Origin of the sequence: Streptomyces sp. NPDC001568 (assembly GCF_042893755.1) — a bacterium.
GTDB lineage: Bacteria > Actinomycetota > Actinomycetes > Streptomycetales > Streptomycetaceae > Streptomyces.
On the sequence record NZ_JBIAVF010000016.1, the window covers coordinates 114,668 to 172,338 of the forward strand.

The 57,671-nt window shown below is 71.7% G+C and carries 45 protein-coding genes (1 of these 45 cut by a window edge); 20 read left to right on the forward strand and 25 right to left on the reverse strand.

All coding sequences use genetic code 11. The features are described from left to right. Positions 1-55: 55 nt before the first annotated feature. The 4 genes from ACFY0I_RS27810 to ACFY0I_RS27825 form a co-directional block, all read right to left on the reverse strand. A complete protein-coding gene (locus ACFY0I_RS27810; protein ID WP_388900960.1) occupies positions 56-1,522 on the reverse strand; it encodes a CHAP domain-containing protein in 1,467 nt (488 codons plus the stop codon). 58 nt (positions 1,523-1,580) lie between these two features. Next, positions 1,581-3,029 carry a peptidoglycan DD-metalloendopeptidase family protein gene (locus tag ACFY0I_RS27815; protein ID WP_388900962.1) on the reverse strand — a complete coding sequence of 483 codons (1,449 nt, stop codon included), beginning with the start codon at positions 3,027-3,029 and terminating at the stop codon, positions 1,581-1,583. A gap of 50 nt (positions 3,030-3,079) precedes the next feature. Next, a complete protein-coding gene (locus ACFY0I_RS27820; RefSeq protein WP_388900964.1) occupies positions 3,080-4,375 on the reverse strand; it encodes a transglycosylase family protein in 1,296 nt (431 codons plus the stop codon). Between the two features lie 400 nt (positions 4,376-4,775). Next, positions 4,776-6,275: a hypothetical protein gene (locus tag ACFY0I_RS27825; protein WP_388900966.1), complete on the reverse strand. Its 1,500-nt coding sequence runs from the start codon at positions 6,273-6,275 to the stop codon at positions 4,776-4,778. 107 nt (positions 6,276-6,382) lie between these two features. Here ACFY0I_RS27825 and ACFY0I_RS27830 point away from each other — a divergent pair, with 107 nt between their 5' ends. From ACFY0I_RS27830 to ACFY0I_RS27840, 3 genes are read left to right on the forward strand one after another with little or no spacing between them, the layout of a single operon-like run. Next, complete coding sequence (locus ACFY0I_RS27830; RefSeq protein WP_388900968.1) at positions 6,383-6,922, forward strand: WcaF family extracellular polysaccharide biosynthesis acetyltransferase; 540 nt, start codon at positions 6,383-6,385, stop codon at positions 6,920-6,922. Then, on the forward strand, positions 6,919-8,040 hold the full coding sequence (locus ACFY0I_RS27835) for a glycosyltransferase (protein WP_388900970.1): 1,122 nt from the start codon (positions 6,919-6,921) through the stop codon (positions 8,038-8,040). Before ACFY0I_RS27830 ends, ACFY0I_RS27835 begins: the two co-directional genes overlap by 4 nt. 60 nt (positions 8,041-8,100) lie before the next feature. Next, positions 8,101-9,708: a HEAT repeat domain-containing protein gene (locus tag ACFY0I_RS27840; protein WP_388900971.1), complete on the forward strand. Its 1,608-nt coding sequence runs from the start codon at positions 8,101-8,103 to the stop codon at positions 9,706-9,708. On the opposite strand, the gene ACFY0I_RS27845 is transcribed toward ACFY0I_RS27840, so the two are convergent. The 4 genes from ACFY0I_RS27845 to gmd all read right to left on the reverse strand — a co-directional run bounded on the left by ACFY0I_RS27845 (position 9,705) and on the right by gmd (position 14,872). Further along, entirely contained in the window at positions 9,705-9,923 is a 219-nt protein-coding gene (locus ACFY0I_RS27845) for a DUF6458 family protein (RefSeq protein WP_362876890.1), read from the reverse strand. The genes ACFY0I_RS27840 and ACFY0I_RS27845 overlap by 4 nt on opposite strands. Before the next feature lie 131 nt (positions 9,924-10,054). Continuing rightward, positions 10,055-10,750, reverse strand: a complete 696-nt coding sequence (locus ACFY0I_RS27850) for a hypothetical protein (protein ID WP_388900973.1) — start codon at positions 10,748-10,750, stop codon at positions 10,055-10,057. An 85-nt stretch (positions 10,751-10,835) separates the two neighbouring features. Further along, positions 10,836-13,613: a LamG-like jellyroll fold domain-containing protein gene (locus tag ACFY0I_RS27855; protein ID WP_388900975.1), complete on the reverse strand. Its 2,778-nt coding sequence runs from the start codon at positions 13,611-13,613 to the stop codon at positions 10,836-10,838. Between the two features lie 245 nt (positions 13,614-13,858). After that, on the reverse strand, positions 13,859-14,872 hold the full coding sequence (gene gmd, locus ACFY0I_RS27860) for a GDP-mannose 4,6-dehydratase (protein WP_383986908.1): 1,014 nt from the start codon (positions 14,870-14,872) through the stop codon (positions 13,859-13,861). Between the two features lie 224 nt (positions 14,873-15,096). Here gmd and ACFY0I_RS27865 point away from each other — a divergent pair, with 224 nt between their 5' ends. After that, positions 15,097-16,041 carry a GDP-L-fucose synthase family protein gene (locus tag ACFY0I_RS27865; protein WP_388900977.1) on the forward strand — a complete coding sequence of 315 codons (945 nt, stop codon included), beginning with the start codon at positions 15,097-15,099 and terminating at the stop codon, positions 16,039-16,041. Between the two features lie 14 nt (positions 16,042-16,055). Here the strand turns inward: ACFY0I_RS27865 and ACFY0I_RS27870 are convergent, their stop codons facing one another. After that, positions 16,056-17,543: a sugar transferase gene (locus ACFY0I_RS27870; RefSeq protein WP_388900979.1), complete on the reverse strand. Its 1,488-nt coding sequence runs from the start codon at positions 17,541-17,543 to the stop codon at positions 16,056-16,058. A gap of 382 nt (positions 17,544-17,925) precedes the next feature. Here ACFY0I_RS27870 and ACFY0I_RS27875 point away from each other — a divergent pair, with 382 nt between their 5' ends. After that, on the forward strand, positions 17,926-20,193 hold the full coding sequence (locus ACFY0I_RS27875) for a M4 family metallopeptidase (RefSeq protein WP_388900981.1): 2,268 nt from the start codon (positions 17,926-17,928) through the stop codon (positions 20,191-20,193). 102 nt (positions 20,194-20,295) lie between these two features. Here the strand turns inward: ACFY0I_RS27875 and ACFY0I_RS27880 are convergent, their stop codons facing one another. Beyond that, positions 20,296-20,676, reverse strand: a complete 381-nt coding sequence (locus ACFY0I_RS27880) for a hypothetical protein (RefSeq protein WP_388900983.1) — start codon at positions 20,674-20,676, stop codon at positions 20,296-20,298. A 172-nt stretch (positions 20,677-20,848) separates the two neighbouring features. Between ACFY0I_RS27880 and ACFY0I_RS27885 the strand changes: the two genes are divergently transcribed. Beyond that, positions 20,849-22,303 carry a nitronate monooxygenase gene (locus ACFY0I_RS27885; RefSeq protein ID WP_388900985.1) on the forward strand — a complete coding sequence of 485 codons (1,455 nt, stop codon included), beginning with the start codon at positions 20,849-20,851 and terminating at the stop codon, positions 22,301-22,303. A gap of 92 nt (positions 22,304-22,395) precedes the next feature. On the opposite strand, the gene ACFY0I_RS27890 is transcribed toward ACFY0I_RS27885, so the two are convergent. The 4 genes from ACFY0I_RS27890 to ACFY0I_RS27905 all read right to left on the reverse strand — a co-directional run bounded on the left by ACFY0I_RS27890 (position 22,396) and on the right by ACFY0I_RS27905 (position 27,415). After that, a complete protein-coding gene (locus ACFY0I_RS27890) occupies positions 22,396-22,863 on the reverse strand; it encodes a hypothetical protein (protein ID WP_388900986.1) in 468 nt (155 codons plus the stop codon). 236 nt (positions 22,864-23,099) lie between these two features. After that, positions 23,100-25,736 carry an alpha-glucan family phosphorylase gene (gene glgP / locus ACFY0I_RS27895; protein WP_388900988.1) on the reverse strand — a complete coding sequence of 879 codons (2,637 nt, stop codon included), beginning with the start codon at positions 25,734-25,736 and terminating at the stop codon, positions 23,100-23,102. Between the two features lie 134 nt (positions 25,737-25,870). Beyond that, complete coding sequence (locus ACFY0I_RS27900; protein ID WP_388900990.1) at positions 25,871-26,737, reverse strand: hypothetical protein; 867 nt, start codon at positions 26,735-26,737, stop codon at positions 25,871-25,873. A gap of 126 nt (positions 26,738-26,863) precedes the next feature. After that, positions 26,864-27,415, reverse strand: coding sequence for a GNAT family N-acetyltransferase (locus tag ACFY0I_RS27905; RefSeq protein ID WP_388900992.1), 552 nt, complete (start codon positions 27,413-27,415; stop codon positions 26,864-26,866). Between the two features lie 443 nt (positions 27,416-27,858). On the opposite strand from ACFY0I_RS27905, the gene ACFY0I_RS27910 reads away from it, so the two are divergent. The 5 genes from ACFY0I_RS27910 (at position 27,859) to ACFY0I_RS27930 (ending at position 36,484) form a co-directional block, all read left to right on the forward strand. Further along, positions 27,859-29,853, forward strand: a complete 1,995-nt coding sequence (locus ACFY0I_RS27910) for an alpha-1,4-glucan--maltose-1-phosphate maltosyltransferase (RefSeq protein ID WP_388900994.1) — start codon at positions 27,859-27,861, stop codon at positions 29,851-29,853. Next, the gene (gene treS, locus ACFY0I_RS27915) at positions 29,850-31,556 is read left to right on the forward strand and encodes a maltose alpha-D-glucosyltransferase (RefSeq protein WP_388900995.1); all 1,707 of its coding nucleotides are present in this window, start codon (positions 29,850-29,852) and stop codon (positions 31,554-31,556) included. Before ACFY0I_RS27910 ends, treS begins: the two co-directional genes overlap by 4 nt. 155 nt (positions 31,557-31,711) lie before the next feature. Beyond that, positions 31,712-33,160: a phosphotransferase gene (locus ACFY0I_RS27920; protein ID WP_388900997.1), complete on the forward strand. Its 1,449-nt coding sequence runs from the start codon at positions 31,712-31,714 to the stop codon at positions 33,158-33,160. Further along, entirely contained in the window at positions 33,157-35,439 is a 2,283-nt protein-coding gene (gene glgB / locus ACFY0I_RS27925; protein ID WP_388900999.1) for a 1,4-alpha-glucan branching enzyme, read from the forward strand. The genes ACFY0I_RS27920 and glgB overlap by 4 nt, the downstream gene beginning before the upstream one ends. A 355-nt stretch (positions 35,440-35,794) precedes the next feature. Continuing rightward, entirely contained in the window at positions 35,795-36,484 is a 690-nt protein-coding gene (locus tag ACFY0I_RS27930) for a helix-turn-helix domain-containing protein (RefSeq protein ID WP_388901001.1), read from the forward strand. A 118-nt stretch (positions 36,485-36,602) separates the two neighbouring features. Here ACFY0I_RS27930 and ACFY0I_RS27935 read toward each other — a convergent pair whose 3' ends face one another. After that, a complete protein-coding gene (locus tag ACFY0I_RS27935) occupies positions 36,603-37,628 on the reverse strand; it encodes an ATP-dependent 6-phosphofructokinase (RefSeq protein ID WP_388901003.1) in 1,026 nt (341 codons plus the stop codon). Between the two features lie 310 nt (positions 37,629-37,938). On the opposite strand from ACFY0I_RS27935, the gene pta reads away from it, so the two are divergent. From pta to pyk, 3 genes are all read left to right on the forward strand, one after another. Beyond that, positions 37,939-40,053 carry a phosphate acetyltransferase gene (gene pta / locus ACFY0I_RS27940; RefSeq protein WP_388901005.1) on the forward strand — a complete coding sequence of 705 codons (2,115 nt, stop codon included), beginning with the start codon at positions 37,939-37,941 and terminating at the stop codon, positions 40,051-40,053. Positions 40,054-40,109: 56 nt separating this feature from the next. Then, positions 40,110-41,324: an acetate kinase gene (locus ACFY0I_RS27945; protein WP_388901007.1), complete on the forward strand. Its 1,215-nt coding sequence runs from the start codon at positions 40,110-40,112 to the stop codon at positions 41,322-41,324. A gap of 62 nt (positions 41,325-41,386) precedes the next feature. Continuing rightward, complete coding sequence (gene pyk / locus ACFY0I_RS27950) at positions 41,387-42,817, forward strand: pyruvate kinase (protein ID WP_388901009.1); 1,431 nt, start codon at positions 41,387-41,389, stop codon at positions 42,815-42,817. Positions 42,818-42,985: 168 nt separating this feature from the next. On the opposite strand, the gene ACFY0I_RS27955 is transcribed toward pyk, so the two are convergent. From ACFY0I_RS27955 to ACFY0I_RS27970, 4 genes are all read right to left on the reverse strand, one after another. Continuing rightward, complete coding sequence (locus ACFY0I_RS27955; RefSeq protein ID WP_388901011.1) at positions 42,986-44,335, reverse strand: hypothetical protein; 1,350 nt, start codon at positions 44,333-44,335, stop codon at positions 42,986-42,988. Then, a complete protein-coding gene (locus tag ACFY0I_RS27960) occupies positions 44,325-44,897 on the reverse strand; it encodes a DUF6114 domain-containing protein (protein WP_388901012.1) in 573 nt (190 codons plus the stop codon). Before ACFY0I_RS27960 ends, ACFY0I_RS27955 begins: the two co-directional genes overlap by 11 nt. A 107-nt stretch (positions 44,898-45,004) precedes the next feature. Next, a complete protein-coding gene (locus ACFY0I_RS27965; protein WP_388901014.1) occupies positions 45,005-45,643 on the reverse strand; it encodes a DUF6230 family protein in 639 nt (212 codons plus the stop codon). Between the two features lie 602 nt (positions 45,644-46,245). Then, positions 46,246-47,238 (reverse strand): tetratricopeptide repeat protein, encoded by a 993-nt coding sequence (locus ACFY0I_RS27970; RefSeq protein ID WP_388901016.1) that lies wholly within the window; start codon positions 47,236-47,238, stop codon positions 46,246-46,248. 304 nt (positions 47,239-47,542) lie between these two features. Here ACFY0I_RS27970 and ACFY0I_RS27975 point away from each other — a divergent pair, with 304 nt between their 5' ends. Continuing rightward, a complete protein-coding gene (locus ACFY0I_RS27975; RefSeq protein ID WP_388901018.1) occupies positions 47,543-48,181 on the forward strand; it encodes a TetR/AcrR family transcriptional regulator in 639 nt (212 codons plus the stop codon). A 76-nt stretch (positions 48,182-48,257) separates the two neighbouring features. On the opposite strand, the gene ACFY0I_RS27980 is transcribed toward ACFY0I_RS27975, so the two are convergent. From ACFY0I_RS27980 to ACFY0I_RS27995, 4 genes are all read right to left on the reverse strand, one after another. Beyond that, positions 48,258-49,958: a methylmalonyl-CoA mutase gene (locus tag ACFY0I_RS27980; RefSeq protein WP_388901019.1), complete on the reverse strand. Its 1,701-nt coding sequence runs from the start codon at positions 49,956-49,958 to the stop codon at positions 48,258-48,260. Between the two features lie 110 nt (positions 49,959-50,068). Beyond that, positions 50,069-50,398, reverse strand: coding sequence for a DUF3817 domain-containing protein (locus ACFY0I_RS27985; protein ID WP_362876919.1), 330 nt, complete (start codon positions 50,396-50,398; stop codon positions 50,069-50,071). Between the two features lie 123 nt (positions 50,399-50,521). Beyond that, positions 50,522-51,031, reverse strand: coding sequence for a MarR family transcriptional regulator (locus ACFY0I_RS27990; protein ID WP_362876920.1), 510 nt, complete (start codon positions 51,029-51,031; stop codon positions 50,522-50,524). A 21-nt stretch (positions 51,032-51,052) separates the two neighbouring features. Next, entirely contained in the window at positions 51,053-52,321 is a 1,269-nt protein-coding gene (locus ACFY0I_RS27995; RefSeq protein ID WP_388901021.1) for an MFS transporter, read from the reverse strand. A gap of 184 nt (positions 52,322-52,505) precedes the next feature. Here ACFY0I_RS27995 and ACFY0I_RS28000 point away from each other — a divergent pair, with 184 nt between their 5' ends. Together ACFY0I_RS28000 and ACFY0I_RS28005 are read left to right on the forward strand one after the other, a co-directional pair. Next, complete coding sequence (locus tag ACFY0I_RS28000) at positions 52,506-53,501, forward strand: DUF5937 family protein (RefSeq protein WP_388901023.1); 996 nt, start codon at positions 52,506-52,508, stop codon at positions 53,499-53,501. A gap of 205 nt (positions 53,502-53,706) precedes the next feature. Then, a complete protein-coding gene (locus ACFY0I_RS28005) occupies positions 53,707-54,717 on the forward strand; it encodes a glycoside hydrolase family 6 protein (RefSeq protein WP_388901025.1) in 1,011 nt (336 codons plus the stop codon). 112 nt (positions 54,718-54,829) lie between these two features. Here the strand turns inward: ACFY0I_RS28005 and ACFY0I_RS28010 are convergent, their stop codons facing one another. Then, a complete protein-coding gene (locus ACFY0I_RS28010; RefSeq protein ID WP_388901027.1) occupies positions 54,830-55,126 on the reverse strand; it encodes an MTH1187 family thiamine-binding protein in 297 nt (98 codons plus the stop codon). After that, positions 55,123-55,470 carry a DUF3817 domain-containing protein gene (locus ACFY0I_RS28015; protein WP_388901029.1) on the reverse strand — a complete coding sequence of 116 codons (348 nt, stop codon included), beginning with the start codon at positions 55,468-55,470 and terminating at the stop codon, positions 55,123-55,125. Before ACFY0I_RS28015 ends, ACFY0I_RS28010 begins: the two co-directional genes overlap by 4 nt. 150 nt (positions 55,471-55,620) lie before the next feature. On the opposite strand from ACFY0I_RS28015, the gene ACFY0I_RS28020 reads away from it, so the two are divergent. The 3 genes in view from ACFY0I_RS28020 to ACFY0I_RS28030 are tightly spaced (at most 11 nt apart) and all read left to right on the forward strand, a layout consistent with a single transcriptional unit that may run on beyond the window. Further along, complete coding sequence (locus tag ACFY0I_RS28020) at positions 55,621-56,259, forward strand: AIM24 family protein (protein ID WP_388901031.1); 639 nt, start codon at positions 55,621-55,623, stop codon at positions 56,257-56,259. Further along, on the forward strand, positions 56,259-56,909 hold the full coding sequence (locus tag ACFY0I_RS28025; protein WP_388901033.1) for an AIM24 family protein: 651 nt from the start codon (positions 56,259-56,261) through the stop codon (positions 56,907-56,909). The genes ACFY0I_RS28020 and ACFY0I_RS28025 overlap by 1 nt, the downstream gene beginning before the upstream one ends. 11 nt (positions 56,910-56,920) lie before the next feature. Beyond that, positions 56,921-57,671, forward strand: partial view of an AIM24 family protein gene (locus tag ACFY0I_RS28030; RefSeq protein ID WP_388901120.1) — the 5' portion only. It continues 50 nt past the right edge of the window; the window shows 751 of its 801 coding nt (coding positions 1-751); the start codon lies at positions 56,921-56,923; its stop codon lies beyond the right edge, outside the window.

Sequence of the window (57,671 nt, forward strand, 5' to 3'; positions counted from 1 at the left end):
GCCGCGGGCCCGGGACGATGACCGTCCCGGGCCCGCGGCCGTCTGCGGCTCCCGATCAGTTGTAGGTGCCGGTGATCGAGACGCCGGTACGGGTGCCCGTGACACCGGTCAGGTCGACGGAGCCGACGGCGGTCCAGTTGCCGCTGACCTGGCGCACCGTGTGCAGGACCCGGCCGTCGGTGGCCACGAACGCGACCTGGAGCTCGTCGTTGACGGCAGCCGCGGACACGTCCGTCACCGTCACACCGGACACCACCGGGGACAGGGAGTTGAACACCCACTCCCCGCTGAAGAAGCGGGCGCCGTGGTACTGCTTCGCACCGTTCTCCGCCGTCAGAACGATCTGGAGGTCATTGCCCGTGCCGGCGATCGCGACGTCCGCGATACCGGCCGGAGCACCCTGCGCGGACACATCGCCCCAACCCAGCCACTCACCGTTCGCCAACCGCGCCGTGTGGTGCAGAACCCCGTCGGCCACCGCCACGAGCTGCACATCGGACCCCGTGCGAGCCATCGCCACCTTCGTCACCGGCTTGTCACCCGCCGGGTTACCCACCGGAGCCAGCGGCGTCCAGTTGCCGTCCGACCGGCGCACCGTGTGGTACACCTTCCCGTCCGCCACCACGGCCACCTGAAGCTCCGCACCCACCGAAGCCGCCGCCACCTGCGTCACGTTCGCCAGCTGACCGGCCACCGCGTGGACATCGCCGAACCCGGCCCACTGGCCGTTCGGGAACCGGACCGTGTGGTAGAGCTTGCCCTCGTTGCTGACGGCGAGGACGTGCGTGTCGCCGTTGATGCCGGCCTCGGCCGTGGTCCGGACGCCCGAGGGGATCTCGCCCGCCTCGTTGTCGACGTTCCCGAAGTTCGACCAGGTCCCGTTCGGGTTGCGGAGGCCGTGGTAGAGCGAACCGCCCGACTCCACCGCGACCTGTGCCCGCCACTGGCCGGACGGCGCGGGCGGCGTCACCACCGGCGGCGGGGTTCCGGGAACACCCACCGGTGAGACGAAGGCGAGGGCCTTGCCCGCGCCCGGGTTGTTGTAGGTCCGCCAGTTGAACCAGTTCTTGTACGAGACCTTGCCGCTCTCGTTGCCGCCGACGGTCTGGATCTGCGAGCCGTCGGAGGAGACTCCGACGACCAGGCTGACGTGGTTCGCCTCGCCGGAGACCGAACCGTCGTCGTCCCACAGGACCGCGTCGCCTATCCGCGGTCCGCTGGTGTGCAGGGTGCCGTTCTTCTGGCCGTAGCTGTGGAAGGACGCGGCGGCCGCGTTGAGGCCGCTGGTGTTCGCGCCGGCCTGCTTCCAGACCCAGCGGGAGAACTCCGCGCACCAGGCGGACGGGTACACGCATCCGTAGTACGGGGTGCAGTTGTTGCCGACCTGGTTGCGTGCGATGTCCGCGACGGTCGGGGCGTTGGCCGCCGCCGACTGGGCCGAGGCCATCCCCAGCATCGGGGCGAGCACGACGGCGGCGAGGAGGAGGGAGCGGCTACGGGCGGACTGCTTGGCCTTGAACATGAGGGAGAGGTCCTTTACTGAAGAAGTCTGGTGGGGGAGGGAATCGGCCCGTGCCGGGTCAGTTGTAGGTGCCGGTGATCGAGACGCCGGTACGGGTGCCCGTGACACCGGTCAGGTCGACGGAGCCGACGGCGGTCCAGTTGCCGCTGACCTGGCGCACCGTGTGCAGGACCCGGCCGTCGGTGGCCACGAACGCCACCTGGAGCTCGTCGTTGACGGCAGCCGCGGACACGTCCGTCACCGTCACACCGGACACCACCGAGGAAAGGGAGTTGAACACCCACTCGCCGCTGAAGAAGCGGGCGCCGTGGTACTGCTTCGCACCGTTATCCGCCGTCAGAACGATCTGGAGGTCATTGCCCGTGCCGGCGATGGCGACGTCCGCGATACCGGCCGGAGCACCCTGCGCGGACACATCGCCCCAACCGAGCCACTCACCGTTCGCCAACCGCGCCGTGTGGTGCAGAACCCCGTCGGCCACCGCCACGAGCTGCACGTCGGACCCCGTGCGAGCCATCGCCACCTTCGTCACCGGCTTGTCACCCGCCGGGTTACCCACCGGGGCGAGAGGCGTCCAGTTGCCGTCCGACCGGCGCACCGTGTGGTACACCTTCCCGTCCGCCACCACGGCCACCTGAAGCTCCGCACCCACCGAAGCCGCCGCCACCTGCGTCACGTTCGCCAGCTGACCGGCCGCGGCGTTCACGTCACCGAAGCCTCCCCACGAACCGTCGGCGAAGCGGACGGTGTGGTAGAGCTTGCCCTCGTTGCTGACGGCGAGCAGGTGGGTGTCGCCGTCGATGCCGGCCTCGGCGGTGGTCCGCACTCCCGAGGGAATCTCGCCCCCCTCGTTCTGGACGTTTCCGAAGTTCGACCAGGTGCCGTTCGGGTTGCGGACGCCGTGGAACAGCGCCCCGCCCGACTCCACCGCGAACTGGGCCCGCCACTGGCGGGACGGCGCCGGCGGCGTCTCCACTTCGCCGCAGTTCTTGCTGGTGAGCGTCGAACCCATGCTGAACGGGACGCCGTTGAAGACGGATTGCTTGACCGTGCCCTGGTACTGCTGCTCGTAGTGCAGGTGGGCCCCGGTGGAGTTTCCGGTGTTGCCGACGATGCCGATCTTCTGGCCTCGGGTGACGCGCTGTCCGACGGTGACGTCGTGGTCGTTCAGGTGGGCGTACAGCGTCTTGGAGCCGCCGCCGTGGTCGATGACCACGTACTTGCCGTAGCTGGTGGTGAGGGACTTCACGACGCTGACGGTGCCGTCGGCGCTGGCGAGGACCGGCTGGTTCTCCGTCGAGGAGCCCCGTGTCCAGTCGATGGAGAGGGTCGACGGGCTGTGGCCGCCGTACGTCTTGCCCAGCCAGGACTGCTGGCAGCTGAAGGGCATCTGGTAGGCGGGGCCCGCCGCGTGGGAGGGCGTGGCGGCGAAGGCGACCAGGCCGGAGGCGGCCAGGGCCAGGCCGGTGGCGGAGGTCAGGACGCGGCGGGAGAAGGTGAGAGACATGAGGATTCCTCGAAAGTTTCGGGTGGGGGCGCGGCGCGGGCCGGCGCGGGTCAGTTGAAGGTGCCGGTGAGGGCGACGCCGTCGCGGGCGGCGGGAACACCGGTCAGGTCGACGGAGCCGACGGCGGTCCAATTGCCGCTGACCTGGCGCACCGTGTGCAGGACCCGGCCGTCGGTGGCCACGAACGCCACCTGGAGCTCGTCGTTGACGGCAGCCGCGGACACGTCCGTCACCGTCACACCGGACACCACCGAGGAAAGGGAGTTGAACACCCACTCCCCACTGAAGAAGCGGGCGCCGTGGTACTGCTTCGCACCGTTCTCCGCCGTCAGAACGATCTGGAGGTCGTTGCCCGTGCCGGCGATGGCGACGTCCGCGATACCGGCCGGAGCACCCTGCGCGGACACATCGCCCCAACCCAGCCACGTACCGTTCGCCAACCGCGCCGTGTGGTGCAGAACCCCGTCGGCCACCGCCACGAGCTGCACGTCGGACCCCGTGCGAGCCATCGCCACCTTCGTCACCGGCTTGTCACCCGCCGGGTTACCCACCGGAGCCAGCGGCGTCCAGTTGCCGTCCGACCGGCGCACCGTGTGGTACACCTTCCCGTCCGCCACCACGGCCACCTGAAGCTCCGCACCCACCGAAGCCGCCGCCACCTGCGTCACGTTCGCCAAAGCACCGGCCGCGGCGTGGACATCGCCGAAGGTGCCCCACGAACCGTTCCCGTTGCGGACGGTGTGGTGGAGCTTCCCCTCGTTGCTCACCGCCAGGACGTGCGTGTCGCCGTTGATGCCGGCTTCCGCGACGGCGCGGACGCCGCCGGGTACCGCGGCCGCCTCGCCCTCGACGTTGCCGAAGCGGGTCCAGGTGCCGTCGGCGAAGCGCGTCGCGTGGTGCAGGCCGGTGCCGGAATCGACGAGCACCTGCGCCTTCCAGGACTGCGCGGGCGCCGGCGGGGTGGGGGCGTCGGGGTACGGGTTCGCGTGGTCGGTGCCCAGTCCCCTGCTTCGGCCGCAGCTCGGCCAGGCGCCCGGACCCTGAACGGCCAGGACCTTCTCGGCTATCAGGATCTGCTGCTTCTTGGTGGCCTGGTGTGCGTACGCGGCGTACGCCGTGCCGCCGAAGGCCCGCCAGGTCGACGCGGAGAACTGGAGGCCGCCGTAGTACCCGTTGCCGTTGTTGATGCTCCAGTTGCCCGAGCTCTCGCACTGGGCGACCTTGTCCCAGGTCGCCACACTGGCCGCCGAGGCCGAGGTGGTGCCCAGCGAGAGCGCGACGGACGCGCCGATGGCGACGGTGGCGGTGAGCGAGGCGAGCGCGGTCGTGCGACGGCGAGCAGGCATGGCGGATCCCCCAGGATGACGACGTGGATGTACTGCGGACGCGCAGTGGTGCGGTTCCCGGGGGTGCGAGATTCGGCCGCACCACCCGGTGTTTCCCGGCCCCTGCGGGCCGTTGACACGATCATGTCCGCTGGTCAGGGGTCGTTCCAAGGGGTTCCGGCCGGCCTGAACGGGCCCTGGCCGGAAGCGTCCGCCGGGGCTTGAACCGGCGGCCGGGAGGCGTCACCGACGTCGGCGCCCGGACATGCCGAAGCTCCGCTCGCGGGCAACGGGCGAGCGGAGCTCGGGTGCGCGGGACGAGCGGAGCGGGGTGCGCGGAGCGGGGTGAGCAGGGCCGTGCGGAGCAGGGCCGTGCGGAGCAGGCCGTGCGGAGGGATGCCGGGCGGCGACCCCGCGCGCGTCAGCGCAGGGTGGTGCCCTTGTCCGTGCGGTACGTCGCCACGAGCGCGAGGCACATCGCGGCGATGGCGACCCGGCCGGAGGCCTGGAGCAGCGGACCCCGCAGCAGGATGAAGGAGTAGCCGGCGACGAGCGGGACCACGACGGAGATGAGGCTGCCCGGGGGCGAGCGGCGGGTGGCGCGCTTGGCGTAGCGGCGGTCCACGCGGGCGGCTGCGTAGCCCATGCCGAGCAGTCCGGCGCCCATGCCGAGCGGCCCGAAGTCGATCCACAGCTCCGCCCAGATCGGGGAGGAGAGGTTCGTGTTGACGGTGCCCATCCAGGTACCGACCATCACGCCCGTGTCGCGCGGCTTGCCCGGCCAGACCGAGCGCGGCACCGCGAAGAAGATCGATCCGGCGAGCTGGCGTCCGTAGAAGTGGCCGGGCCCGGAGTTGGAGTAGGTGATGGTGTTGGCGAACATGCCGATCTGGTCGTAGTCCTTGAGCGCCATCGGCTCCAGGAACGACGTCGTCTCGACCGGCTTGTAGTTCTTCTCGTCGTAGCGGAAGCGGTCCGCGAACGGGAACACGAGGAGGGCGACCACCACGGCCATCGACAGGGCCACCCGGTACATCGCGGCGCTCACCGGGAAGACGGTGAACAGCAGCGCGAACATGACGGTGAGGAACCAGTAGCGCGGGTTGGAGATCGGGTTGTTGACGATCAGGTTCAGCCCGGCGAGCGCGGCCCAGGTCACGATGACCGACACCTTGCGGCGGGCGAACTTCGAGGTGATCAACCAGCGCGTGTACAGGAGCAGCGCGAGCAGCGCGGGCACGGTGCCGAAGCCGCGGAGCAGGGCCTGCCCGGCCTGGCCGTCGCCGTTGGAGACGCCCGCTTCCTCGATGCCGGCGATGATCTCCTGCCGGCTGGAGAAGAACACGGCCGGCCCGCCCAACTTCATGATGAAGGCGGCGCTGCACAGGAAGGCGAGGACGGTCAGCAACTGGAGCCGGCGCCGGTGGGCCATGACCGGCCGGGGTTCCTTCTGGGAGCCGCCCGCACGGCCGGTGGGCCGGTGGCGGGCCAGCAGCACGCCGACGTCGAAGGCGGTGCAGCCGAGCAGGACGAGGCCGACGGCGACGGTGAGGTCCGAGCGCGGGCCGACGACCGGGGTCGGTACCTGGCCGAGTACGGCCTGGGCGAGGGGGGCCACGCCCATGGCCATGTAGACGAAGAGCCAGAAGGAGCCCTGGAGGAGCTTGCGGCGGCTGGTGAGGACCATCGCCGAGAGCCGGGCACCGGCGTACATGGTGAGCAACAGTTGGAGCCAGAAGGCCGCGTCGCGGGCGCCGGCGCCGGACTGGACGGCGACGAAGAACGGCAGGAAGACGGTGAAGCCGAGGGCGAGCGGGACGGACAGCGCGCGGGAGAGCAGCGTGCGCGGGGTGGTGACCCTGCCCCACTTCGTCTCGTCCTCGACGGGGGGCCGTACGGGCGTGACGGTGGGCTTGCGCATGTCCGTAGCCACTGTTGCCCCCACCCCTGTGCGTGATCCGCGCGCAGTCTAGTCTGAGCGGGCTGCGCCCGGGGAGGCGCGTCGGGGTGGACGATGAGGGGCGACTGTTGCGTGATCTTCCTGCCTTCACGCTGGCCGGGTACGACAAGGGGCGCGGGCTGCTGACGCAGGCGCTCTGGTTCGCCGTGATGAACACGGTGTTCATGGCCTGGTTCTGTCCGGCGCGGCTGCGCGTGGCACTGCTGCGGGCCTTCGGGGCGAAGATCGGCGAGGGTGTCCTGATCCGGCACAAGGTGCGCGTGCTGTGGCCGTGGAAGCTGACCGTCGGGGACCACACCTGGATCGGTGAGGGCGCCTGGTTGCTGAACCTGGAGCCGGTGACCATCGGGGCGAACGTGTGCCTGTCGCAGGATTCGATGCTGTGCACCGGCTCGCACGACCACCGGGCCGCCGACTTCCGTTACCGCAACGCCCCGATCACCGTCGAGGACGGTGCGTGGGTGGCCGTACGGGCGACCGTGCTGGCCGGGGTGACCGTGGGCCGCTGCGCGGTCGCCGGCGCGGGCGCCGTCGTACACAAGGACCTGCCGGAGCTGACCCTGCAGACCCAGGACGGCCGGCGCCGTCCGGTCGAGGAGCCGAAGTGAAAGTTCTGCACGCCGTCACCCTGCACTCCCCCTCGCACGCCTTCGGCGGGCCGGTACGGGTCGCGCTGAACCTCGCCAAGGGGTTGCGGGCGCGGGGCCACGACGCCCGGTTGCTGGCGCTCGGCGAGGGTTTCCCCGACCCGTGGCCCACCGACGTGGAGGGTGTCGCGGCCAAACTGTTCCCGGCCCGGCGGATCCTCCCCCTCGGCTTCAGCGGGATGACCTCGCCGGCCCTGCTGGCCTCGGCGGGCCGGCTGGTCCGGGAGGCCGACGTGGTGCACGTGCACCTGGCGCGGGACCTGGTCACCCTGCCGGTGGCGCTGGCCGCGCTGCGCGCCGGCAAGCCGCTGGTGCTCCAGACCCACGGCATGGTCGACCCGAGCGAGAAGGCGCTGGCCAAGGTGCTGGACGCGGTGGCGGTACGCCGCCTGCTGCGCGGCGCCGACGCGGTGCTGTACCTGACCCCGCACGAGCGGGAGGGCCTGGACGCGGTGGTCGGCTCGCCGCTGGAGCGGGCCGTACGGCTGGTCAACGGCACCCCGGCGCAGGACGGGCGGCCCGCCCCGCAGGGCCCGCCGCGCATCCTGTACTCGGCGCGGCTCCAGGCCCGCAAGCGACCGGTGGACTTCGTGGACGCCGCTCCGGCGGTACTGGCCGTCCACCCGGACGCGCGGTTCGTGGTGGCGGGCCCCGACGAGGGCGAGCTCGCGGCCGTGCGCGCCCGCATCGACGGGCTCGGCCTGGGCGAACGGTTCACGGTGCCGGGGGCGCTGTCGAGCGCCGAGGTGCTGACGGAACTGCGCCGGGCCCACGTGTACGTCCTGCCGTCGGTGGACGAGCCGTTCCCGATGTCGGTGCTGGAGGCCCTCGCGGTGGGCGTACCCCCGGTGGTGACCCACTCCAACGGCCTGGCCCGTGACATCGCGGCGGCCGGAGCGGGCCGCGCCGTCGACCCCGGCCCGGAGGGCGTGGCCCGCGCGGTCCTGGACCTCCTGGATCCGGACGCCAACCGAAAGGCCTCCCTCGCGGCCCGCGAACTCGCCGCCGCCTCCTTCTCGATGGACGCGGTGCTGGACACCCTCCTCCCGGTGTACGAGGGGGCGCGGAGCCGCCGGTAGCATCCGACGCACATCACCGCAGGCCCCGAGCGGGGCCCCGTCCGAAGAGAAGTCGCCTGGATGACCCAGGAACCGACCGCCTCCACCGCACACCGTTCCACCGCCGGACCCGCTCCCGCCGCCGTTCCCTGGGAGCGGTTGGAGCACCACTACGGCACCGCCGAGGACGTCCCCGCCCTGCTGCTCGCCGCGCTGTACGCCCGTTGGCGGGCCGAGCCCGAGGAGCGGGTACGGATCCGGCTGGTCGAGGCCGCCGGGCAGTTGCTGCGGCACGTCCCCGGGGAGTGGCCGGCCGAGGTCGTCGACTGGCTCGGCGGGCTGCCCGGGCACCCCGACGCCGCCCAGTCGTTGGCCGGCGTACTGGCGCTGCGCCGCTGCGGGCTCGGCGGCCACGACACCCGGCAGGTCGACGGGGCCATCGCCCACCTCTCCAGCGGGGACCGTCGTGCGCGGGCCGCCCTGTGGCGGGAGGACGAGCCGTGGAAGCTGATCCGGCGGACCTCCGAAGTGTTCGGTGAGGACCGCGACGGCCGCACCCGCCTGATCGCGGGGCTGCTGGAGCGGGACGCCGACGCCGTGCAGGCCGCGGCGGAAGTGGTGGCCCGCCGGCGCTCCCCGCTCGCGGTGCTGCTGGCGCCGGTCGCCCGGCGGCTGTCCGACCCGTGCGCGCAGACCCGTCGGATGGCGGCCGCGGTGCTGGCCTCGGCGGGCGCGCGGTCCGCGCCGTGGGCCGACGAACTGGCCGCCGCCTGCGCGGACGAGGACCCCCCGGTGGGCCCCAACGCCCTGCACGCCCTCGTACGGATCGGGGATCCGCGCGCGGTGGAGCTGGTGGCCGAGCGGCTGGAGCGGCCCTCGCACCGGTTGGCGGCCGCCGTCCGGCACGACCACTGGTGGTACCGGCCTTCGTTGTCCGACGTACTGGGCCCTCTGCACGCCCGGGCCGACCGGCTGCTGCCCCTCCTGCGGGCCAGGCTGCGCACCTCACCGAACCCGTACGAACCCGCCGCCCTGCTGGGGGTGTTGGCCGGGTGGGGGCACGCCGCCCGGGACGCCGAGCCGGAGATCGTGGCCCTGCTCGGTACGAGCGCCCGGGCGCAGGCCCTCGACGCGCTGCTGGCCCTGGACACCGCCGGGGCGCGGGAGGTGGCGTTGCCCGTGGCGCGGGCCGCGGCCGAACGCGGGGAGCACGGGGCGGCGTACCGGCTCTGGCGGCTGACCGGGGACCCCGCGACGGCCCCGGACGACCCGGCGACCACCGCCGCGCTCGGCCCGGCCGCCGCCGGGCGGGAACCCGCCCTGCGGTCCCGGTGGGAGCGCGGGCGCTTCGGCTGGGAGCGGGTGGAGGTGGCGTACGCCCTGTGGCGGATCACCGGTGATCCGGCGGACGCCGAACAGACCGCGCGGGCCGCGCGGATCGCCCTGGGCGAGGATCCCCGGATCGGCGGGCACGCCCTGCGCTGCCTGCGCCTGCTGCCGGCGCTCGGTGCGGCGGCCGCCCCCGCGGTACCCGCCCTGCACCCGCTGCTGAGCACCGACCTGCGGCCGGTGCTCAGCGCGGGCTGGGCGGCGATCCCGGACGACGACGCGCTGTGCGCGACCGTACGGGAGGTGCTGGCCGCGGCCGGGGCGGCGGACCGGTGGGCGTCGGGCGCCGGGGCCGCCTAGAGCGGGTCCCGGTGGTGGTTGTCGACGACCGGGAAGGCCGCCATGGCGCGCCGGCGCTTGAGGACGCTCGCGTAGACGGCGAGGCCGACGCAGCCGGCCGCCATCATGATGAGGCCGACGAGGTCGAGGTTGACGCTCTCCAGTTCCCAGTCGCTCGCGAAGGTGAGGATGGCCCCCACCACGATCAGGGCGATGCAACCGCCGATGCCCCGCATAGGATTCGCCTCCGCTGTGTCGTGTGACCGCGCGGATACCCCGAACGCGGGCACGAAAACGCCGTCGCTGCCCGGGTGTTGCGGGTGCGACGGCGCTTTCGTGGGGGTGCGGGAGGCCCGGACCGTGCGCCCTAGGCGGGGATCCAGGCGTAGCAGCCCGTCGAGTTGAACGTGGCGGTGCCGCCGGGAATCGCGGCCGTGATCCTGTCGCCCGCCTTGGGCGGGGTCTCGGGACCGGAGGCCAGGATGGAGCCGTCCTTGCCCTTCGCCTCCCAGGTGCAGCCGGCGTTCTGGGTCAGCGCCCGGTAGGTGCCCGCCGCGGGCGCGTTGCGGGATCCGTCGCCGAAGCCCTTCTCCGCGGCGGCCAGGATCGGCTTCTGCTCCGGGCACAGGTGCGTGATCGCGTCCTTCGCCCCGGTGATCTCGCCGGAGATGATGGCGCCGGTCGCCGCGTCCTTGTCCCGCTTCGCCGTGCGCTCCACGCGCTGGCAGGACTCCTCGCCGGTCTGCAGGACGGCCGCCGGATCGACCTTCTCGGGGACCCGACCGCTGAGGTACTTCTTCTCGTTGTCCTTGAAGCTGCCCGTCTTCGGGGTGAGCTTCGGGTCCGGCACGACCGGGCCCGTCGGCTTGGCGTCGGGCGCGACGGACGCGGCCGGCGCGGAGGGCGCCGGTGAGGCGTCCGCCGGGTCGGGGACCGAGGAGGCGGCCGGCGGCTTCGGCTTGACCGCCGCCTCGGCGTCGGCCTTGCCGTCGCCCGAGGAGCAGGCGGTCAGCGTCAGGGCTGCGGCCAGCAGAACAGCAGCCGCTGCGGAGCGTCGGTACATCAGGTGGCTCCCGTACTTACTGGGTACTCGGGGTGGAGAGGCGTACGGGGCCCGGCGGTGACCGGGCCCCGTACGCGCTCGGCGGTTACTTCGGGCCGAAGGTGAGGATCAGCTGCGGGGCGGCGTCCGCGGCCGTCGACTCCGAGGACCAGATCCACATCGGGTCGGTGCCCGTGCTCGTCAGGCCCAGGCCGGCGCTGGTGCCGAGCAGCGCGGAGACCGCGGCGGTGTCCAGCTCGACGTTCTGGATGGCCGAGCCGTCCGGCACGCCCGCGATGCTGCCGAGCGGGGTGGTGCCGAGAGTGGGCTTCGTGTTGAACGTCGTGCCCGCACCGCTCCAGGTGCCGGTGACCGGAACCACGGACACGGTGTCGGCGGTGCCGGCACCTGCCTGCGAGCTGGTCTTGAACTGGAGCGAGGCGGCCTTCAGGACCTGCCCGGACGGTGCGGCCGGGACGGTGAAGCGCAGGTACGTCTCGTACGCCGAGGTGCCGCGCACCGCGAGCGAGGTGGACGTGCCGTAGGCGGCGTTCGGGGCGCCCTGGTTGATGTAGGTGTCCTCGGCCGCGACGACCTTGGAGACCGTGTCGGTGGGCGCCTTGGCCAGGTCGTAGTGGCCCTTGACCTGCGCCTGGGTGAGCACCGTCGGGTAGACGGCCGTCTCGTCGATCTGTCCGGCGAAGAAGTTGCTCGTCGGGCGGGTCGGCCAGCTGGCGAGGTTGTCGCCGCCCACGTGCCAGTAACCGGCGTACGGGGTGGAGTTCGTGGCGCTGTTCGTGCCCTTGTTCTGGCCGTCCACGTAGAGGGTCATGCCGCCGGGGCCCTGCGTACCGACGACGTGGTGCCACTTGTTGTCGTTGTACGAGTCGAAGAGACCGGTGGAGATCGTGCGGGTCGAGCCGTTGTAGACGCCGAAGATCAGACGACCGGTGTTGGTCATGTAGATCTGCTTGTCGTACGAGCCGCTGCTGTTGGCCGTGTTGTTGCCGAAGCCGATCAGCTTGCCGCCGCGCGTGGTGTTCGTCTTGAACCACGTCTCGATGGTGTAGGTGGCGCCGACCGACTGGCGGTGGTCGCTGTACACCTGCTGGCTGGTGCCGTTGAAGCCCATGGCCGTGCTGGAGCCGGAGACGGCGCCGGGGGTCTGGCGCAGCGTCGGGGCGTTGACCTGGACGCCGCTGGTGTTGCCGCCGTTGGAGGAGTCGGCGACGTACGGGCTGACGGTGTCGTCGTAGCGCCAGTACAGCTGGGCGCCGTCGCTGCGGACCTTGTCCGGGTACGCCTGGACCGAGGTCGGGATCGTCACGGAGACGTTCGCCGACAGGGCGCTGGTGTTGCCGGCGGCGTCGGTGGCGGTGACGCGGTAGGTGTAGGCCTGACCGGCCTTGACCGTCGTGTCGTTCCAGGAGGCCTGCGGGCGCTCGAACTCCAGGGAGTCGGCGTTGACCGTGGCGATCGGGGTGCCCGAGCCGTTCCGGTAGATCCGGTAGATCAGTTTGCTGTCGTCCTGGTCGTAGCTGGTGCGCCAGCGGACCTGGGCCTCACCGGGCTTGACGCTGGAGGCGCTGGCGACCGGAGTGGTCGGCGCGCCGACGTCGCCGGTGGAGGCGAAGCGGGTCAGGCCCTGCTGCGGCTCGCCGTTGATGAGCGTGAACTCACCGCCGACCCACATGTACTTGACGTCGTTCTTCTGCGCGACGGACATGACGCGCGGGCCGATGCCCTCGCCGATGCCGTCGTTGGCGTTGGGGTGCCAGCCGAGCTTGCGCGGGCCGCGTACGAAGCCGTCCACGGGCGCGGGGGCGGCGCCTTCGTGGTCGGTCCGCTGGGCCAGCAGGAAGTTCCGCTTGCCGTCGGGGAATTCCAGCTCGGTGGAGCAGTCGTGCGCGTGCGAGGAGCTGTAGAGGACTCCGTCGTACGGCAGGACGTACTGGGTCGCGCCGAGGCAGCGGTCGCGCCACTTCTCGCTGAAGTCGGGGTTCAGGCCGATGCGGCCGTCGAAGACGCCGCCGCCGGAGCCCTCGTTGCCCGTGTAGTAGCCCGTCTCGTCGGCGGAGATGTCCTTGACGACCGAGTTCGAGGGGATGTTGTTGTACGTCTTGGTGACCGCGCCCGTGGTGGCGTTGACGACGGCCAGCGCGTGCGAGTTCGCGTTGTTGACCGAGAAGAAGTCACCGCCGAGCAGGACGTTCTTGCCGTCGTTGCTGACCTCGATGGCGCGGCCCGGCTCGTCGGCGTTGGCGACGAAGGGCTTCAGCGCACCGGAGGAGGCGTCGACCGCGGCGAACCGCTCGCGGGTCTGGCCCTCGACGGTGTTGAAGTCGCCGCCCGCGTACAGGGTGTCGTCCGTGACGGCGAGCGCGCGCACGGTGGCGGGGAAGCTCGGGTGGAACGATGCCTTGGGGGCACAGGTCTCGATGTCGATCGCCGCGAGGCTGGAGACCGGGGTGCCGTTGACGGCGCCGAAGTAGCCGCCCGCGTACAGGGTCTTCTTGTCCTTCGAGACCACCAGGGCCCGCACGGTGGCGGTGCCTTCGCCGACCGTGAAGGCCAGCTTGCAGGAGGTCGGGTTGCCCGTGGCGGCGTCCAGCGCCACGAAGTTCACGGCTTCCTGCTCGGTTCCGCTGCCGGCCCCCACCGGCGGGCTGACCGCGGAGAAGGTGCCGCCGGCGAAAACGGTTCCGTTCGCCTGGTCCATCGCAAAGACGATGCCGTTCGGCTGCCAGGTGGGCAGTTCGTCGGCCGTGAATGCCACCGGCGGCGTGATGGCCGACGCCTCGGGCATCAGCACCAGGCCTATGCCGGCGCCGGTACCGGCCAGTGACAGGACGAGGGCAGCAGTCAGCCCTCTGGATCTACGCATGAGCCCCCCAGGGCAATCGCCCGGTTTGATGGCTGAAAATTATCCGAACAGCCATATGTACTGGCGCAGACTAGGGCTCACGCGAGTACCCGGTCACCTCACTTGACCCATTGCATACCAACTTGGAATCAACAAGGTTCACGAGGAGGGTGCACTTCGGACATACGGCAGGTTTGCCCCGGTCAGGCCGCGAAATACCACAGCGGTGACCGGGACACGGCAAAGCGTAGGGGCAATATAAGCCCTCAGCGGTCGATGCGGACCGTTGCGCCCGCCAGTTGGTCCTCGACCTGACGGATGTCGGCGTCCACCATGATCCGGGCCAATTCGGGCACCAGGACCGACGGCTTCCAGCCGAGGATCTCCTGCGCCTTGGAGGCGTCGCCGATGAGGGCGTCGACCTCGCTGGGGCGCTCGTACTTGGAGTCGTAGCGCACGTGCTCGTTCCAGTCGAGGCCGGCGTGCGTGAAGGAGGACTCGACGAACTCGCGGACGGTGGCCGCGACGCCGGTGGCCACCACGTAGTCGGTCGGCTCGTCCTCCTGGAGCATCCGCCACATCGCGTCGACGTACTCGGGCGCGTAGCCCCAGTCGCGGACGGCGTCGAGGTTGCCGAGGTAGAGGTGGTCCTGGAGACCGGCCTTGATGCGGGCGACCGCGCGGGTGATCTTGCGGGTCACGAAGGTCTCGCCGCGGCGCGGGGACTCGTGGTTGAAGAGGATCCCGTTGACCGCGAACATGTCGTACGCCTCGCGGTAGTTCACCGTGGTCCAGTACGCGAAGACCTTCGCGGCGCCGTACGGGCTGCGCGGGTGGAACGGGGTCCCCTCGTTCTGCGGCGGCGGGGTGGCGCCGAACATCTCCGAGGACGAGGCCTGGTAGATCCGGGTGTCCACGCCACTGGCCCGGATGGCCTCCAGCAGGCGCAGCGCGCCGAGGCCGGTCACGTCGCCGGTGTACAGGGGGGCGTCGAAGGAGACGCGGACGTGGGACTGCGCGCCGAGGTTGTAGACCTCGTCGGGACGTATGTCGCGCAGCAGGTTCACCAGGGCGACGCCGTCGGAGAGGTCGGCGTGGTGCAGGACGAAGGACCGGTTGGCGGTCTGCGGGTCCTGGTAGACGTGGTCGATCCGCTCCGTGTTGAAGCTGGAGGACCGCCGCACGAGCCCGTGCACCGTGTAGCCCTTGGAGAGCAGCAGCTCTGCGAGGTACGAGCCGTCCTGCCCGGTGACGCCGGTGATCAGTGCGGTCTTGCCCATGGGGTCCCCCTGGTGGTGGTTGCTGTTCGTGGTGAGGCTGTGCCTCGGGTGTGCGCGGGTCGAGCCCCGGCAGGGGGCGCACCGAGCGTTCGGGCCGCGGCCCGGGGCCGGATGGGTACCGTACACGTCCGTTGCGGCGGGCTTTGCGGCGGATTCCGCCCCCGGCCGGTCCGGGTTCCGGGCTGCGGGCGGACCCGCTGCGGCGGACTGGCATCATCGGCGGTATGACAAGTTCGCTGCCGCTCCTGCCTCCGCACGCCCGCGTCTTCGTCGCCGGCCACCGCGGCCTCGTCGGTTCCGCGGTCGTCCGCCGGCTGACCGCCGACGGCCACGAGGTGCTCACCCGGGGCCGGGCCGACCTCGACCTGCGCGACGCCGCGGCGACCGAGGCCTACCTGAGGGACGTACGCCCGGACGCGGTCGTGCTGGCCGCCGCCAAGGTCGGCGGCATCATGGCCAACAGCACCTACCCGGTGCAGTTCCTGGAGGACAACCTCAAGATCCAGCTCAGCGTCATCGCCGGGTCGCACGCGGCCGGCGTCGGGCGCCTGCTGTTCCTCGGGTCGTCCTGCATCTACCCGAAGCTGGCCCCGCAGCCGATCAGCGAGGACGCGCTGCTGACCGGTCCGCTGGAGCCCACCAACGAGGCGTACGCCCTCGCCAAGATCGCCGGCATCGTGCAGGTCCAGTCGTACCGCAAGCAGTACGGGGCCTCGTACATCTCGGCCATGCCGACGAACCTCTACGGTCCGGGCGACAACTTCGACCTGGAGACCTCGCACGTCCTGCCCGCGCTGATCCGCCGCTTCCACGAAGCCGCGGCCGAGGGGCGCGCGGAGGTCACGCTGTGGGGATCCGGGACCCCGCGCCGCGAGTTCCTCCACGTCGACGACCTCGCGGCCGCCTGCGCGGTGCTGTTGGAGCGCTACGACGGCGACGAGCCCGTCAACATCGGCTGCGGGGAGGACCTGACCATCAAGGCCCTCGCCGAGACGGTCGCCGAGGTGACCGGCTTCGAGGGCGAGCTCGCCTGGGACACCTCGAAGCCCGACGGGACGCCGCGCAAGCTGCTGGACGTCGGCCGCCTCACCTCGCTGGGCTGGAAGCCCGGCATCCCGCTGCGGGACGGCATCGCCGCCACCTACCGCTGGTGGCTCGACCAAAGCTGACTCCACCACGGCCCTCAGTACGCTCCGCGACCGTCGACGACGGCGCGGAGGGTACGGCCCATCACGTCGACATCGCTGGTGAAGGACCAGTTGTCGACGTACTGGAGATCAAGCTGAATCGTTTCATCCCAGGACAGGTCGGACCGTCCGCTGATCTGCCAGAGGCCGGTCATGCCGGGCCTCACCGAGAGCCTGCGCAGCTCGACCTCGTCGTACTCCGCCACCTCCTCGGGCAGCGGCGGGCGCGGGCCCACCAGCGACATGCTGCCGGTCAGCACGTTCAGCAGCTGCGGCAGTTCGTCCATGGAGGTCCGGCGCAGCAGCCGGCCCACCCGGGTCACCCGGGGGTCGCGACGCATCTTGAACATCAGGCCGTCGTTCTCGTTGGCCCCGGAGAGCTCCGCCTTCAGCTTGTCGGCGTTCACCACCATCGTGCGGAACTTCCACATGACGAAGGGCTCGCCGTCGCGGCCGATCCGGTCCTGGCTGTAGAAGGCGGGGCCGCGCGACCCCAGCCGGATCGCCAGCACGACGCCGAGGAACATCGGCGACAGCAGGATCAGGCCGACGCCCGCCCCGATGCGGTCCAGCGCCGACTTGAGCAGGGGTTGCACGCCGCGGCGTACGGGCGGCGCGATCCGCAGCACGGCGAGACCGCCGGCGGAGAGGGTCTCCAGGCGCTTGACGGATATCTCGACCAGTCCCGGGAACACCGCGAGTTCGAGACCCTCGTCGTGCAGGGCCCACGCCACGCGGCGCAGCCGCTCCCCCGCGATCCGCACGCCGGGCGCGACGAGCACGAGGTCGGCCTGGTGGCTGCGGACGGCGCCGAGGACGGCGACGGAGTCGCCGTTCGACGCCTCGGGCATCCCGTCCTCGAGCCGTGCGGCGACGGGCGTTCCGCTGGTCAGGGCGCCTGCGCCGACGGGAACCACGCCGACGACGACGTACGGGTGGTCGGTGCGCGCGGCGAGGTGGGCGATGACGTGCTCGGCCGCCTCGGGCTCGCCGACGACCAGGACCCGGCTGACGGCGTGCGCCTCGCGGCGGGCCGCCGAGAGGTGGCGGTAGGTGAGCTTGTGGCAGGCGACGGTGATGAGCAGCGCCGGCAGCAGCGCCCCGAGGGCCGCCAGCCGAGGGGTGCTCTCGCCCGTCACCACGCGGGCGACGGCCAGGACCCCGATGAGAATCAGCCAGTCGTGGAGGACCGGCAGGACTCCGCGGGATTCTCCGAGCACGCGGGAGGTGTAACGACGCCTCAGCGCCTGGACGCCGGTCCACGCCAGAGCCGCGCCGACGGCGCAGTAGACGGGCCGGGCCTGCTGCGCGGCCTCGAAGACGAGGCCGACGGGCACGGCGGCGCCGACGAAGTCGGCCGTGACGGCTGCGGGCAGGTACCAGCGGGCCTTGTCACCGAGCCGCCGTGCCGGGGCGGTTGCCGGCCCGTCCGACTCGGAGACTGCTCTGGCCACCCTTTGCGCAGGAAAATGGACATGCCTCATGGGCCCCCCTGGCACGTGGTCTAAGACGATGGCGCGTGCCCGCGGCTTCCCCTGGCAACGAGCGACTGTCGCACCGGGAAACAGTACGACAAACACCCGTACGGTAAATGCCGTTTGCGTTAACGCGAGCTCTCGTTGCTCAAGCGTTAGGAACCGGTATCAACCAGTCCGCATATTGGGCACCCCTTTCGCACGCGAAGGTGAATGGTCCGGATACCGGATACGTATCTTCGGACAACGAACCGTTTCCAGCCAACCTTTTGACGCGGCCCTGACATCACGGCCCACAGGTGGCACTCTTCGACCGTTCATCGCACCAGCCCTGATCTGCCCGGAGGCCCTACCCAGCCGTCCGGAACCCCCCTTGCAGAAGGAGTCTGCGTTGAGTCCCACCCCCCAGAGGCGTGCCACCGCGGCCGGAGCGCTCGTCGCCGCGGCAGCACTGCTCGCCGTAGGCATACAGGCCGGCAGTGCCACCGCCGACGCCACCGCGTCGCAGGCCAGTGCGGCAGCCCAGCCCAACCCGGGCGCGGCCAACCTCAAACTCAGCGCTTCGGAGCGTGCGACGCTCCTTGCCGAGGCCAACTCCACCACCGTGCAGGCGGCCAAGGCCCTGGGCCTCGGCTCCGGCGAGAAGCTGGTCGTCCGCGACGTCGTCAAGGACGCCGACGGCACCACGCACACCTCGTACGAGCGGACCTACGACGGTCTGCCCGTGCTCGGTGGTGACCTCACCGTCCATGCCAAGGGCGGCGTCACCAAGAGCATCACCAAGGCGACCAACCACGAGATCAAGGTCGCGGACACCACCGCCTCGGTCACGCCGTCGGCCGCCGAGAGCCAGGCCGTCTCCGCCGCCAACGCCGAGGGCTCGAAGGAGGCCAAGGCCTCCAAGAACGCCCGCAAGGTGATCTGGGCGGCCGAGGGCGCCCCGGTCCTCGCGTTCGAGACCGTCGTCGGCGGCCTCCAGCACGACGGCACCCCGAACGAGCTGCACGTGGTGACCAACGCCAAGACCGGCGCGAAGATCACCGAGTGGCAGGCCGTCGAGACCGGCACCGGCAACACCATGTACAGCGGCCAGGTGACGCTCGGCACCTCGCAGTCGGGCAGCAACTACACGCTGACCGACGCCACCCGCGGCAACCACAAGACCAACAACCTCAACCGCGGCACCTCCGGCACCGGCACCCTCTTCTCGGGCACCGATGACGTCTGGGGCAACGGCGCCGCCTCCAACCTGGAGACCGCCGCCGCCGACGCGCACTACGGCGCCCAGGTGACGTGGGACTACTACAAGAACGTCCACGGCCGCAACGGCCTGCGCAACGACGGCGTCTCGCCGTACAGCCGGGTCCACTACGGCAACAACTACGTGAACGCCTTCTGGGACGACTCCTGCTTCTGCATGACGTACGGCGACGGTGACGGCAACGCCAAGCCGCTCACCTCCACCGACGTCGCGGCGCACGAGATGACCCACGGCCTCACCTCGGTCACCGGCAACATGACGTACAGCGGTGAGCCCGGCGGCCTGAACGAGGCGACCTCCGACATCTTCGCGGCGGCCGTCGAGTTCTACGCCAACAACCCGCAGGACGTCGGCGACTACCTGGTCGGCGAGAAGATCGACATCCGCGGCAACGGCACCCCGCTGCGCTACATGGACAAGCCGAGCAAGGACGGCTCGTCCAAGGACTCGTGGTACTCGGGTCTGGGCGGCATCGACGTCCACTACTCCTCGGGTCCGGCCAACCACTGGTACTACCTGGCCTCCGAGGGCTCGGGCGCCAAGGTCGTCAACGGGGTCAGCTACGACTCCCCGACCGCCGACGGCCTGCCCGTCACCGCGATCGGCCGGGACGCCGCCTCGAAGATCTGGTTCCGCGCGCTGACGGTCGGCTACTTCAAGTCGAACACGAACTACGCCGCCGCCCGCACCGCCACCCTCCAGGCCGCCGCCGACCTGTACGGCCAGGGCTCGACCACGTACAACAACGTGGCCAACGCCTGGGCCGGCATCGCGGTCGGTGCCCGCATCGCCAACGGCGTGACGGTCACCAACCCCGGCAACCAGAACACCGTCACGGGCAGCGCGGTGAGCCTGCAGATCCAGGCGAACAGCACGAACCCGGGTGCGCTGAGCTACGCGGCGACCGGCCTGCCGGCAGGCCTGTCCATCAACTCCTCCACCGGCCTGATCTCGGGCACGGCCTCCACGGCGGGCACGTCCAACGTGACCGTCACGGTGACCGACTCGCAGGCCAAGACCGGTACGGCGGCCTTCACCTGGACCGTCGGCACCACGCAGCCGAGCGTGTTCGAGAACACGACCGACTACGCGATCGCGGACAACTCCACGGTCGAGTCGCCGATCACGGTGAACCGTACGGGGAACGCCTCCAGCGCCCTCAAGGTGGACGTCAACATCGTCCACACCTACGTCGGTGACCTGAAGGTCGACCTGGTCGCCCCCGACGGTTCCGTCTACAACCTGCGCAACCGCACCGGCGGCAGCGCGGACAACATCGTCCAGCAGTTCACCGTGAACGCCTCCTCCGAGGTCGCCCAGGGTGTCTGGAAGCTCCGTGTCGCGGACCTCGCCTCCGCCGACATCGGCAAGATCGACAGCTGGAAGCTCACCTTCTGACCCACCGGGTCCGAGCGTGAACCACAGCTGAACCGTTAGATCACGGGGCCGCCCGGGAGCAGACCTCCCCGGGCGGCCCTGTTCCATGTCCCGGCGACCGCGTCAGCGGGTGAGGGCCAACAGGCCCCGGGCCGGCTCCCTCGCCGCCGGGCCCAGCAGGGAGGGCAGCGCGGTCGCCACCGCCCGGCGCACCTGCCGGTACGCGCGGCCCGTCCCGTCGGCCGCGCCGTGCAGCAGCCACAGCAGCGACAGCCGGTGACCGGGACCGTCCGTCACGAGCCGCGCGACGAACGGCACGGCGGCGGCGGTCGCCGAGTAGACCGTGCCCTGATGACAGAGGGAGGAGAACAACTCGTCCGTCGCCTCCTCCCGCACCCGGGCGTCCGTCGAACCGGCCGCCCGCAGCAGGGCGGGCACGTCGTCCGCCTGCCCGTAGGCGTGTTCCAGCTCCGCCCAGTCGATGTCGTCGATCCCGTCCAGCATGCGCACGACCCTGGGCCGTCGGCGTGACGGGCCCGCCGGCCCCCCGCGGCCGGGACCTGCTGCCCCCGGCGGCGGGACCTTCGGCGCTGCCGGCGGGCCCGGCGGCGGGGAGATAGTGGAGGTCCGGCGAACCTACGGAACCGTAGGTTCGAGTGATCCGAGGACGTGCGCCATGCCCCAGAGCCCCACGAACGCTCCCCCCGCGCAGCGCCCCTGGCTGATCCAGGGCGGCATGGGCGTCGGCGTCTCCGGGTGGCGGCTCGCCCGGGCGGTGTCCGGGACGGGGCAGTTGGGCGTGGTGTCCGGCACCGCGCTGGACGTCGTACTGGCCCGCGTCCTACAGACCGGCGACCCGGGCGGTCACGCCCGCCGCGCCCTGGCCGCCTTCCCGCTGCCCGAGCTCGCGCAGGTCGCCCTCGACTGCTACTTCCGGGAGGGGGGCCTGCCCGACGACCGCACCCCGATGCGGACCACCCCGCGCCTGCGCGCGGCCGGCGGGGCCCCGGCGGAGGTCCTCACCGTCCTCGGCAACTTCGTCGAGGTCTGGCTCGCCAAGGAGGGACACGATGGTGTCGTCGGCATCAACTACCTGGAGAAGATCCAGCTGGCCACCGCCCCCGCGATGTTCGGCGCGATCCTGGCAGGCGTCGACCACGTGCTCGTGGGCGCGGGAGTCCCCGGTCAGATCCCGACCCTCGCCACCCGGTTGGCGCGCTGCGAACCCTGCGTGACCCGGGTCTCCGTCGTGGGCCAGGAGGAGCCGCTGGAGCAGCTCTTCGACCCGCGGGCGCTGCTCGCCGGACACCTGCCCGGCCCGCTGCGCCGCCCGGAGGTGCTGGCCATCGTGTCGCTGCCGGTGCTCGCGACCTACCTGGCCCGGGACGAGGCCACCCGCCCCGACGGCTTCGTCATCGAGACCAGTCAGGCCGGCGGCCACAGCGCCCCGCCGCGCGGGCCGATGACCCTGGACGCGGCCGGCGAACCCCTCTACGGACCGCGGGACCACCCCGACCTCGCGAGGATGGCCCGGCTCGGACTGCCGTTCTGGCTCGCGGGTGGCCAGGCCTCCCCCGAGGCGGTTGCCGCGGCCCGGGCCGCCGGCGCCGCCGGGGTGCAGATCGGCAGCGCCTTCGCGCTGTGCGAGGAGTCGGGGATGGCCCGGCACCTGCGCGAGGAGCTCCTCGGCCGCGCGCACACCGCGTCCCTGACGGTCCGCAACGATCCGGGGGCCTCCCCCACCGCGTTCCCGTTCAAGGTGGCGCGGCTGCCGGGCACCGTGTCCGAGCCGGAGGTGGCCGCCGCCCGGCGCCGGGTCTGCGACCTGGGATTCCTGCGCACCCCCGTACGGGGTCCGCGCGGGCTGGTGTACCGGTGCGCGGCCGAGCCGGTGGCCGCGTACGTCCGCAAGGGCGGGGATCCGGCGGACGCCGAGGGCAAGCAGTGCCTGTGCAACGGCCTGCTGGCCACCATCGGCCTCGCGCAGCGACGGCCGGGCGGGCGGATCGAGCCCCCGCTCGTGACGATCGGCAAGGACCTGTCGTTCCTGACGCGGCTGTCCCCCGACGCTTCCCCCTATACGGCGGCGGACGTGGTGCGGTGGCTGGAGCCGGGAGCGCGAACGCCCTAGGCGACATCCGGGAGGCGGACGCGCGCGCGGGCCCGGCACCCACGGGAGTGCCGGGCCCTCGTGCTGGTGTGACGTGCCGTTCGGCCCCGCGATCAGCCGATGTTGCGGAAGGCCGACCGGAAGAGGTCGTCCTCGTCGTAGTGGTCGGAGTTGTCGTTGTCGTTGTCGCCGTCGTGGCGGCCGCCGTGGTGGCCGTGCTCGTCGGTCGGCTTGAAGTACACGGAGCGGACGTTCAGGTTCCGCGCCTCGTCGCCCGGCTCCAGCACCTCCTGCGGCTCACCGCCGCAGTTGCGGTCCCGGAAGACCAGCGCGAGGGATTCGGTGTCGTTCTCCACCTTGAAGGCCGGGTGGTTGCGCGTGCCCGGCAGCTGGTAGCACGTGTCGTTGTCGGCCGGTTCGATCGACCTGCGGTGTACGTCGCCCTCCTCATCGGCGTACCGGTAGTACAGCTCGCCGAGGGACTCGCGGTCGTGCCGGTCTCCGGCCATCGACTGGCCGGCGGTGGGCAGCACGAGCGCGAGGCTCGCGAGCAGCACGGTGGCTGTGGTGCGTAGACGCATGTGGGGATCCGTTTCTCGGGGGTCCACGGATGCCTGTCCTGTCGGCATCCGCGGACAACGTAGGAGCGACCCCCTTCGCAGAAACGTTTCTGCATGCGCAACGTGTTCGATGGTTCACCCTCTCGGGGCGCCCCCCGAAGCCACCCGCGTCCGTACGGCCCACCGCCCCGCCCGCGACTGCGGGACGGGGCGGTGGGACGGGCCGTAGCAGGGCGAACGGGCGCCCGGCCCGGGGCTCAGCGCAGCAGGACGCCGCCGGGGGCCTCGGTGTTCACCGGGGCCGCGACCAGCCCGAGCTCGGCCGGGGTGGCCAGCAGCGGGTGCGACGGCAGCACCCGTACGGTGTAGCCGAACGGCCCCGTGCGGTCGAGGGCGAGCGGGCCCTCGTACACCCACCGCCCCTCCAGGTCGGGACCGGCCGCGGGCTTGAGCGGGAAGCTCCGCCCGTCCCGGATCACGTCCTGCGCGTCGACCCGGCCCGCGACGGCCTGCACCTCCACGTCCTCGGGCGTCAGCGAGTCGAGCGCCACCCGGACCCGCAGCGTGAGGGTGGCCCCCAGTTCGGCGGTGCCCCCGACGGGCGCCGCGGCGACGGCCTCCACGTGCTCGACGGCCACGCGCGGCCAGGCCGCCCGGACCTGACCCTTCCACCAGGCCAGGTCCCGCGCGGCGTCGGCGGTCAGGGCGCGGTGGGAGCGGGCGGCCGGGGTGTAGAGCCGTTCCACGTACTCGCGGACCATCCGCCCCGCGAGCACCTTCGGCCCCAGGGACACCAGGGTGCGCCGGACCATCTCGATCCACCGCACCGGCAGCCCCGAACGCCCGGTCCGGTCGTAGAACCGGGGGGCGACCCGGTTCTCGATCAGCTCGTAGAGGGCGCCTGCCTCCAGGTCGTCGCGCCGGTCCTCGTCCGTGCCGAGGCCGTCGGCCGTGGGGATGGCCCAGCCGAAGTCGGGCTCGAACCACTCGTCCCACCAGCCGTCCAGGACGGAGAGGTTGAGGCAGCCGTTGAGCGCGGCCTTCATCCCGCTGGTCCCGCAGGCCTCCAGCGGACGCAGCGGGTTGTTCAGCCAGACGTCGCAGCCCGGGTACAGCTTCTGCGCCATCGCCATGCCGTAGTCCGGCAGGAAGACGATGCGGTGACGCACCCGCGGGTCGTCCGAGAACCGCACCAGCTCCTGGACGAGCCGCTTCCCGCCGTCGTCGGCCGGGTGCGCCTTGCCCGCGACGACGATCTGCACGGGCCGGTCCGGGTCCAGCAGCAGTCGGCGCAGCCGCTCGGGATCGCGCAGCATCAGCGTGAGCCGCTTGTACGAGGGCACGCGCCGGGCGAAGCCGATGGTCAGCACGTCCGGGTCGAGGACGGAGTCCACCCAGCCCAGTTCCGCGTCCGCGGCCCCGCGCTGCTTCCAGGAGGCGCGCAGCCGGTCCCGTACCTCCTGCACCAGTTGTTCGCGCAGCACCCGGCGCACGTCCCACACGTCCTGGTCGGCGATCTGCGCGACGGCGTCCCAGCGCGCGGAGCCGCCGACGGCGAGGGCGTCCTCGGTGCGCCCGGACCCGATCTGGCGGGCGCCGAGCCGCATGACCTCGGGGGCGACCCAGGTGGGGGCGTGCACCCCGTTGGTCACGGACGCGATGGGTACGTCGACGGGGTCGAAGCCCGGCCAGAGCCCGGCGAACATCCCCCGGCTGACGGCGCCGTGGAGGGTGGAGACGCCGTTGGCCCGCTGCGCGAGGCGCAGTCCCATGACGGCCATGTTGAACACCCCGGGGTCGCCACCGGGGTACGACTCCGCGCCGAGTTCCAGGATCCGGTCGACGGGTACGCCGGCCAGTTCGGCGGCCTCCCCGAAGTGCCGGGCGACCAGGCCGCGCTCGAAGCGGTCGATGCCGGCCGGGACGGGGGTGTGGGTGGTGAACACCGTCCCGGCGCGCACGGCTTCGACGGCGGCGTCGAAGCCGAGGCCGCGCTCCCCTTCCAGTTCCCTTATGCGTTCGAGCCCGAGGAAGCCGGCGTGCCCCTCGTTCGTGTGGAAGACCTCGGGGTCGGGGTGCCCGGTGATCCGGCAGTACGTGCGCACCGCGCGCACGCCGCCGATCCCCAGCAGCATCTCCTGCAGGAGCCGGTGGTCGCTGCCGCCGCCGTAGAGGCGGTCGGTCACCTCGCGGGCGACGGCGTCGTTGTCCTCGACGTCGGAGTCCAGGAGGAGCAGCGGGACCCGGCCGACGCGGGCCTGCCAGACGTGGGCGTGCAGGGAGCGGCCGCCGGGCAGGGTGAGCGAGACCCGGGCGGGGGCGCCGTCCTCCTCGCGCAGCAGCGAGACGGGCAGTTCGTTGGGGTCCAGGACCGGGTAGTGCTCCTGCTGCCAGCCGTCACGGGACAGGGACTGGCGGAAGTACCCGTGTCGGTAGAGGAGTCCGACGCCGATGAGGGGCACGCCGAGGTCACTGGCGGCCTTGAGGTGGTCGCCGGCGAGGATGCCGAGGCCGCCGGAGTACTGGGGGAGGGCGGCGGTGATGCCGAACTCGGGGGAGAAGTAGGCGATCCCGGCGGGCAGGTCGGCCGCGTTCTCCTGGCTCTGGTACCACCTCCCGCCGTGGAGGTAGTCATCGAGGTCGGCGACGGCGACGGCGAGCCGGCGCAGGAACCGCCGGTCGGCGGCGAGTTCCGCGAGCCGGGCCGCGGGCACGGCGCCGAGCAGCCGGACGGGGTCGCCGCCGGCGGCCTGCCAGCCTTCGGGGTCGACGGATTGGAAGAGTTCTCGGGTTTCCGTGTGCCAGGACCAGCGCAGGTTGCGCGCCAGTTCGGCGAGCGGCACGAGGGGTTCGGGGAGGACGGGGCGCACGGTGAATCGACGGATAGCCTTCACGTGTTCCACCTTCGCAGGGGATTACGGATCGGAGCGGCCGCACCACGCTGTGCACCCGCGCATCGCCCCCGGAAGGCTAGCGGCGAACCCCGCCCCGGACCATCCCGCCCCTCCGGCGCCGGGCCGCGGCGCGGTCAGTGCACGGGGCCTTCGGCGGCCAGGAGGGCGTCCAGGCACGGGAGGAGGGCCGGGGGCAGCATCGTGCGGTCCAGTGCGCGCAGGGCGGCGCGGGCCGGCGGCGGCAGGAAGCGGACGAGTTGGAGCAGGGCGCCCAGTTCGGTCTCCAACGCGGAGGCGTCCGGTTCGTGGACGGCGGCGCGGGCCAGGGCGGCGCACAGCAGGGCGCCGGTCTCGGGGTCCCAGGAGTCGGGCCAGTCCGCGGCCCCGGCGGCGGCCAGCTCCCGCACCCGCGGGTCGGGCGCCCGCAGCAGACGTACGTACTCCCGGGCGCGGGGGTCGGCTTCGAGCCGGTCCCACTCCCCCAGGGCCCGCGCCCCGGGACCCGAGAGCAGCACCCGCGCCGAGGCGCCGGTGCCCAGTCGATCGGTGGCCCGGCCGTAGGACTCGATGCGCTCCAGCACCACCCGGGCTCCGAGCGGGGTGCGCAGGCTCAGGCCGGTGCTCGGTATGCCGCGCAGGCAGCGCACGACGGCCCGGGTGCCGGCGCCGACGGGTTCCACGGGTCCGGCGACCTGGAGCCGGCCCGCCCGGGCGAGCAGCCGGGCCAGCACCGGGGGCGGGGACGGCATGACGGCGAGTCGGCCGAGGTCGGTGTCGTCCAGGCCGGTCTCCACGGCGGGCAGGGCCGCCAGCTGCGCCGCCAGCGCGCCGGGGTCGTCCTCCTCGCGGGCGGCGCTCACCAGCGCGGCGGCCAGGACCCGTTCCGCTTCCGGCCCCCACAGGGTGTCGGCCGCCTCCCGGGCGGCGGCCTCGCGCAGCCGGGGGTCGGGCGCGCGCAGGCGCCGTACGAGGGGATATTCCTGCTGCTCCATCGGGCCCATGCCAGGCATTGTCGCGCCTGCCGCCCGGGTGGGCACGGGGCGGGCTCCCGGTGGCGGAATCCGGCCGTCCGCCCGGCCTCGACGCCTGGGCGGGATCCGGCCGGGCGTCGGTGGTCGGGCCTCCGGTCAGGCGTCCGGTCGGGCGTCCGGCCCGGCCTCCGGTCGGGCGTCGGTGGCCAGGCGGGCGTGGAGGTGCTCGTCGTGCCATCCGTCGGCGTGGAGGAGGGCGCCGCGCATGGTGCCCTCCAGCGGGAAGCCGGCTCTGACCGCGACGGCGCAGGAGGCGGGGTTGCCCACCGAGTGACAGATACGCAGCCGGTGCAGACGGCACTCCTCGAACGCCCATCGGGAAACGGCCGTCACGGCCTGCCCCACCGCGCCCCGGCCGCGTCCGGCCGGCAGCAGCCAGTAGAGGAACTCCGCGCTCGCGCCGGACGGATCGATGTCGGCCAAACCGACGAGGCCCACCGCCGCTCCCGCGGCCCCGTCCTCGTCGGGGTGCGCCACCGCCCAGACCGCCGCCTCCCCCGCGTCCCAGCGCCGCGCCCACCGCTCGATCCGGTCGACGGCCCCGGTCGGCGTCATCGGCTCGGTCCGGTTCCAGTGTCGGACGTCCGGATCCTCGTGGGCCGACGCCAGGACCTGCGCGTCCGTGTCCCGCCAGGGGCGCAGCACCATGCCGCACGGTAGGACGAGCACCGGTTGCGGCGCCCCTCCCCACCCCCTCGACGGCGTTACTTCAGGGACGGGTGTGACGGATGGGGCGGACACCATTTCGCTGTACATCGCTTGTTCCTCACCGACTTGACGGAGCATCGGCACCCGCGGATCCGGTCCTTTGTGCGCCACGTGCCACTACGTACGAGTAGTTAACCAACGGCTCGGATTGGACGGGGCGTGCGTGGGGCAGGGCTCTGCGGGTACGCGCGGTACACGCACGGCGCACCCGCCCACCCCCTTTCCCCGCCACCCGAGTGAACGCGGACAGGAGCGGCCATGCCCGCAGCCCAGCCGTCTTCCGAGCGGCTAGAAACAGAGCGAACAGAGCGTGCACTACCAGCCGTGATACCGGCTGGCCTGTTGTCACCGAGCCCTGCGAACTGCCCCCAGGTGATCCCATCATGATCGGTCGCATTCCCGTGCTGGACGTCCGCCCTGCCGTCGACTGCGGCGCCAGACCCGCCAAGGCGGTCGCGGACGAAGTCTTCGAGATCTCCGCCACCGTGTTCCGCGAGGGCCACGACGCCGTGGCCGCACACGTCGTGCTGCGGGATCCGAGCGGGCGCCTGCGCCCGCCGATCCCGCTCCGCGAGCTCGCCCCCGGCACCGACCGGTGGGGGGCCCGGATCTCCGCCGAGACCGAGGGGAGGTGGACGTACACCGTCGAGGCGTGGAGCGATCCGGTCGCCACCTGGCGGTCCCACGCCGCGATCAAGATCCCGGCGGACATCGATACCGGTCTCGTGCTGCTCGAAGGAGCGGAGCTCTACGCGCGGGCCGCCGCCAAGATCCCCAAGCGGGACGGCCGCGCGGCGGTGCTGGACGCCGCCGCGATCATGCGCGACGAGGACCGGCCCGTCGCCGAGCGGTACGAGGTCGCGCTCGCGCCCGCGGTGGACGCCGCGTTCGCCAAGCGCCCGTACCGGGAGCTGGTCAGCGCCGCCAAGGCGCTCCCGCTGCTGGTCGAGCGCAAGCGCGCCCTCTTCGGCTCCTGGTACGAGATGTTCCCCCGCTCCGAGGGAGCGGTGCTGGAGCCCGGCTCGGCCCCGGTCAGCGGTACCTTCCGGACCGCCGCCGAGCGGCTGCCCGCGATCGCGGACATGGGCTTCGACGTGGTGTACCTGCCGCCCATCCACCCCATCGGCTCCACCTACCGCAAGGGACCCAACAACACGTTGTCAGCGGGGAGTTGGGACCCGGGCGTGCCGTGGGCCATCGGCTCCACCGAGGGCGGCCACGACGCGGTCCACCCCGAGCTCGGCACCATCGAGGACTTCGACGCCTTCGTGGCCCGGGCCCGCGAACTGGAGCTGGAGATCGCCCTCGACTTCGCGCTCCAGTGCTCCCCCGACCACCCGTGGGTGGAGAAGCACCCCGACTGGTTCCGCCACCGGGCCGACGGGACGATCGCGTACGCCGAGAACCCGCCGAAGAAGTACCAGGACATCTACCCGGTCCACTTCGACACCGACATGGCCGGCATCGTCGAGGAGACCTGCCGGATCCTGCGGTACTGGATGGACCACGGCGTCCGCATCTTCCGGGTCGACAACCCGCACACCAAGCCGGTGGTGTTCTGGCAGAAGGTGATCGCGGACATCAACAAGTCCGACCCGGACGTGATCTTCCTGGCCGAGGCCTTCACCCGGCCGGCCATGATGCGGGCCCTGGCCGCCGTCGGGTTCCAGCAGTCGTACACGTACTTCACCTGGCGCAACACCAAGTCCGAGCTGACCGAGTACGTGAGCGAACTGGCGGACGACCGTTCGGCCTCGGTCATGCGGCCGAACTTCTTCGTCAACACGCCCGACATCCTGCACGAGTACCTCCAGCACGGCGGCCGCCCCGCCTTCGAGGTCCGCGCGGTCCTGGCCGCCACCCTCTCCCCCACCTGGGGGGTCTACGCGGGCTACGAGCTGTGCGAGAACGCCCCGGCGAAGGCGGGCAGCGAGGAGTACCTGGACTCCGAGAAGTACGAGTTCCGGCCACGCGACTGGGCTGCCGCCGAGCGCGAGGGCCGCACCATCGCCCCGCTCATCACCACCCTGAACCGGGTGCGCCGGCTCAATCCCGCCCTCCAGCAGTTGCGGGACATCCACTTCCATTCGACCGACAACGAACAGGTGATCGCCTATTCGAAGCACGCGGGCGCCAATTCCGTACTGGTGGTCGTCAACCTCGATCCGCACCACACCCAGGAGGCGACGGTCTCGTTGGACATGCCGGTACTCGGCCTCGACTGGCACGGGTCCCTCGCGGTGCGCGACGAGCTCACCGGCGATACCTATCACTGGGGCAGGGCGAACTACGTACGCCTGGAGCCGGGCCGCACGCCCGCACACGTACTGGCCGCACTGCGACCGTCCCCGCCCACCGGAGGGTCACCCACCACATGATGATCAACGATCCCGTCCACGACACCTTCGAGGACACCCCCGCCAAGGACCGCGACCCCGACTGGTTCAAGCGGGCGGTCTTCTACGAGGTCCTCGTCCGCTCCTTCCACGACAGCAACGGCGACGGCGTCGGTGACCTCAAGGGGCTCACCGCCAAGCTGGACTACCTCCAGTGGCTCGGCGTCGACTGCCTCTGGTTGCCGCCGTTCTTCGCCTCGCCCCTGCGCGACGGGGGCTACGACGTCTCCGACTACACGTCCGTGCTGCCCGAGTTCGGCGACCTCGCCGACTTCGTGGAGTTCGTGGACGCCGCGCACACCCGCGGCATGCGGGTGATCATCGACTTCGTCATGAACCACACGAGCGACCAGCACGAGTGGTTCCAGCAGTCCCGCAAGGACCCCGACGGGCCCTACGGCGACTACTACATGTGGGCCGACAACGACAAGCAGTACCAGGACGCCCGCATCATCTTCGTCGACACCGAGTCCTCGAACTGGACGTACGACCCCGTACGCAAGCAGTACTACTGGCACCGCTTCTTCTCGCACCAGCCGGACCTCAACTACGAGAACCCGGCCGTCGTCGAGGAGATCGTCTCCGCCCTGCGCTTCTGGCTGGACCTCGGCATCGACGGCTTCCGCCTCGACGCCGTGCCCTACCTGTACGCCGAGGAGGGCACCAACTGCGAGAACCTCCCGCGCACCCACACCCTGCTCAAGCGGGTCCGGGCGGAGATCGACGCGCACTACCCGGACACCGTGCTGCTCGCCGAGGCCAACCAGTGGCCCGAGGACGTCGTCGACTACTTCGGCGACTACGCGAAGGGCGGGGACGAGTGCCACATGGCGTTCCACTTCCCCGTCATGCCGCGCATCTTCATGGCCGTACGAAGAGAGTCCCGCTACCCCGTCTCGGAGATCCTCGCGAAGACCCCGGCGATCCCGGACAGCTGCCAGTGGGGCATCTTCCTGCGCAACCACGACGAGCTGACCCTCGAAATGGTCACGGACGAAGAACGCGACTACATGTACGCCGAGTACGCGAAGGACCCGCGGATGCGGGCCAACATCGGCATCCGGCGCCGGCTCGCCCCGCTCCTGGACAACGACCGCAACCAGATCGAGCTGTTCACCGCCCTGCTGCTGTCCCTGCCCGGCTCGCCGATCCTCTACTACGGCGACGAGATCGGCATGGGCGACAACATCTGGCTCGGCGACCGCGACGGCGTCCGCACCCCGATGCAGTGGACCCCGGACCGCAACGCCGGTTTCTCCTCGTGCGATCCGGGCAGGCTGAACCTGCCGGTCATCATGGACCCGGTCTACGGGTACCAGGTCACCAACGTCGAGGCGGCCATGGCATCGCCCTCGTCGCTGCTGCACTGGACCCGGCGGCTGATCGAGATCCGCAAGGCGAACCCCGCCTTCGGTCTCGGCTCGTACACGGAACTGCCCTCGTCCAACCCGGCGGTCCTCGCGTTCCTCCGCGAGCTCGGGGACGACCTGGTGCTGTGCGTGCACAACTTCTCGCGCTTCGCGCAGCCCACCGAGCTGGATCTGAGGTCGTTCAACGGGCGGGTCCCGGTGGAGCTCACGGGTGACGTGCGCTTCCCACCGATCGGTGAATGGCCGTACCTGCTGACCCTGGCGGGACACGGCTTCTACTGGTTCCGCCTGCGGAGCGACCAGCGCGCCGACTGACGGACCGAGCAGGGGGGCGGGCACTCCTTTGGGTCAATCGCCCGCCCCTGTACGGATCATCCTGACCCGACACTCGCACATACCGGAGAAGCAACTGCCGCACATCCGGGACACTCTGCGCATTCTGTGACGGCCCGGGGAAAGGACGCGACGCCATGTCGGAGGCTGCATCCGCCCGGAGCCGGCTGACGGCCGACCGGGCCGCCGGGATCGGCCCGTTGGAACCGATGCTGAGGGCCTGGTTGCCCGCACAGCGCTGGTTCGCGGGCAAGGGCCGCACCATCAGCAGGTTGAGGGCCGTTTCGGCGGCCGAACTGCTGCCGCCGGGATCCGTTCCCGGACTGCTCCACCTGCTCCTCGACGTGGACGGGGACTGCTACCAGCTCCTGCTGGGCATCCGCCCGTCCCCGCTCCCGCCCGCCCTCGCGCCCGCACTGATCGGGACCGCCGAGGACGGCCCGTACGCGGGCAGGGCGGTCTACGAGGCGCTGGGCGATCCCCGGCTCGCCGCCATGCTGCTGGAGCGACTGCGCTCCCCCGGCACCCTCGGCCCGCTCCGTTTCGACCGGGACCCCCAGGCCCCGGTCCCGGCCGGGCTGCAACCCCGGCCGCTCTCGGGGGAGCAGACCAACTCCTCCCTCATCTATGGAGATTCGTTCATCCTCAAGGTGTTCCGCCGCGTCGGACCCGGCGTCAATCCGGACCTGGAACTGCCCAGAGCACTGGCCGCCGCCGGTTGCTCCCGGGTACCCGCGCCCGTCGCCTGGTACGAGGCCGCACTGCCCGGGGCCGAGCCGCTGACCCTGGGCGTGCTCCAGCCGTACCTGCGCGGCTCCGACGACGGCTGGCAGCTGGCCCTGCGCCGACTGGGCGCCGGCGCCGACTTCACCGCGGAGGCGCACGCGCTGGGCCGGGCCACCGCCGAGGTGCACAGCGCCCTCGCCTCCGCCCTGCCCACCATCGCGCTGGGGCCCGAGCAGACCGCCCGGCTCGCCGCCGGGATGACCGCCCGGCTCGCCGCCACCGCGCGCGAGGTCCCCGCGCTCCAGCCCTACGAGGCCGGCCTGCGCGGCGCCTTCGACGCCCTGGCCGCGTCCCGGGGGGCCGGGGTACCGGCCCAGCGCATCCACGGCGACCTGCACCTGGGCCAGACCCTGCGCACCGTCGACGGCACCTGGGCGCTGATCGACTTCGAGGGCGAACCGGCCCGTTCGCTCGCCGACCGGCGCCGCCCCGAACCGGCCGTGCGGGACATCGCGGGGATACTGCGTTCCTTCGACTACGCCGCCCGCTCGCACCGACCGTTCGCCCCCGCATGGGCGGACGCCTGCCGGGCCGCGTTCTGCGAGGGCTACGCCCGCACCACCGGCCGGGACCCGCGCGAGGACCCCGTCCTGCTGCGCGCGTACGAGACCGACAAGGCGGTGTACGAGGCCCGCTACGAGTCCCGCCACCGACCCGACTGGCTGCACGTCCCGATGGCGGCGATCCGCCGCCTGTCGGAACCGCAGCGGCCCGCCCACCGCGTGCCGCCGACCCCGCCCGCTCCCGGTTCCGTCTCCCCCCATCCGCATCCGAAGCCCCCGAGGAGGCCGCTCGCGTGAGCGCCGCACGACAGCCGTCACCGACCGTCCGCGACGAAACCGCCCCCGAGACCGGGAAGAAGCCCCGTACCCCGCGGGCCCGACGGGCCGACCCGCTGCACGGCGGCGTCCGGCCCGCGCCCGCGCTCGCCGCCGAGGAACGCGCCCGGCTGCTGGAGGGCCGCCACCACGACCCGCACGGGGTGCTGGGCGCCCGCGCCCAGCGGGGCGGGGTCGCCTTCCGGGTGCTGCGCCCCCACGCGAAGTCCGTCACGATCGTGGCGAAGGGGCTGCGGGCCGAGCTCTTCGACGACGGGGACGGGCTGTTCTCGGGGCTGCTGCCGCTGACCGGCGTGCCGGACTACCGGCTGCTGGTGACGTACGACGGCGACGAGGTGGAGGTCCACGACCCGTACCGGTTCCTGCCCGCCCTCGGTGAGCTGGACCTGCACCTGATCGGCGAGGGTCGGCACGAGGAGCTGTGGACGGCGCTCGGCTCGCAGCCCATGGAACACCAGGGCGTGACCGGCACCCGGTTCACCGTGTGGGCGCCGAACGCCCAGGGCGTCCGGGTCACCGGCGACTTCTCGTACTGGGACCCCGCCGCCCACCCGATGCGCTCGCTCGGTTCCACCGGGGTGTGGGAGCTGTTCCTGCCGGGGGTGGGCGAGGGAACCCTGTACAAGTACGACATCACGCGCCCGGACGGCAGCCACACCGTGCGCGCCGACCCGATGGCCCGGTACGCGGAGGTCCCGCCGGCGACCGCGTCGGTGGTGACCGCCTCCCGGTACGAGTGGCAGGACGCCGACTGGATGCTGACGCGCGGCGAACGGCCGCCGCACCAGGCGCCGTTCTCCGTCTACGAGGTGCACCTGGCGTCCTGGCGGCCGGGGCTCGGCTACCGGCAGCTCGCCGAGCAGCTGCCCGCGTACGTCAAGGAGCTGGGCTTCACGCACGTGGAGCTGATGCCGGTCGCCGAGCACCCCTTCGGTGGTTCCTGGGGCTACCAGGTCACCGGCCTCTACGCGCCGACCTCGCGGATGGGCACCCCGGACGACTTCCGGTTCCTGGTGGACTCGCTGCACCGGGCGGGCATCGGGGTGATCGTGGACTGGGTGCCCGCGCACTTCCCGCGCGACGAGTGGGCGCTCGCCGAGTTCGACGGCCGGCCGCTGTACGAGCACGGTGACCCGCAGCGGGCCGCCCACCCCGACTGGGGGACGCTGGAGTTCGACTACGGCCGCAAGGAGGTCCGCAACTTCCTCGTCGCCAACGCCGTGTACTGGTGCCAGGAGTTCCACGTGGACGGCCTGCGCGTGGACGCGGTGGCCTCGATGCTGTACCTGGACTACTCGCGCGAGGACGGCGAGTGGTCGCCGAACGAGCACGGCGGCCGGGAGAACCTGGACGCGGTGGCCTTCCTCCAGGAGATGAACGCGACGGTCTACCGGCGCTGCCCGGGCGTGATGACGATCGCGGAGGAGTCCACGGCCTGGGACGGGGTGACCCGGCCGACGGACTCGGGCGGGCTCGGCTTCGGCATGAAGTGGAACATGGGCTGGATGCACGACACCCTGCGGTACGTGTCGAAGGAGCCGGTGCACCGCAAGTACCACCACAACGACATGACGTTCGGGATGGTGTACGCGTTCAGCGAGAACTACGTGCTGCCGATCTCGCACGACGAGGTGGTGCACGGCAAGCGGGCCCTGGTGTCGAAGATGCCGGGCGACTGGTGGCAGCAGCGGGCCACGCACCGGGCGTACCTGGGGTTCATGTGGGCCCACCCGGGCAAGCAACTGCTCTTCATGGGACAGGAGTTCGCGCAGGGTTCGGAATGGTCGGAGTCGCACGGGCCGGACTGGTGGCTGCTGGACTCCTCCTACTCGGCGGCCGGTGACCACCGGGGCGTGCGCGACCTCGTGCGGGACCTGAACCACACGTACGGGGCGACGCCGGCGCTGTGGGAGCGGGACACGGTGCCGGAGGGCTTCGCCTGGGTGGCGGGGGACGCCGCCGAGGACAACGTGCTGGCGTTCCTCCGGTTCGCGCAGGACGGCTCCCAGCTGCTGTGCGTCTCGAACTTCTCCCCGGTGGTCCGGCACGCGTACCGGATCGGGGTACCGGAGGAGGTTCCCCTCTGGCGGGAGGTCCTCAACACCGACCGGGCGGCCTACGGCGGGAGCGACGTCCACCATGCCGCGCCACTCCTGCCCGAGCCGGTGCCGACCCAGGGACGCGCGGCCAGTCTGCGGCTGACGCTCCCGCCGCTGGCGACGGTCTGGCTCACGCCGTAGCGAACCGCTCCCCCCGACGACCTCGGGCCCGGGCGCCGGCAGGGCGGTCGGCCTCCGGGCGCGGTCGGGAGGGGGCGGGGGCCCTCGCCACCCCCGTATGCGAGGGCCCCCGATACGGATCACGTACGGGGCGCACGGCGGGTTCAGGACGTGTGACGGGGATCACGTGACGGGTGTGACCGGGCACCTGAAATGGAGTGGCTAAATCCGTACGCTATGAATGGATCTTCGACTGATCCGATTACCGGACAGTCGCAGGGAAACCCGTCCAAAGCCCTTATCTCAATAGGACTTTCCTACGAGTTATGAGCTTGTTTGAACGGTTGGTAGTCGCCAAGCCTTGGCCACTTCTACCGTGTGCCCTGTGCACTCCAGCCCACCTTTCAATGCCCCCGCCGCGCGTCGTCTGCGCGCGGCCCTGGGCATGGCTCCCGGTCATGTCGCCTATGGCCTGCGAGCCCAGTACGGACTGCTCGTCGCGCCCGAGACCGTGATGGCCTGGGAGCGCGGCGAACAATCGCCGAGCTCGACCGAGCTCACGGCCCTCGCGGGCGTGCTCTGGTGTTCCCCGGCGGAGCTGCTCGCCGAGCCGGTCACCCTGCGGGAACACCGCGTCGCCCGCGGCTTCGACCCCGACGACCTGGCCCGACGGCTCGGCCTCGACGCGAACGCGTACCAGAAGATGGAGGACACCGGACGCTGGAAGGGCAACGAGCGACAGTCCGCGGCCCTGGCCTCGGTGCTCGGCCTGACCCTGGCCCAGTTCATCACGGCGACCGGCAAGCACGACGAACTCACCGACCTGCTCCGCAGCGCGGTGACCACCCGCTGGCAGGCGTACGTGAAACCCCTCGCCAAGCTGCTCCCCGTGCCCAAGGCCAACCTGGAGCGCGCGCTGGAGCTGCTGCACGGCGACTACCAGGCCCGGATGGTGTCCACCCTGAGCTGGGGCGGCGCCGAGGGCGCCGGCGCCGGAACCTCGGGGCGGGAGTTCCTCGCGGAGATCACCGACCGGTTCTGGGCCCTGGTCGGCGGTGCGGGATAGGACACACCGCCGCCCCGCCGGCCGGAACCGCGAACGGCCCCGGGCGCTCCGCGGGGGAGGCGCACCGGGGCCGTTCGGCAGGTGAAGAGGGGCCGGAGGTCCCGGCCGGGCGGGCCGGTCAGAAGACCGACTCGGCCTCGTACATCCGCTCCTCGGGAACGGTCTTCAGCTCGGTGACGGCGTGGGCCAGCGGGGCCATCACGATGTCGGTGCCGCGCAGCGCGGTCATGTTGCCGAACTCGCCGCGGTGGACGGCCTCCACCGCGTGCCAGCCGAAGCGGGTCGCGAGGACGCGGTCGTAGGCGGTGGGCGTGCCGCCGCGCTGCACGTGGCCGAGGATGACCGGACGGGCCTCCTTGCCGAGCCGGTGCTCCAGCTCGACGGCGAGGCGGTTGCCGATGCCGGCGAAGCGCTCGTGACCGTACTGGTCGATGGCGCCCTTCTCGTACGGCATGGAGCCCTCGGCCGGGTGCGCGCCCTCCGCCACGCAGACGACCGCGAACTTCTTGCCGCGGGCGAAGCGTTCCTCCACCATCTTGACCAGGGCGTCCACCTCGAAGGGGCGCTCCGGCAGACAGATGCCGTGGGCGCCGCCGGCCATGCCGGACTCCAGGGCGATCCAACCGGCGTGCCGGCCCATGACCTCGACGACCATCACGCGCTGGTGCGATTCGGCGGTGGTCTTCAGTCGGTCGATGGCCTCGGTGGCCACCATGACGGCGGTGTCGAAACCGAAGGTGCGGTCCGTGGAGGAGATGTCGTTGTCGATGGTCTTCGGTACGCCCACGACGGGCATCCCCGCGTCCGACAGCATGCGGGCGGCGGTCAGGGTGCCCTCGCCGCCGATCGGGATGAGCGCGTCGATCTGGTACCGCCTGGCCAACTCGGCCGCGTTCTCGGCGGCTTCGTGGAGGCGGGCTCGCTCCATGCGGGCCGAGCCGAGGATCGTGCCGCCGCGGGCGAGGATGCCGCTGACGGCGTTGATGTCGAGGGGGCGGTAGTGACCGTCGAGCAGGCCCTTGAAGCCGTCCTCGAAGCCGATGACCTCGTCCCCGTGACCGACGACGGCGCGGTGTACGACCGACCGGATGACAGCGTTCAGGCCCGGGCAGTCGCCGCCTGCGGTGAGAACTCCGATACGCATCGTGCTGTGTCTCCTGCTCCTGGTCGTACCTGGCCGTACGCGTGCGGGCGGACGACCGTACATATGAAGGGCGTATTGATGACGCCTGTCCGATTGTTCCACGTGCCCGGGTGGCCGCGCGCTGCGCGCCACTCCGCCCACCGGGCCTTTCGACCCTCCCGCAGGGCCTTTGTTCCGGCGGGCGCCCTATCCATTGCCGGAGGTATTGTCAAGGGGTCAAGCCCCACGCATTCGGGATGAACGACGCACGGATCGGCCCGCCGCACGGTGGGGCGCCACGACCATCACAGACCACGGACGGAGAGCACGCGTGACGCGCAGCGTGTACGTGACCGGTATCGAGCGGGGGGACGGCCGACAGGTCGTCGAGCTGGGGATCATGGAGCTCCTGACCCGGCAGACGGGTCGGGTGGGCGTGTACCGCCCCCTGCTCCACGACGCCCCGGACCGGCTCTTCGACCTGCTCAAGGCCCGATACCGGATCGAGCAGGACGCGGCCACGGCCTACGGCATGGAGTACCACGAGGCCTCCGCCATCCTGGCCGAGAAGGGCACCGACGAGCTGGTCTCCCGGCTGGTCGACCGCTTCCACCGGGTGGCCCGTGACTACGAGGTCATGCTGGTCCTGGGCACCGACTACGCCGACACCAACCTCCCCGACGAGCTGGCGCTGAACGCCCGCCTCGCCAACGAGCTCGGTGCGGTCGTCGTCCCCGTGGTGGGCGGCACCAAGCACCCGGCCGAGGCCGTGCGCGCCGAGACCCGCAACGCCTACCGCGCCTACGAGAGCCTGGGCTGCCACGTCGTCGCGATGGTCGTGAACCGGGTGGCCCCCGAGGACCGCGACGTCATAGCCGAACGGCTGGCCGCCCGGCTCCCCGTCCCCTGCTACGTGCTGCCGGACGACAAGTCCCTGTCCGCCCCGACCGTCGCGCAGATCACCCGCGCGCTCGGCGGCGAGGTGCTCCTGGGCGACGAGGCGGGGCTGGCGCGCGACGCCGTCGACTTCGTCTTCGGCGGTGCGATGCTGCCGAACTTCCTCAACGCCCTGACGCCCGGCTGCCTCGTCGTCACCCCCGGGGACCGCTCGGACCTGGTGATCGGCGCGCTCGCCGCGCACACCTCCGGCACCCCGCCGATCGCCGGCGTACTGCTGACCCTGAACGAGCGGCCGGGCCAGGACATCCTGACGCTGGCCTCGAAGCTGGCGCCCGGTACGCCCGTCGTCTCGGTGGCCGGCAACAGCTTCCCGACCGCCGCCGAGCTGTTCTCCCTCCAGAGCCGACTGAACTCGGCGACCCCGCGCAAGCTGGAGACGGCCCTCGGCCTCTTCGAGCGGCACGTCGACACCGCCGAGCTGCGCGGCCTGCTGTCGGTGGCCCGCTCCGAGCGCGTCACCCCGATGATGTTCGAACACGAACTGCTGGAGCGGGCCCGCGCCGAGCGGCGCCGCGTGGTGCTGCCCGAGGGAACCGAGGAGCGGGTGCTGCGCGCCGCGGACGTGGTGCTGCGCCGCGGGGTCTGCGACCTGACCCTGCTGGGCGAGGAGCCGGCCATCCTGAAGAAGGCGGCCGACCTGGGCATCGACATCTCGGGCGCGCAGCTGATCGACCCGGCGACCTCGGCGCTGCGCGAACGCTTCGCCGAGTACTACGCGAAGGCCCGCGCCCACAAGGGGATGACCGTCGAACTCGCCAACGACGTGGTCACGGACGTGAATTACTTCGGCACCCTGATGGTCCAGGAGGGGCTCGCCGACGGCATGGTCTCCGGGTCGGTGCACTCCACCGCGGCCACCATCCGCCCCGCCTTCGAGATCATCAAGACGAAGCCCGACGCGGCGATCGTCTCCTCGGTCTTCTTCATGTGCCTGGCCGACAAGGTCCTCGTCTACGGCGACTGCGCGGTCAATCCGGACCCCGACGCCGAGCAGCTCGCGGACATCGCCGTGCAGGCCTCCGCCACGGCCGCCGCGTTCGGCGTCGAGCCGCGGATCGCCATGCTCTCGTACTCCACCGGCACCTCGGGCTCCGGGGCGGACGTGGACAAGGTCCGCAAGGCCACCGAGATCGTTCGCTCGCAGCGGCCCGACCTGCTGATCGAGGGACCGATCCAGTACGACGCGGCCGTGGAGCCCTCGGTCGCGGCGACCAAGCTGCCCGAGTCCGACGTGGCCGGGCGGGCGACCGTGCTGATCTTCCCCGACCTCAACACGGGCAACAACACCTACAAGGCCGTGCAGCGTTCGGCGGGCGCCGTCGCGGTCGGCCCGGTGCTCCAGGGTCTGCGCAAGCCGGTCAACGACCTGTCGCGCGGCGCGCTGGTGCAGGACATCGTCACCACCGTGGCGATCACCGCGATCCAGGCCCAGAACCAGGGAACGCGGAGCCAGGGGGCCCCGGACGCCCCGGTCTCCGGGGCCTGACACCGACCGGCCCGCCCGCATCCCCCCTCCGAACGCGACAAGGAAAGACCCTCATCGTGACCGCATCGCGCGTACTCGTCCTCAACTCCGGCTCCTCGTCGGTGAAGTACCAGCTCCTCGACATGGCGGACCGGTCCCGGCTGGCCGCCGGCCTGGTGGAGCGCATCGGCGAGGAGACCTCGCGGCTCACCCACGAGCCGCTGACCGGACCCGGCGCCGCGGGCGGCAGGCGCGAGCGGCTCGGCCCGATCGCCGACCACGGGGCCGCGTTGAAGGCGGTCGCGGCGGAACTGGCCGCCGACGGGATGGGGCTGGACTCCCCCGAGCTGGCGGCCGTGGGCCACCGGGTGGTGCACGGCGGAACCCGCTTCACCGAGCCGACGGTCATCGACGACGAGGTCCTGGCGGAGATCCGCAGCCTGATCCCGCTGGCCCCGCTGCACAACCCGGCGAACGTCACCGGCATCGAGGTGGCGCGCGAGCTGCGTCCGGACCTCCCGCAGGTCGCGGTGTTCGACACCGCCTTCCACGCGACGATGCCGGAGCACGTGGCGCGGTACGCGATCGACGCGGCCACGGCCGACAAGTACGCCATCCGGCGGTACGGCTTCCACGGCACCTCCCACGCCTACGTCTCCCGGGCCGCGGCCCGGCTCCTGGGCAAGCCGGTGGAGGACGTGAACGTGATCGTGCTGCACCTGGGCAACGGCGCCTCCGCCTCGGCCGTACGGGGCGGGGTGTGCGTGGAGACGTCCATGGGGCTGACGCCGCTGGAGGGGCTGGTCATGGGGACCCGTTCGGGCGACCTGGACCCGGCGGTGATCTTCCACCTGGCGCGGGTGGGCGGCCTGTCCATCGACGAGATCGACTCGCTGCTCAACAAGAAGAGCGGTCTGCTGGGTCTGTGCGGCGACAACGACATGCGCGAGGTGCAGCGGCGGGCCGACGGGGGCGACGCCGCGGCCCGGCTGGCCCTGGACGCGTACGTGCACCGGCTGAAGAAGTACATCGGCGCCTACACGGCGGTGCTGGGTCGGGTGGACGCGGTGGTGTTCACCGCGGGCGTCGGCGAGAACGCGTCCGGAATCCGGGCAGCAGCGGTACAGGGGCTGGAGGAGCTCGGCCTGGCGCTGGACCTGGAGGCCAACGCGGCGAGGTCCTCCGAGCCCCGACTGGTGTCGGCCGAGTACGCCAGGGTGGCGGTGGCCGTGGTCCCCACCGATGAGGAACTGGAGATCGCCACCCAGGCGCACGCGCTGGTTACCCGCTAGTCACTTGGACTTTCCACCAGACGGAATATTCCGCTACGAAACAAACGGATAGGATCCGCTCCATGCGCCGTTCCAAAATCGTCTGCACGCTGGGCCCCGCCGTCGACTCGTATGAGCAGCTGAAAGCGCTCATCGAGGCAGGTATGAACGTGGCCCGATTCAACTTCAGCCACGGATCCCAGGCAGAACACCAGGAGCGGTACGACCGCGTCCGGAAGGTCTCCGAGGACACCGGCCGTGCGGTCGGCGTCCTCGCCGACCTCCAGGGTCCGAAGATCCGTCTGGAAACCTTCGCCGAGGGTCCCGTCGAGCTGGTGCGCGGTGACGAGTTCACCATCACCATCGAGGACGTCCCCGGCGACAAGTCCATCTGTGGCACCACCTACAAGGGTCTCCCGGGCGACGTGTCCAAGGGTGACCAGGTCCTGATCAACGACGGCAACGTCGAGCTCCGCGTGACCGGGGTCGAGGGCCCGCGGGTCAAGACCATCGTCATCGAGGGCGGTGTCATCTCGGACCACAAGGGCATCAACCTGCCGGGTGCCGCCGTGAACGTCCCCGCCCTGTCGGAGAAGGACGTCGACGACCTGCGGTTCGCCCTGCGGATGGGCTGCGACATGGTCGCCCTGTCCTTCGTCCGGGACGCCAACGACGTCAAGGACGTCCACAAGGTCATGGACGAGGAGGGCCGCCGGGTCCCCGTCATCGCCAAGGTCGAGAAGCCGCAGGCCGTCGAGAACATGGCCGCCGTGGTCGACGCCTTCGACGCGGTCATGGTGGCCCGTGGTGACCTGGCCGTCGAGTATCCGCTCGAGAAGGTCCCGATGGTCCAGAAGCGGCTCATCGAGATGTGCCGCCGCAACGCCAAGCCGGTGATCGTCGCGACCCAGATGATGGAGTCGATGATCACCAACTCCCGCCCGACGCGCGCCGAGGCGTCCGACGTCGCCAACGCGATCCTCGACGGCGCGGACGCGGTCATGCTGTCCGCCGAGTCCTCGGTCGGCGCCTACCCGATCGAGACCGTCAAGACGATGTCCAAGATCGTCACGGCGGCCGAGGAGGAGCTCCTGTCCAAGGGCCTCCAGCCGCTGGTCCCGGGCAAGAAGCCCCGTACCCAGGGCGGCTCCGTCGCCCGCGCGGCCTGCGAGATCGCGGACTTCCTCGACGGCAAGGCCCTCATCGCCTTCACCCAGTCCGGGGACACGGCCCGCCGGCTCTCGCGCTACCGCGCCACGCAGCCGATCCTGGCCTTCACCACGGACGTCAACACCCGCAACCAGCTCACGCTGAGCTGGGGCGTCGAGTCCTACGTCGTTCCGCACGTGGACAACACGGACGCGATGGTCGACCTCGTGGACGGCGAGCTGCACAAGCTGGCCCGCTACAACGAGGGCGACACCATGGTCATCACGGCCGGCTCGCCCCCCGGCGTCCCGGGCACCACCAACATGGTGCGCGTCCACCACGTCGGCGGCTCCACCCGCGACTGACGTCGCGGGCCCCACGCCGAACGCGCCGTCGCCGAAGGGCGACGGCGTCGAGATGACTCTGCCGCACAGAGACCGAGGGCGGCACCCCGGATCATCGGGGTGCCGCCCTCGGTGCGTGCGCGGTGCCTGTGCCCGTGCCGTGCGTGTGCCCGGCGCCCCGCGTCCCGGTTACTTCGGGCCGATGTAGTTCTTGAGGCCCGGGACGGTGAGGTTGCCGCCGAACTGGCCGGCCTGGACGACCTTGACGTTCGTGAAGAACGCGAAGGGGACGTTCAGCGGCGGCGGGCTGTTCGGGGTGAACTCGATCGGGATGAGCCCGAACAGGTTCCCCTTGAGGCTCTCGGTGTACATCGTCACCTTGCCGCCGCGGATCGTGGACGTGGACCCCGGACGGGACTTCAGCTGGGCGGTGTTCGCGCCCGTCCCGACCGTTTGGTACAGGTCCTTGATGTCGAGCGAGTCCGCCGTGAACTTCAGGACCTTCTTGGTCTTGCCGCCCGCCGTCTTCACCTCGACGATGCCCTCGTAGTCGAGGCCGTAGAGGGTCAGCAGCGAGCTGTCGAGGTACCAGGGCTCGTCGGGCAGGAGCGGTACGCCCTGTTCGAGCTTGGCGTCGGCCAGGGCCTTGGCGTCGTAGGTCGGGCAGGGGAAGGGTTCCTTCCCGTCCGGGTCCTTCGTCGCCTCGTCCTTGGCGTCCTCGTCGGCCTCGTCCTTGGCGTCCTTGGCGTCCTCGTCCTTGTCCGCCTTGTCCTTGTCGGCCTCGGCGTCCTTGGCGGGCGTCTTGCCCGTCTCGTCCTTGGGGGACTTCGCGGTGTCCTTGACGTCCTGCGGCAGTTCCTTCACCGGGACGCCGGCCTTCTTCGCCGCGTCGCGGATCGCGTCCGCGGCCGGGTCCGGGGTCTGCGCACCGCTCGGAGTGGGCGCGGGCGTCGGGGTGACCGGCTTCTTCGCGTCCTGGAGGGGCTTGCCGAGTTCGTCGAAGAGGCCCTTGACGGCATCCCCGACACCCAGCGGGTCCAGCGGATTGGGCGTCTTCGACGCCGAGGGGGACGGGGCCGTGCTCGTGGAGGGCGCCGTCGTGGGGGTCTGCTTCCCGGTCGTCGCGGCCCCGGAGGGCTTGACGGCGGCGGGGGTCTTCGTGGCCGAGGGGGTCGCCCCCGGCTTCGGTGCGCCGGTCGCGCTCGGTGAGGGGCCGGCGGTGGGCGACGTACTCGGTGACGGCGTCTTCGACGGGGAACCGCTCGGCGACGGCGAGGCCGACTCCGCGGGCTCGTCCGAACGCGTCACGCACGGGCCGGGCGCGAAGGGGATGTCCTTCTCGTCGGCCAGCGCCATCTTCGGCGCCATGCCCATCCCGACGAACACGGCCGTCGGCATCGCCGCCAGCGCCATCGTCTTGCCGACGGGTATCTGGAGCTTGTTCAGCAGCGATTTCTTGGGCGCCGCGTGCCGCGGGCCCTTTCTCTCACGGGACTCTGCGCCTGGGGCCACGCCCCGCTGCGTCTCGTCACCCCGCACTGTTCCTCCCGCCATCGGCGTGGGCAGTCGTCTCGGTCAGGTGCGCCGTTTCCGTGTCGCGGGGAGCCGGGACGCCGTACGGGTTGCCCGCCGGCACCTCCGTCTTGGCCGCCGCCGCTGCCTCGGCCTCGGCCTCGGCTTCCGCCTCCTCGTCCACCGGTTCGCCGGGAGCCCACGACAGTGCGAGGGCGCCGCCGATCATGGAGGAGAGGAAGCCCATGAAGAAGCCGCCGAGGTTGGACACCGGGATGGACACCAGGGCCAGCAGGATCGCGGCGACACCCGCGAAGACGCGGATGGTCTGCTGGAACCAGAGGGCCAGCCCGAGCGTGATCAGCAGGACCCCGATGATCAACGCGCCGGCCCCGCCCGTCGTGGCCATCGCGAGGGTGACGTTGCCCAACCGCAGGTCCGCGTACGGGAAGTAGGCGATCGGTACACCGCCGAGGAGCGTGAACAGGCCCGCCCAGAAGGGACGGCGGCCTCTCCAGGCGCGGAATTGGTAGTACACCACGGTGAACCAAGCGTCGTCTGCGGCGCGAACCGGGGCCTGGGGGTTCATGGACAACAGCTCCCTGGAAACGGTGGTACGGAGAACTATGTGGAGCCCACGGGGGCGGGCGGCGACGGCTGCCGCCGTCCGCCCCCGCGGTCACGCACCAGGACCGGTTACTTCTCGTCCTGGTAGCACGGCTGGTCGCCGCCGAGCAGACGCAGCTTCAGGTCGGGCAGCTTGAAGGTGCCCGCCGTGGTCGCCCACGCCTTCTGCCGGACGTTCGACAGGACGGCCTTGTCCGCACGCTGGGAGAACGCGTACGGGCTGGTGACCGTACCGGCCTGCGGCTTCGTCTTGTGGCTCGGGTCACCGACCGCGACACCGATGTCAAGGTTCTTGAACTCGGCGTCGGTGTCGAGCTCCGCCACATCCAGGTAGATGTTCTCGGCGACGGCCGGCTTGCCCTTGTGGCCGGTCCTCAGCTGCAGGGTGACGTTACCCAGCGGCGTCGGGGTGACCAGGGACTGGCACATGTTGGTGATCTCGGCGTGACTGAAGCCCGAGATGGTGACCGGGTGCTTCTGCGGGTTGCCCTTGAGGTCGTGCCCCTCGGCGATGCCGCCGTACTGGATGAGGTTGTCACCGTCGAGCTTGTCGGCCGAGACCTTGAAGTCCTGGCCGGAGACGCTGAAGGACGCCGCGAGGGCACCCTGCGCCAGACCCACACCGACCGCGGCCGTGGCCGCGATGCTCGGCACCATGACGAGCGCGAAGCGCTTCCATCTGGTCCCGCCACGAACCTGAGAATTCATTTCGTTCCTCCTTCTCGGACGTACATCTCCGGTCCGGGCCGTGCCCGTCCTGGGATGGGAGAAGTGCTACGTCCTCGGGAAGAAGCGCAGGCGGCCGAGCCGCGGCGCAGCCGCGTCCGATCCACCGGCGTTCACCCCCGAGCGACAACCACTGGGCCACGCGTTCGCGCAACCTGGAGGACAGGCCCTGCTGGTGCAGGGACCCCCCTGTCCACGGCCGGTGACACCGTCACCGGTCGGCTCGGTGGGGACCCTCCACCGCGGCTCCGGATGAGCGGCGCTGCGGGAAGGACCGAGCGTCGCCGATCGTGGTGCATTCCCGGCCGGGGCACAAGGGGGTTCGTTACTGGCGGGTAACGGGTGGATAACCGGAGTGAGGCCCGGCGCTGTCGGGCGGGCACGCAGGGTGTCACCCAGGGCCACGACAGATGGGGGGAAGTGCGAACCAACCGGACAGTTCACGCGGTTCGACTTACTGCGAGTAACAGCGGCCGCGATTACCAAGTTTTGGCAAAGCGCGGCCGCTGTTCATCGATGTGTCAACAAATCGCCGTCGGCCTCCGGGCGCCCTCGGGCGTCCTCCGGCCTGGCCCGGACCGGCCCTAGAAGAGCACGCGCGCGAGCGCCGTACGGGCCGCCGACACCCGGGGGTCGTCCGCCCCGATGACCTCGAACAGCTCCAGGAGCCGGACGCGGACGGCGTCCCGGTCGTCACCGAACGTCACCCTGACCGTGTCCACGAGACGGCCGAAGGCGTCGTCCACGTGGCCGCCCGCCAGGTCCAGGTCGGCGGCGTCCATCTGCGCGGCCGGATCCTTCGGGTTCTCGGCCGCGGCGGTGCGCACCGCCTGCGGGTCCATGCCCCCGACGCGGGTCAGCAGCGCCGCCTGGGCCAGACCCAGTTTCGCCTCGGTGTTGGTCGGGTCCTGCGCGAGTACGTCCTGGTACGCCCGCACCGCGCCGGCGAAGTCGCCGGCGTCCAGCGCGCCGACGGCCGCCTCCAGCAGCGCGTCGTACGGGCCGGCCGGCACGGAGTCCTCGGCCGCGACCGGGGCGCCCTCGGCGCCGGGGTCGACCTGGAGGCCGATGAGGCCGAAGCGCTCCTCGGCGACCTGGACCAGCTGGGCCAGGGTCTCGCGGATCTGCTGCTCGGGGGCGAGGCCCTGGAACAGCGGCAGCACCTGGCCGGCGACCACGGCGAAGACGGCCGGGATGCCCTGGATGCCGAACTGCTGCATCAGCGTCTGGTTGGCCTCGACGTCGACCTTCGCCAGGACGACACGGCCGTTCGCCTCGACGGTCAGCCGCTCCAGGAGCGGGCTGAGCTGCTTGCACGGCTCGCACCACTCGGCCCAGAAGTCGAGGACGACCGGGACCTCGTTGGACAGCTGGATGACGTCGCTCTCGAAGCCGGCCTCGGTGACGTCGAATACGAGGGCGGACGGCGGTACGGCGCCGCCGGGGGCGCTGCCCGCGCCGCCACCCTGCCGGGCCGCGTCCGCGCGCGCCTGCTCGGCCTTCGCCTTGGCCTCGCCGGCGGCCTTCACCGCGGCGAGGTCGACGACGCCGCTCATGGACATGTTTCTGGGCTGCATGCGTACATCCTCCCCCGAGTGCGCGCGCCGACGAAAAAGATCCCGAAAGATCGTCCGTGAAATGCCGTAGGACTTCGGTGCGCACCGCCGCGCACGGCCGCCGTCACCGACCGCCGTGCCGAACCGTCGCACCGTTCTGCTGGGCGGCGCCGGGTCCCCACCCGGCACCAGTAGCTCTTCGCGTGGTTGTCGCTCTTACGCTACGAGCCGTAGCGTAACTCGCCGGAGCCCTCGGCGCCCCGTGATCTGAACCACAGCGAAAGGCCCCCCGACGGTTCCCCTACTGGCGGGTATGGTCTCGGCCATGCGCAACCCCTGCCCCGGCTCCAGCTCCCCGCACGGCCGCACCGGCCGGCCCCGCAGCGCCGCTGCGGACGCCGCGATCCTCGCGGCGACGCGGGACGCGCTGGTGGACCTGGGCTGGTCGAAGCTGACGATGGGCGACGTGTCGGCCCGCGCGGGCGTCGCCAAGACCACCCTGTACCGGCGCTGGGCCGGCAAGAACGAGCTGGTCGTGGACGCGGTCGCGGAGCTCTTCGACGCACTGGAACTCCCGGACCGCGGTTCGCTCGAAGCCGACATCGAGCACGTGGTGCTGCAGTTCGCGCAGCTGCTGCGCCGCCCCGAGGCCCGTACCGCGCTGATGGCGGTCGTGGCCGAATCCACTCGGGACGAGGCCCTGCGCGACCGGATCCGCTCGGCGATCGTGGACCGGCAGAAACGTCTCGTCGTACTGGGCCGCGAACGGGCGCAGGCCCGCGGGGAACTCCCCCACGAGGAGGACGAGTCCGTCGCGGCCCGCACCACGGACCTGATCTTCGACGTGATCGCGGGCACGGTGGTGCACCGGGCCCTGGTGAGCGCCGAACCGGTCGACGAGGCGTGGGTGACCGCATTCACCACGCTGCTGATGCACGGCCTTCAAGGCCGTTCCGAGGCCTGACCGGGTGGGGAAACGGGAAGGCCGGCCGCGGCGCCACCCGTGAGGGGCGCCACGACCGGCCGGTGCCGCGCCGGGATCAGAAGCCGGGCGGTTCGGTGTAGGTGCCCCACTCGTCGCGCAACACGTTGCAGATCTCGCCCATCGTCGCCTCGGCGCGCACCGCGTCCAGCATGGCCGGGATCATGTTCGAGCCGTCGCGGGCGGCCTCCAGCATGGCGGCCAGCGAGGCCGTCACCTTGGCGTCGTCGCGGCCGGCCTTGCGCTCGGCCAACTCGCGCACCTGGACGGTCTCCACCTCGTGGCTCACCCGGAGGATCTCCAGGTCGCCGGTGACCGATCCGTGGTGCACGTTGACGCCGACGACCCGCTTGTCGCCCTTCTCCAGGGACCGCTGGTACTGGAAGGCCGATTCGGCGATCTCCCCGGTGAACCAGCCGTCCTCGATGCCGCGCAGGATGCCCGAGGTGATCGGCCCGATGGGGTGCTGCCCGTCCGGGTGGGCGCGCAGACCGCGCTCCTTGATCTGCTCGAAGATCTTCTCGGCGTCCGCCTCGATGCGGTCGGTGAGCTGCTCGACGTACCAGGAACCGCCCAGCGGGTCGGCCACGTTGGCGACGCCGGTCTCCTCCATCAGCACCTGCTGCGTGCGCAGGGCGATCTCGGCGGCCTGCTCGCTCGGCAGCGCGAGGGTCTCGTCGAGGGCGTTGGTGTGCAGGGAGTTGGTGCCGCCCAGCACGGCCGCGAGGGCTTCGACGGCGGTGCGCACGACGTTGTTGTACGGCTGCTGCGCGGTGAGGGAGACCCCGGCCGTCTGGGTGTGGAAGCGCAGCCACATGGTCTTGTCGGACTTGGCCCCGTAGACCTCCTTCATCCAACGGGCCCAGATCCGGCGGGCCGCGCGGAACTTGGCGATCTCCTCGAAGAAGTCGAGGTGCGCGTCGAAGAAGAAGGACAGGCCGGAGGCGAAGTGGTCGACGTCCAGGCCGCGGGAGAGCCCGAGTTCCACGTACCCGAAGCCGTCGGCCAGCGTGTAGGCGAGTTCCTGGGCGGCCGTCGCCCCGGCCTCGCGGATGTGGTAGCCGGAGACGGACAGCGGCTTGTAGGCCGGGATGCCGTTCGCGCAGTACTCCATGAGGTCGCCGATGAGGCGCAGGTGCGGCTCGGGTTCGAAGAGCCACTCCTTCTGGGCGATGTACTCCTTGAAGATGTCCGTCTGGAGCGTGCCGTTGAGCACCGCCGGGTCGACGCCCTGGCGCTCGGCGGCGACCAGGTACATGCAGAAGGCCGGGACGGCCGGCCCGCTGATGGTCATGGAGGTGGTGACGTCGCCGAGCGGGATGTCCTTGAACAGGACCTCCATGTCGGCGGCGGAGTCGATGGCGACGCCGCAGTGCCCGACCTCGCCCAGGGCCCTGGGGTCGTCCGAGTCGCGGCCCATGAGGGTGGGCATGTCGAAGGCGACGGAGAGCCCGCCGCCGCCGGCGGCCAGGATCATCTTGTAGCGCTCGTTGGTCTGCTCGGCGTTGCCGAAGCCGGCGAACTGGCGGATGGTCCACGTCCGGCCCCGGTAGCCGGTGGCGTGCAGCCCGCGGGTGAAGGGGTACTCCCCCGGCCAGCCGATCCGCTCGAACCCCTCGTACGCGTCACCGGGACGGGGCCCGTAGACGGGGTCGACGTCGTCTCCGGAGAGCGTCGTGAAATCGGCCTCGCGCTTGCGGGCCTTGTCGTACCGGGCCTGCCAGCGACGGCGGCCCTCCTCGATGACGTCAGCGTCCATACCCATGAATTTACTAGGACGTCCTAGTAAATGTCGATGGGAAACCCCCGGGGAGTCCCCCGGGGGTCGGATTCCCTCGCGCCCGCCGCGGTCCGCGGGCCGGGCCCTCGCTACGCCTTCGCGGTGGCGGGAGCGTCGACGAGCAGCGGCTCGACCTCGGCGCGGACCTTGCGCTCGACGAAGAAGGCGACCAGCGGGATCGTGCCGCTGACCAGGACCCAGAGCAGCTTGCCGAAGGGCCACCGCGCCTTGGAGCCCAGGTCGAAGGCGAAGACCAGGTAGATCATGAAGAGCACGCCGTGTGCCTGGGAGACCGCGAAGGTCAGGTCGGCGCCGGTGTCGAAGCCGTACTTGGCCACCATGCAGGCGCAGAGGATCAGGAGCATGACCGCGGTCACGTAGGCCATGACGCGGTAGCGGGTCAGCACGCTTCGTTTCATGCCGACGAGCCTAACCGTCCGTTTTGCTCGATCTTGACGCGGGCCCCGGCTCCGGGCGGAGCGGTCCGGGGCGCCGTCGGCAGGCGGGTCCGCGACCCGGCGCCGGGGTACGGACCGGCCCGCCTACGCCTCGTCGAAGTCGGCGGCGGCCACCCGCAGCGGGCGGAGCAGCGCGAAGATCTCCGCGCACTCCTCCGCGTCGTAGGCGCCGAGTCCGAACTCGATCTCCATCAGGTCCTTCGTCGCCGCCTCGACGACCTCGCGGCCCTTCTCCGTGATGGAGGCGAGCGTGCCGCGCCCGTCGTGCGGGTTGGGGCGCTTGGCCACCAGCCCGGCCGTCACCAGCCGGTCCACGGTGTTCGTCACCGAGGTCGGGTGGACCATCAGGCGCTCGCCGATCTTCGACATCGTCAGCTCGCCGGCCTGGGAGAAGGTGAGGAGCACGAGCGCCTCGTAGCGCGCGAAGGTCAGTCCGTACGGCTTCACCACCGCGTCGACCTCGCCGAGCAGGATCTGGTGCGCGCGCATGATGGAGGTGATCGCGGCCATCGACGGCACCGGCCCCCAGCGCTGCTGCCAGAGTTCGTCGGCGCGGGCGATGGGGTCGAAGGGGAGACTGAGCGGCTTCGGCATCCACCAGACCCTACCGGGCGGTCATTTGGTGGCCCGCCCCGTCTCACCCCTCGGCCGCCCGGCCGCGCGCAGCGCGGCGAGGAGCAGCAGGACGACGGCCGTTCCGAGGAGCGCGGCGCCGGTGACGACGGCGTGCACGGGGAGGAACTCGGCCGCCAGGCCGGCCAGGGCCATGCCGACGCCCTGGCAGGTCATCATCCCGGTGGAGAGCAGGGTCATTGCCCGGCCGCGCGCCTCGTCGGGAACGGCGTCGACGAACATCCGGTCGAGGCCGAGCGTGTAGGCGTGGGCCAGCCCGGTCAGGAGCAGCGCCACGAGGACGACGGGGGCGGCGGGCCGGACCGCCCAGACGAGGAGCGGCAGCGGGGCGAGGGCGGCCAGCGGCGCCACGATCCGCGAACGCGTTCGGGCGGTGAGCGCGGAGCCCGCCCAGACCTCGCCCGCGACGGTGCCGACGGGCAGCGCGCACATGAGGATCCCGAGGGTGACGGTGCCGGCGCCGATCCCGTGGGCGTACGGAGTCAGCAGCGCCTCCGGTACGACGACGAAGGCGGGCGGCAGCCAGAACAGCAGGACGAGCGCGCGCAGCCGACGGTCCCCGAACAGCAGGCGCAGGCCCCCGGCCGGGGCGGCGCCGGGGGCCGGGGCGCGGGCGGGCCTGGCCCGCGTACCGAGGCGCAGCAGCAGCGCGGAGGCCAGGAAACCGGCGGCCGTCAGGGCGATCGCCCCGCGCGGCGCGAGGACGGTGAGCAGCAGTCCGCCGAGGCCGAAGCCGACCAGTTGGGCGCTCTGGGAGACCATGCGCAGCAGGGACCGGCCGAGGACGAAGGCCTCGCCCGGGCCGAGGATGTCGGCGAGGGAGGCGCTGCGGGCGCCCTGGAAGAGCGGTGCGACGAAGGCCATGGCGCAGCGCAGGACGAGCAGTCCGGCGACGGGGGTTCCCGGCCAGACCATGGCGGCGGCGCAGGCGGCGCACAGCAGGTCACAGGTGACGAGGAGTCGGCGGGCGGGCAGCCGATCGGCGAGCCCGGCGAGGAGGGTGCCGCCGAGGGCGTACGGCAGGAACCCGAGGGCGAAGGTGAGGGCGCTCATCAGGGGTGAGCCGGTGGCGCGGTAGACGAGGACGGTGAGGGCGATCTCGGCGACGACGACACCGAGCAGGGACAGCAGGTGCGCGGCGAAGACCGTACGGAACTCCCGGACCCGGAAGACCTCCCGGTAGCCCGCGCCCGGTGGGGCGGCAGGACCCGGGGCCGCGGCCCCGTCCGGGTCGAGGGACGTGGTTGTCATGGCGGCCACCCTGACCGGAACCTACGCTGCGACCCAGGGATTCGTCGCCGGCCGAATCCACGGGCGGGCAGGGGCCGTGTCCGGTGGTCGGGCTGTCGGGCTGTCCGGTGGTCGGGTGTCCGGTGGGAGGGCTGTCCAGTGGTAGGGCTGTCCGGTTGTCGGGTCGTTCCGGGAGGGCGCGTCCATGGGGTTCCACTACCGCTTCGGTGCGGCCGACCTGCTCCGCTGCCGGTTCGCGATCTCGCCGCGCCGGGAGACCCATGAGGCGGTACGGGTCCTGTTGCGGCCGGGCCGCCAGGGGTACCACCTGCCCTGGCTGAGCCGGATCCGGGACGCCGCGGCCGCGCTGGACCTGCGGCCGCTGCGGCTGCTGATGCCGCGCGCCGGGCACCACCCGGACGTGCTGAACCCGCCGCCGCTCGGCCCGTCGGTGACGTTCGAGGAGGAGATGGCCCGGGTCCGGGCGGCCGACCCGGAAGTGGCCCGGGAGGATCTGCGCCGCTCGCTGGCCTGCACCCCGGGCGCGCTGGAGAGCGACATCGGGCGGCGGATGCTGGCCGATCCCGCGCGGGCGGTGCGGGAACTCGCCGATCTGACGGAGGCGGCCTGGCAGGCCCTGGTCGCCCCGCACTGGCCGCGGCTGCGGGCCCTGCTGGAGGCGGACATCCTGTTCCACTCCCGGCGCCTGGCGGCGGGTGGGCTGGAGGCCCTGTTCGACGGCCTCCACCCCGACCTGCGGTGGGACGGCGGGAGTTCCACCCTGACCATCGAGCGCCCCGCCCACCACGACCGCGACGCGGGTGGTCAGGGGTTGCTGCTGATGCCGAGCGCGTTCGTGTGGCCGGACGTGGTGGGCGGCTACGACCCGCCCTGGCAGCCGACCCTGGTCTACCCGGCGCGCGGCATCGGCGCGCTGTGGACGGCATCCGACGGTCCGACCCCGCAGGCGCTGGCCGGGCTGCTGGGGCGGGGCCGCGCGGACGTGCTGTGCGCGTTGCACGAGCCCGCTTCGACGCAGGCCCTCGCGCTACGGCTCGGGCTGGCCCCCTCGACGGTGTCGGCGCACCTCAAGGCCCTCCGGGCGGCGGGCCTGCTGATCCCCTCGCGCCACGGTCGCCACGTCCTCTACGAACGCACCCCGCTGGCGATAGCCCTGACCGGCGGCACGTCGCACCCCTGATCCGTCGTCACCCGGCCCGCCCCGCGCCGGATCCGGCGCGCGGTGTCGTACGGGACGACGGATATCCGTTATGTCACGATGTCCCGGTCCGCCGGGAGCACCGGGCCGGCGGGGCGTCCCGTCCGACGGGACCACCGTCGCGCCGCCCCGAGCGGCCCGCTCCGCACCACCCGCGCCCCTGCCGCCCCTTCCCCCGAGGAGCCGGATGTCCGTCGCCGTACGACGTCGCCCCGTCACCGCCCTCGGGCTCGTCCTGCTCCTCGCCGGGGCCGCCACCGCCTGCACCTTTGGCCCCGCGCCCGCCGAGGCGCGGCCCGGGGCGGCAGGCGCGGTCGCCGAGTCCGCGTTCTGGGTCGACCCGCGCGGCGCCGCCGCCCGACAGGTCGCCGAGTGGGAGGCGCGCGGTCGCCACAGTGACGCCCAGGTCCTGCGCCGGATCGCCGACCGTCCGCTGGCCCTGTGGGTGCCGGCGGGGAACCCGGTCCCGGAGGTCCTGCGGGCCCGCGCCGGCGCGAAGGCGGCGGGCCGGACCCTGGTGCTCGTCGCGCACAACATCCCGCACCGCGGCTGCGGCCCCACCGCGACCGGCGGCGCGGCGGACGCCCGTGCCTACCGCGCCTGGACCGGCGCCCTCGCCGACGCCGTCGGGGACGCGAAGGCCCTCGTCGTCCTGGAGCCGGAGGCCGTCCCGCACCTCATCGACGGCTGCACCCGCCCCGAGCACCACGACGAGCGCCACCGGCTGCTCGCCGAGGCCGTCGACCGGCTCAAGCGGAACAAGAACACCAAGGTCTACCTGGACGCCGGGAACCCGGCCTGGATCCCGCACCCGGCGGACCTCGTCGAGCCCCTGAAGAAGGCGGGCCTCGCCCGCGCCGACGGTTTCGCCCTGAACGTCTCCGGCTTCCAGGCCGACGCCCCGAGCCGCGCGTACGGGGCCAGGCTCTCCAAGGCCACCGGCGGCAAGCACTTCGTCATCGACACCGGCCGCAACGGCGCGGGCCCCCTGCCGGGGGACCGGCACCAGGCCTGGTGCAATCCGCCCGGCCGGGCCCTGGGCACGCCGCCGAGCGACCGCACGGGCCACCCGCTCGTGGACGCGTACCTGTGGGTCAAGCGGCCCGGCGACTCCGACGGCGCCTGCCGCGGCGGCCCTCGGGCCGGCCGCTGGTGGCCGGACTACGCGCTCGGCCTCGCCCGCCGCGCCCGCGACTGACCCCCGGACCCCGGCGCCCCGCGGAGCCCGGCGCCCCGCCGACGCGCGAATGCCCCCCGACCGGAGTCGGGGGGCACTTCGTCGTACGTCGTGCACGGACCGGCGGTCGCGCTCAGCCCTGCGCGAGGTGCCGCTCCACCGTCTCCACCTTGGAGGTCATCCCGTCACTGACCCCGGGCCGGATGTCGGCCTTGAGGATGAAGGAGACCCGGGGCGCGCGCGCCTCGACGGCGGCCACGGCGCGCTTCACGACGTCCATCACCTCGTCCCACTCACCTTCCACGGTCGTGAACATCGCGTCGGTGCGGTTCGGCAGCCCCGACTCGCGTACGACACGGACCGCGTCCGCGACGTACTCCCCGACCTCTTCACCGACCCCCAGCGGGGTCACCGAGAACGCGATGATCATGCCTGCGCCGCCTCGCGGGCGACGCGGGCGGCCACGACGCTGTCGGCCTCGTCACGCTTGAGCAGCTTGTCGCCGTACAGGCCGCCGAAGGGCAGCACCGCCAGCAGGAAGAACAGGGCGACCTTCTTGACCGGCCACTTCGCCTTGTTCCAGACGTCGAGCAGGAAGACCGCGTAGATCACGAACAGGATGCCGTGCAGGATGCCGAGCGGCATCATCAGGTAGTCGACGTCCGAGACCCGGCTCAGCAGCGAGCCGAAGATCAGCAGAGCCGGGAACGACAGGGCCTCCGGGACGGAGATGAGGCGCAGTCGGTGCAGGGCGGAAGCGGTCTTGATGTCCACGTGGAACCTTCGGGGGTGACGGCCGGGGGTCCGTCCCAGTGTCTCAGCCGCCCCCGAAGATCTTTCCCCGGGTCCCGGCGCGGCCGAGTGTGGCGCATATCGGCCACAGGGCCCTGTTCCGCCCCGCCTGCTGCGGATACCTTCTTTTCCGTGGCTCAGTTCCGACTCCAAGGCAGCAAGGTGCTCGCCGTCGACCTGACCGGTGACGCCGTGAAAGCGAAGAACGGCGCCATGGTCGCGTACGACGGCCAGATGTCCTTCAAGAAGATGACCGGCGGTGGCGAAGGCCTCCGCGGCATGGTGACCCGCCGGTTGACCGGCGAACAGATGACGGTGATGGAGGTGCAGGGGCACGGCACCTGCTTCTTCGCCGACCGCGCGAGCGAGATCAACCTCGTCGAGCTGCGCGGCGAGAAGCTCTACGTGGAGTCCAGCAACCTGCTGTGCGCCGACGCGGCCCTGCGCACCGGTACCTCGTTCACCGGCCTGCGGGGCGCGTCGACGGGCAACGGGCTCTTCACCACGACCGTCGAGGGCTCCGGCCGGGCGGCGATCATGTCCGACGGCCCTGCCGTGGTGCTGCGCGTGAGCGCCCAGTACCCGCTCTCGGTGGACCCGGGCGCGTACGTCGCGCACACCGGCGACCTCCGACAGTCCTTCCAGTCCGGGGTGAACTTCCGCACCCTGATCGGCGAGGGCTCGGGCGAGGCGTTCCAGATCCGCTTCGAGGGCGAGGGCCTGGTCTACGTGCAGCCCAGCGAGCGCAACACGGTCGGGGGCGACGTCTGATGCCGTTCCGCGAGGTCAACTCGAAGATGGTCGAGGCCCAGGTGGTCCCCGGCCAGAAGATGTACAGCCAGCGCGGCGCGATGCTCGCCTACCGCGGCGAGGTCTCCTTCACGCCCAGCCTGACCGGCGGCCAGGGCGGCGTGATGGGCATGATCGGACGCCGGGTGGCGAACGAGCAGACCCCGCTGATGGAGGTCGAGGGCAGCGGCACCGTGATGTTCGGCCACGGCGGCCACCACATCCAGGTGATCAACCTGTCCGGCGAGACGCTGTACGTGGAGGCCGACCGCCTCCTCGCCTTCGACGGCACGCTCCAGCAGGGCACCATGTTCATGGGCTCTCAGGGCGGCGTCATGGGCATGGTGCGCGGCCAGGTGAGCGGCCAGGGCCTGTTCACCACCACCCTCAAGGGCCACGGCGCGGTCGCCGTGATGGCCCACGGCGGGGTCATCGAGCTCCCCATCACCCCCAACCGCCCGATCCACGTCGACCCGCAGGCGTACGTCGCCCACCACGGCGACGTCAGGAACAAGCTCTCCGCGGCGCTGGGCTGGCGCGACATGGTGGGGCGCGGCTCGGGCGAGGCGTTCCAGCTGGAGCTGTCCGGCCAGGGCGCGGTGTACGTACAGGCCTCGGAGGAGAAGCTGTGAACTTTGGTCCCGTGACCGGTGGGCCCGGCGGGCCCACCGTCTTCGACCCGTACACCCTGCCCTCCGACGACAACGTGAACCCGTACACCTTCTGCGTGGAGCTCAAGGGGAGCCAGTGGTTCCTGCAGAAGGGCAAGATGATCTCGTACTACGGGAGCATCGAGTTCAACGGCATCGGCCACGGCCGCTTCGACCGGCTGCTGCGCACCAGCTTCCACTCGCCGCTGCACGCGAGCGACTGGGTGGTGGCCGAGGGGCAGGGCAAGATGCTGCTCGCCGACCGGGCCTTCGACGTGAACTCGTTCGACCTGGAGAACGGCAACCTGACGATCCGTTCGGGGAACCTGCTGGCCTACCAGCCCACCCTCGCGCTGAAGCAGTCGATCGTCCCGGGTTTCCTGACGCTGATCGGAACCGGGAAGTTCGTGGCGGCGTCCAACGGACCGGTGGTGTTCATGGAGCCGCCGCTGCGTGTGGACCCGCAGGCACTGGTGGGCTGGGCCGACTGCCCCTCCCCCTGCCACCACTACGACCACGGCTACATGTCGGGCGTGATGGGCGGGCTCCGCTCGCTGACGGGCATCGGAGGCGCGTCGGGCGAGGAGCACCAGTTCGAGTTCGTGGGGGCGGGAACGGTGCTGTTGCAGTCCTCGGAGACGCTGATGGCGGAGCAGGCGGTCGGCACGGTCGGCACCGGCGCGCACACCAACGCCCAGGGCGTTCCGGGCGCGGGCCAGGGTCCGCTGGGGCAGGTGGGCGTGC

Bases quoted from the DNA above. Each gene is read 5' to 3' on its own strand.
- ACFY0I_RS27810 (WP_388900960.1), bottom strand. From the start codon at position 1,522: ATGTTCAAGGCCAAGCAGTCCGCCCGTAGCCGCTCCCTCCTCCTCGCC.
- ACFY0I_RS27815 (WP_388900962.1), bottom strand. From the start codon at position 3,029: ATGTCTCTCACCTTCTCCCGCCGCGTCCTGACCTCCGCCACCGGCCTG.
- ACFY0I_RS27820 (WP_388900964.1), bottom strand. From the start codon at position 4,375: ATGCCTGCTCGCCGTCGCACGACCGCGCTCGCCTCGCTCACCGCCACC.
- ACFY0I_RS27825 (WP_388900966.1), bottom strand. From the start codon at position 6,275: ATGCGCAAGCCCACCGTCACGCCCGTACGGCCCCCCGTCGAGGACGAG.
- ACFY0I_RS27840 (WP_388900971.1), top strand. From the start codon at position 8,101: ATGACCCAGGAACCGACCGCCTCCACCGCACACCGTTCCACCGCCGGA.
- ACFY0I_RS27845 (WP_362876890.1), bottom strand. From the start codon at position 9,923: ATGCGGGGCATCGGCGGTTGCATCGCCCTGATCGTGGTGGGGGCCATC.
- ACFY0I_RS27850 (WP_388900973.1), bottom strand. From the start codon at position 10,750: ATGTACCGACGCTCCGCAGCGGCTGCTGTTCTGCTGGCCGCAGCCCTG.
- ACFY0I_RS27855 (WP_388900975.1), bottom strand. From the start codon at position 13,613: ATGCGTAGATCCAGAGGGCTGACTGCTGCCCTCGTCCTGTCACTGGCC.
- gmd (WP_383986908.1), bottom strand. From the start codon at position 14,872: ATGGGCAAGACCGCACTGATCACCGGCGTCACCGGGCAGGACGGCTCG.
- ACFY0I_RS27865 (WP_388900977.1), top strand. From the start codon at position 15,097: ATGACAAGTTCGCTGCCGCTCCTGCCTCCGCACGCCCGCGTCTTCGTC.
- ACFY0I_RS27870 (WP_388900979.1), bottom strand. From the start codon at position 17,543: ATGAGGCATGTCCATTTTCCTGCGCAAAGGGTGGCCAGAGCAGTCTCC.
- ACFY0I_RS27880 (WP_388900983.1), bottom strand. From the start codon at position 20,676: ATGCTGGACGGGATCGACGACATCGACTGGGCGGAGCTGGAACACGCC.
- ACFY0I_RS27885 (WP_388900985.1), top strand. From the start codon at position 20,849: ATGCCCCAGAGCCCCACGAACGCTCCCCCCGCGCAGCGCCCCTGGCTG.
- ACFY0I_RS27890 (WP_388900986.1), bottom strand. From the start codon at position 22,863: ATGCGTCTACGCACCACAGCCACCGTGCTGCTCGCGAGCCTCGCGCTC.
- ACFY0I_RS27900 (WP_388900990.1), bottom strand. From the start codon at position 26,737: ATGGGCCCGATGGAGCAGCAGGAATATCCCCTCGTACGGCGCCTGCGC.
- ACFY0I_RS27905 (WP_388900992.1), bottom strand. From the start codon at position 27,415: ATGGTGCTGCGCCCCTGGCGGGACACGGACGCGCAGGTCCTGGCGTCG.
- ACFY0I_RS27910 (WP_388900994.1), top strand. From the start codon at position 27,859: ATGATCGGTCGCATTCCCGTGCTGGACGTCCGCCCTGCCGTCGACTGC.
- treS (WP_388900995.1), top strand. From the start codon at position 29,850: ATGATGATCAACGATCCCGTCCACGACACCTTCGAGGACACCCCCGCC.
- ACFY0I_RS27920 (WP_388900997.1), top strand. From the start codon at position 31,712: ATGTCGGAGGCTGCATCCGCCCGGAGCCGGCTGACGGCCGACCGGGCC.
- ACFY0I_RS27935 (WP_388901003.1), bottom strand. From the start codon at position 37,628: ATGCGTATCGGAGTTCTCACCGCAGGCGGCGACTGCCCGGGCCTGAAC.
- pyk (WP_388901009.1), top strand. From the start codon at position 41,387: ATGCGCCGTTCCAAAATCGTCTGCACGCTGGGCCCCGCCGTCGACTCG.
- ACFY0I_RS27960 (WP_388901012.1), bottom strand. From the start codon at position 44,897: ATGAACCCCCAGGCCCCGGTTCGCGCCGCAGACGACGCTTGGTTCACC.
- ACFY0I_RS27965 (WP_388901014.1), bottom strand. From the start codon at position 45,643: ATGAATTCTCAGGTTCGTGGCGGGACCAGATGGAAGCGCTTCGCGCTC.
- ACFY0I_RS27970 (WP_388901016.1), bottom strand. From the start codon at position 47,238: ATGCAGCCCAGAAACATGTCCATGAGCGGCGTCGTCGACCTCGCCGCG.
- ACFY0I_RS27975 (WP_388901018.1), top strand. From the start codon at position 47,543: ATGCGCAACCCCTGCCCCGGCTCCAGCTCCCCGCACGGCCGCACCGGC.
- ACFY0I_RS27980 (WP_388901019.1), bottom strand. From the start codon at position 49,958: ATGGACGCTGACGTCATCGAGGAGGGCCGCCGTCGCTGGCAGGCCCGG.
- ACFY0I_RS27985 (WP_362876919.1), bottom strand. From the start codon at position 50,398: ATGAAACGAAGCGTGCTGACCCGCTACCGCGTCATGGCCTACGTGACC.
- ACFY0I_RS27990 (WP_362876920.1), bottom strand. From the start codon at position 51,031: ATGCCGAAGCCGCTCAGTCTCCCCTTCGACCCCATCGCCCGCGCCGAC.
- ACFY0I_RS27995 (WP_388901021.1), bottom strand. From the start codon at position 52,321: ATGACAACCACGTCCCTCGACCCGGACGGGGCCGCGGCCCCGGGTCCT.
- ACFY0I_RS28000 (WP_388901023.1), top strand. From the start codon at position 52,506: ATGGGGTTCCACTACCGCTTCGGTGCGGCCGACCTGCTCCGCTGCCGG.
- ACFY0I_RS28005 (WP_388901025.1), top strand. From the start codon at position 53,707: ATGTCCGTCGCCGTACGACGTCGCCCCGTCACCGCCCTCGGGCTCGTC.
- ACFY0I_RS28010 (WP_388901027.1), bottom strand. From the start codon at position 55,126: ATGATCATCGCGTTCTCGGTGACCCCGCTGGGGGTCGGTGAAGAGGTC.
- ACFY0I_RS28025 (WP_388901033.1), top strand. From the start codon at position 56,259: ATGCCGTTCCGCGAGGTCAACTCGAAGATGGTCGAGGCCCAGGTGGTC.